At 44.5% G+C, this 57,671-nt stretch carries 51 protein-coding genes and 6 tRNA genes; 13 read left to right on the top strand and 44 right to left on the bottom strand.

The annotated features are described in order from the left end of the window. The first annotated feature begins 11 nt into the window (after positions 1–11). The 9 genes from PSI17_RS05860 (at position 12) to PSI17_RS05820 (ending at position 12,669) form a co-directional block, all read left to right on the top strand. Positions 12–2,240, top strand: a complete 2,229-nt coding sequence (locus tag PSI17_RS05860) for a TonB-dependent siderophore receptor (protein ID WP_443256006.1) — start codon at positions 12–14, stop codon at positions 2,238–2,240. Positions 2,241–2,319: 79 nt separating this feature from the next. Next, positions 2,320–3,363, top strand: coding sequence for an iron-siderophore ABC transporter substrate-binding protein (locus PSI17_RS05855; protein ID WP_273551073.1), 1,044 nt, complete (start codon positions 2,320–2,322; stop codon positions 3,361–3,363). Then, complete coding sequence (locus tag PSI17_RS05850) at positions 3,350–4,360, top strand: FecCD family ABC transporter permease (RefSeq protein ID WP_273551072.1); 1,011 nt, start codon at positions 3,350–3,352, stop codon at positions 4,358–4,360. The genes PSI17_RS05855 and PSI17_RS05850 overlap by 14 nt, the downstream gene beginning before the upstream one ends. 3 nt (positions 4,361–4,363) lie before the next feature. Further along, complete coding sequence (locus tag PSI17_RS05845; protein ID WP_337927204.1) at positions 4,364–5,410, top strand: FecCD family ABC transporter permease; 1,047 nt, start codon at positions 4,364–4,366, stop codon at positions 5,408–5,410. Continuing rightward, a complete protein-coding gene (locus PSI17_RS05840) occupies positions 5,410–6,225 on the top strand; it encodes an ABC transporter ATP-binding protein (RefSeq protein ID WP_273551070.1) in 816 nt (271 codons plus the stop codon). The genes PSI17_RS05845 and PSI17_RS05840 overlap by 1 nt, the downstream gene beginning before the upstream one ends. Positions 6,226–6,314: 89 nt before the next feature. Further along, complete coding sequence (gene fhuF / locus PSI17_RS05835; RefSeq protein ID WP_273551069.1) at positions 6,315–7,082, top strand: siderophore-iron reductase FhuF; 768 nt, start codon at positions 6,315–6,317, stop codon at positions 7,080–7,082. A 275-nt stretch (positions 7,083–7,357) separates the two neighbouring features. Next, on the top strand, positions 7,358–8,890 hold the full coding sequence (locus PSI17_RS05830) for a pyridoxal phosphate-dependent decarboxylase family protein (protein WP_273551076.1): 1,533 nt from the start codon (positions 7,358–7,360) through the stop codon (positions 8,888–8,890). 57 nt (positions 8,891–8,947) lie between these two features. Further along, entirely contained in the window at positions 8,948–10,261 is a 1,314-nt protein-coding gene (locus PSI17_RS05825) for a lysine N(6)-hydroxylase/L-ornithine N(5)-oxygenase family protein (protein ID WP_273551068.1), read from the top strand. Then, a complete protein-coding gene (locus PSI17_RS05820; RefSeq protein ID WP_273551067.1) occupies positions 10,261–12,669 on the top strand; it encodes a GNAT family N-acetyltransferase in 2,409 nt (802 codons plus the stop codon). Before PSI17_RS05825 ends, PSI17_RS05820 begins: the two co-directional genes overlap by 1 nt. Positions 12,670–12,855: 186 nt before the next feature. Here the strand turns inward: PSI17_RS05820 and PSI17_RS05815 are convergent, their stop codons facing one another. The 9 genes from PSI17_RS05815 to proV form a co-directional block, all read right to left on the bottom strand. Continuing rightward, positions 12,856–13,497 carry a hypothetical protein gene (locus PSI17_RS05815; protein ID WP_273551066.1) on the bottom strand — a complete coding sequence of 214 codons (642 nt, stop codon included), beginning with the start codon at positions 13,495–13,497 and terminating at the stop codon, positions 12,856–12,858. Between the two features lie 591 nt (positions 13,498–14,088). Next, the gene (emrB, locus tag PSI17_RS05810) at positions 14,089–15,630 is read right to left on the bottom strand and encodes a multidrug efflux MFS transporter permease subunit EmrB (RefSeq protein ID WP_273551065.1); all 1,542 of its coding nucleotides are present in this window, start codon (positions 15,628–15,630) and stop codon (positions 14,089–14,091) included. A 9-nt stretch (positions 15,631–15,639) separates the two neighbouring features. Next, positions 15,640–16,869, bottom strand: coding sequence for a multidrug efflux MFS transporter periplasmic adaptor subunit EmrA (gene emrA, locus PSI17_RS05805; protein ID WP_273551064.1), 1,230 nt, complete (start codon positions 16,867–16,869; stop codon positions 15,640–15,642). Positions 16,870–17,112: 243 nt separating this feature from the next. Continuing rightward, a complete protein-coding gene (mprA, locus tag PSI17_RS05800) occupies positions 17,113–17,628 on the bottom strand; it encodes a transcriptional repressor MprA (RefSeq protein WP_273551063.1) in 516 nt (171 codons plus the stop codon). A gap of 129 nt (positions 17,629–17,757) precedes the next feature. After that, a complete protein-coding gene (ygaH, locus tag PSI17_RS05795; protein ID WP_273551062.1) occupies positions 17,758–18,093 on the bottom strand; it encodes an L-valine transporter subunit YgaH in 336 nt (111 codons plus the stop codon). A gap of 7 nt (positions 18,094–18,100) precedes the next feature. Beyond that, the gene (locus tag PSI17_RS05790; protein ID WP_273551061.1) at positions 18,101–18,832 is read right to left on the bottom strand and encodes an AzlC family ABC transporter permease; all 732 of its coding nucleotides are present in this window, start codon (positions 18,830–18,832) and stop codon (positions 18,101–18,103) included. 266 nt (positions 18,833–19,098) lie between these two features. Next, positions 19,099–20,070, bottom strand: coding sequence for a glycine betaine/L-proline ABC transporter substrate-binding protein ProX (gene proX / locus PSI17_RS05785; RefSeq protein ID WP_273551060.1), 972 nt, complete (start codon positions 20,068–20,070; stop codon positions 19,099–19,101). A 109-nt stretch (positions 20,071–20,179) separates the two neighbouring features. Beyond that, the gene (proW, locus tag PSI17_RS05780) at positions 20,180–21,244 is read right to left on the bottom strand and encodes a glycine betaine/L-proline ABC transporter permease ProW (protein ID WP_273551059.1); all 1,065 of its coding nucleotides are present in this window, start codon (positions 21,242–21,244) and stop codon (positions 20,180–20,182) included. Continuing rightward, positions 21,234–22,436 carry a glycine betaine/L-proline ABC transporter ATP-binding protein ProV gene (proV, locus tag PSI17_RS05775; protein WP_273551058.1) on the bottom strand — a complete coding sequence of 401 codons (1,203 nt, stop codon included), beginning with the start codon at positions 22,434–22,436 and terminating at the stop codon, positions 21,234–21,236. Before proV ends, proW begins: the two co-directional genes overlap by 11 nt. Positions 22,437–23,703: 1,267 nt before the next feature. On the opposite strand from proV, the gene PSI17_RS05770 reads away from it, so the two are divergent. Together PSI17_RS05770 and cspE are read left to right on the top strand one after the other, a co-directional pair. Further along, complete coding sequence (locus PSI17_RS05770) at positions 23,704–24,189, top strand: methylated-DNA--[protein]-cysteine S-methyltransferase (protein ID WP_273551057.1); 486 nt, start codon at positions 23,704–23,706, stop codon at positions 24,187–24,189. A 188-nt stretch (positions 24,190–24,377) separates the two neighbouring features. Next, positions 24,378–24,587, top strand: coding sequence for a transcription antiterminator/RNA stability regulator CspE (gene cspE / locus PSI17_RS05765; RefSeq protein WP_273551056.1), 210 nt, complete (start codon positions 24,378–24,380; stop codon positions 24,585–24,587). A 93-nt stretch (positions 24,588–24,680) separates the two neighbouring features. Here the strand turns inward: cspE and crcB are convergent, their stop codons facing one another. The 3 genes from crcB to lipB all read right to left on the bottom strand — a co-directional run bounded on the left by crcB (position 24,681) and on the right by lipB (position 26,817). Then, positions 24,681–25,055, bottom strand: coding sequence for a fluoride efflux transporter CrcB (gene crcB, locus PSI17_RS05760; RefSeq protein WP_273551055.1), 375 nt, complete (start codon positions 25,053–25,055; stop codon positions 24,681–24,683). A gap of 16 nt (positions 25,056–25,071) precedes the next feature. Continuing rightward, positions 25,072–26,037 carry a lipoyl synthase gene (gene lipA / locus PSI17_RS05755; RefSeq protein ID WP_273551054.1) on the bottom strand — a complete coding sequence of 322 codons (966 nt, stop codon included), beginning with the start codon at positions 26,035–26,037 and terminating at the stop codon, positions 25,072–25,074. Positions 26,038–26,169: 132 nt separating this feature from the next. Continuing rightward, entirely contained in the window at positions 26,170–26,817 is a 648-nt protein-coding gene (gene lipB, locus PSI17_RS05750) for a lipoyl(octanoyl) transferase LipB (protein ID WP_273551075.1), read from the bottom strand. A gap of 170 nt (positions 26,818–26,987) precedes the next feature. On the opposite strand from lipB, the gene PSI17_RS05745 reads away from it, so the two are divergent. Continuing rightward, positions 26,988–28,448 carry a TrkH family potassium uptake protein gene (locus PSI17_RS05745; protein ID WP_273551053.1) on the top strand — a complete coding sequence of 487 codons (1,461 nt, stop codon included), beginning with the start codon at positions 26,988–26,990 and terminating at the stop codon, positions 28,446–28,448. A gap of 181 nt (positions 28,449–28,629) precedes the next feature. Here PSI17_RS05745 and ybeD read toward each other — a convergent pair whose 3' ends face one another. From ybeD to miaB, 20 genes are all read right to left on the bottom strand, one after another. Next, the gene (ybeD, locus tag PSI17_RS05740) at positions 28,630–28,893 is read right to left on the bottom strand and encodes a DUF493 family protein YbeD (RefSeq protein ID WP_273551052.1); all 264 of its coding nucleotides are present in this window, start codon (positions 28,891–28,893) and stop codon (positions 28,630–28,632) included. A gap of 113 nt (positions 28,894–29,006) precedes the next feature. Continuing rightward, the gene (gene dacA, locus PSI17_RS05735) at positions 29,007–30,215 is read right to left on the bottom strand and encodes a D-alanyl-D-alanine carboxypeptidase DacA (RefSeq protein WP_273551051.1); all 1,209 of its coding nucleotides are present in this window, start codon (positions 30,213–30,215) and stop codon (positions 29,007–29,009) included. 198 nt (positions 30,216–30,413) lie between these two features. Beyond that, complete coding sequence (gene rlpA / locus PSI17_RS05730; RefSeq protein WP_273551050.1) at positions 30,414–31,373, bottom strand: endolytic peptidoglycan transglycosylase RlpA; 960 nt, start codon at positions 31,371–31,373, stop codon at positions 30,414–30,416. 12 nt (positions 31,374–31,385) lie between these two features. Further along, entirely contained in the window at positions 31,386–32,498 is a 1,113-nt protein-coding gene (mrdB, locus tag PSI17_RS05725) for a peptidoglycan glycosyltransferase MrdB (RefSeq protein WP_273551049.1), read from the bottom strand. Between the two features lie 8 nt (positions 32,499–32,506). Further along, complete coding sequence (mrdA, locus tag PSI17_RS05720) at positions 32,507–34,366, bottom strand: peptidoglycan DD-transpeptidase MrdA (RefSeq protein WP_273551048.1); 1,860 nt, start codon at positions 34,364–34,366, stop codon at positions 32,507–32,509. 36 nt (positions 34,367–34,402) lie between these two features. Next, entirely contained in the window at positions 34,403–34,873 is a 471-nt protein-coding gene (gene rlmH, locus PSI17_RS05715; RefSeq protein ID WP_273551047.1) for a 23S rRNA (pseudouridine(1915)-N(3))-methyltransferase RlmH, read from the bottom strand. A gap of 2 nt (positions 34,874–34,875) precedes the next feature. After that, positions 34,876–35,202: a ribosome silencing factor gene (rsfS, locus tag PSI17_RS05710; protein ID WP_273551046.1), complete on the bottom strand. Its 327-nt coding sequence runs from the start codon at positions 35,200–35,202 to the stop codon at positions 34,876–34,878. A 95-nt stretch (positions 35,203–35,297) separates the two neighbouring features. Then, entirely contained in the window at positions 35,298–36,002 is a 705-nt protein-coding gene (gene nadD / locus PSI17_RS05705) for a nicotinate-nucleotide adenylyltransferase (protein ID WP_273551045.1), read from the bottom strand. Beyond that, the gene (gene holA, locus PSI17_RS05700; RefSeq protein WP_273551044.1) at positions 35,995–37,026 is read right to left on the bottom strand and encodes a DNA polymerase III subunit delta; all 1,032 of its coding nucleotides are present in this window, start codon (positions 37,024–37,026) and stop codon (positions 35,995–35,997) included. The genes nadD and holA overlap by 8 nt, the downstream gene beginning before the upstream one ends. Beyond that, complete coding sequence (gene lptE / locus PSI17_RS05695) at positions 37,023–37,607, bottom strand: LPS assembly lipoprotein LptE (RefSeq protein ID WP_273551043.1); 585 nt, start codon at positions 37,605–37,607, stop codon at positions 37,023–37,025. Before lptE ends, holA begins: the two co-directional genes overlap by 4 nt. Before the next feature lie 31 nt (positions 37,608–37,638). Continuing rightward, a complete protein-coding gene (gene leuS, locus PSI17_RS05690; protein WP_273551042.1) occupies positions 37,639–40,221 on the bottom strand; it encodes a leucine--tRNA ligase in 2,583 nt (860 codons plus the stop codon). A gap of 197 nt (positions 40,222–40,418) precedes the next feature. Beyond that, positions 40,419–41,144 carry an amino acid ABC transporter ATP-binding protein gene (locus tag PSI17_RS05685; protein WP_273551041.1) on the bottom strand — a complete coding sequence of 242 codons (726 nt, stop codon included), beginning with the start codon at positions 41,142–41,144 and terminating at the stop codon, positions 40,419–40,421. After that, a complete protein-coding gene (gltK, locus tag PSI17_RS05680; protein ID WP_273551040.1) occupies positions 41,144–41,818 on the bottom strand; it encodes a glutamate/aspartate ABC transporter permease GltK in 675 nt (224 codons plus the stop codon). The genes PSI17_RS05685 and gltK overlap by 1 nt, the downstream gene beginning before the upstream one ends. Positions 41,819–41,822: 4 nt before the next feature. Continuing rightward, positions 41,823–42,563, bottom strand: coding sequence for an amino acid ABC transporter permease (locus tag PSI17_RS05675; RefSeq protein WP_273551039.1), 741 nt, complete (start codon positions 42,561–42,563; stop codon positions 41,823–41,825). Between the two features lie 119 nt (positions 42,564–42,682). Next, the gene (locus tag PSI17_RS05670) at positions 42,683–43,570 is read right to left on the bottom strand and encodes a glutamate/aspartate ABC transporter substrate-binding protein (RefSeq protein ID WP_443256004.1); all 888 of its coding nucleotides are present in this window, start codon (positions 43,568–43,570) and stop codon (positions 42,683–42,685) included. A gap of 426 nt (positions 43,571–43,996) precedes the next feature. Further along, a complete protein-coding gene (gene lnt, locus PSI17_RS05665) occupies positions 43,997–45,541 on the bottom strand; it encodes an apolipoprotein N-acyltransferase (protein ID WP_273551037.1) in 1,545 nt (514 codons plus the stop codon). Positions 45,542–45,551: 10 nt separating this feature from the next. Then, entirely contained in the window at positions 45,552–46,430 is an 879-nt protein-coding gene (gene corC / locus PSI17_RS05660) for a CNNM family magnesium/cobalt transport protein CorC (protein WP_273551036.1), read from the bottom strand. A gap of 72 nt (positions 46,431–46,502) precedes the next feature. Continuing rightward, on the bottom strand, positions 46,503–46,970 hold the full coding sequence (gene ybeY / locus PSI17_RS05655; protein WP_273551035.1) for an rRNA maturation RNase YbeY: 468 nt from the start codon (positions 46,968–46,970) through the stop codon (positions 46,503–46,505). After that, on the bottom strand, positions 46,967–47,944 hold the full coding sequence (locus tag PSI17_RS05650; RefSeq protein ID WP_443256005.1) for a PhoH family protein: 978 nt from the start codon (positions 47,942–47,944) through the stop codon (positions 46,967–46,969). Before PSI17_RS05650 ends, ybeY begins: the two co-directional genes overlap by 4 nt. 93 nt (positions 47,945–48,037) lie before the next feature. Beyond that, positions 48,038–49,468: a tRNA (N6-isopentenyl adenosine(37)-C2)-methylthiotransferase MiaB gene (miaB, locus tag PSI17_RS05645; RefSeq protein WP_273551033.1), complete on the bottom strand. Its 1,431-nt coding sequence runs from the start codon at positions 49,466–49,468 to the stop codon at positions 48,038–48,040. A gap of 227 nt (positions 49,469–49,695) precedes the next feature. On the opposite strand from miaB, the gene ubiF reads away from it, so the two are divergent. Continuing rightward, entirely contained in the window at positions 49,696–50,883 is a 1,188-nt protein-coding gene (gene ubiF, locus PSI17_RS05640; protein ID WP_273551032.1) for a 3-demethoxyubiquinol 3-hydroxylase, read from the top strand. A gap of 37 nt (positions 50,884–50,920) precedes the next feature. Here the strand turns inward: ubiF and PSI17_RS05635 are convergent, their stop codons facing one another. The 12 genes from PSI17_RS05635 to nagE all read right to left on the bottom strand — a co-directional run. Next, a complete protein-coding gene (locus PSI17_RS05635; protein WP_273551031.1) occupies positions 50,921–51,295 on the bottom strand; it encodes a helix-turn-helix domain-containing protein in 375 nt (124 codons plus the stop codon). A gap of 3 nt (positions 51,296–51,298) precedes the next feature. Continuing rightward, positions 51,299–51,451, bottom strand: coding sequence for a type II toxin-antitoxin system HigB family toxin (locus PSI17_RS05630; RefSeq protein WP_443256003.1), 153 nt, complete (start codon positions 51,449–51,451; stop codon positions 51,299–51,301). 263 nt (positions 51,452–51,714) lie between these two features. Beyond that, positions 51,715–51,789 (bottom strand) — tRNA-Gln (locus PSI17_RS05625). A gap of 14 nt (positions 51,790–51,803) precedes the next feature. Continuing rightward, positions 51,804–51,880: transfer RNA gene (locus PSI17_RS05620), tRNA-Met, on the bottom strand. A gap of 42 nt (positions 51,881–51,922) precedes the next feature. Beyond that, a tRNA-Gln gene (locus tag PSI17_RS05615) sits at positions 51,923–51,997 on the bottom strand. An 83-nt stretch (positions 51,998–52,080) separates the two neighbouring features. Further along, positions 52,081–52,155 (bottom strand) — tRNA-Gln (locus PSI17_RS05610). Positions 52,156–52,224: 69 nt separating this feature from the next. Beyond that, positions 52,225–52,309 (bottom strand) — tRNA-Leu (locus tag PSI17_RS05605). 5 nt (positions 52,310–52,314) lie between these two features. Then, a tRNA-Met gene (locus PSI17_RS05600) sits at positions 52,315–52,391 on the bottom strand. A gap of 154 nt (positions 52,392–52,545) precedes the next feature. Then, on the bottom strand, positions 52,546–53,769 hold the full coding sequence (gene nagC, locus PSI17_RS05595; protein WP_273551030.1) for a DNA-binding transcriptional regulator NagC: 1,224 nt from the start codon (positions 53,767–53,769) through the stop codon (positions 52,546–52,548). Positions 53,770–53,781: 12 nt separating this feature from the next. Next, complete coding sequence (gene nagA, locus PSI17_RS05590; RefSeq protein WP_273551029.1) at positions 53,782–54,939, bottom strand: N-acetylglucosamine-6-phosphate deacetylase; 1,158 nt, start codon at positions 54,937–54,939, stop codon at positions 53,782–53,784. A 24-nt stretch (positions 54,940–54,963) separates the two neighbouring features. Next, entirely contained in the window at positions 54,964–55,770 is an 807-nt protein-coding gene (gene nagB / locus PSI17_RS05585) for a glucosamine-6-phosphate deaminase (protein ID WP_273551028.1), read from the bottom strand. A gap of 366 nt (positions 55,771–56,136) precedes the next feature. Continuing rightward, positions 56,137–57,671: N-acetylglucosamine-specific PTS transporter subunit IIBC (gene nagE, locus PSI17_RS05580; RefSeq protein ID WP_273551027.1), on the bottom strand; the 1,535-nt coding region annotated here is incomplete at its 5' end.

Genomic DNA, 57,671 nt, shown 5'->3' with positions numbered 1-57,671 from the left:
AACAGAATCATTTGACCAAAAGAACCGTGCTTTCTTTGATAATCCCGCTGATTTTGGCGGGAAATAGTGTGGCGATGGCAGAGGAAACACAAGGAAAGAACGATAAAATTATCGTAACGGCAGCACCCATATCGTCGGAACATGAAGGTATCACGGAAGACACCGGCATGTATAACACCTCTTCGATGGTGACATCGACAGGGTTGAATTTATCTGCGCGTGAAACACCGCAAAGCGTCAGCGTCATGACCAAGCAACGTATGCTGGATGAAAATCTAAATAGCGTGAAAAGTGCCATCGACAGTATCACAGGTATGACCGTCCATCAGGCCGACAGCGATCGTTTCACTTTCTCTTCAAGAGGAATGACGGTCAGAAATATGTTGCGTGATGGTGTCCCGACTTTTTACGACATTCGTTTTAACTATGGCGATAACCTGCTGGATACGGTCATCATTGATCGCCTTGAAGTGGTGCGTGGTGCTGCGGGCTTAATGGTCGGGCCGGGTACGCCTTCTGCGGCAGTGAACGTGATCCGCAAACGTCCGACCCGTGATTTTCGTGGTGAAGCTACGTTGGGGGGCGGTTCTTGGGATAAATGGCGAACTAGCCTTGATTTATCTGGCCCATTAAATGAAAACGGGACAATCAGGGGACGTTTTGTCACCGCCTATGAGCGTTCCAATTCATTTATTGACCGTGACAAACATGAAAAATATCCTTTCTACGGCATTCTGGAAGCCGATTTGACAGAGAATACCTTGTTATCCATTGGGACTGATTACCAAATCAACCATACCCGTGGTGGGATGTTTGGTGGCTTGCCGATTTATTTTAACGATGGCAGCAAAAGTCATTACAAACGCAGTAACAGCTATGCACCTGATTGGGCATTCTCTAAGGTACGGTCGTTCTCTGCTTTTACCAGCTTGCAGCACAAATTTGATAATGGCTGGAGCGTGAAAGGCACTTTTACTTATGACAGCAACACGCTTGATCAGAAAGTATTATGGGCAACGGGATATCCTGATCGTGTCACTAATGAGGGAATGTATCCGGGTAATATGACCTTGATTGATGGAGCTCGTCGCCAGCGTAATTTTGATTTACAACTCAATGGTGACTATGGGTTATTGGGTCGTACCCATCACGCCAGCTTTGGCTTGAATTACCAAAAGCAGAATTTCCAGAATGATTATTATAATGCCAACTGTATGCTTGAGAAAAATCCAGACCAAAAAGATCAGGCGAGTACAGGGAAAAGAAATAATTGTAAATACTTAGGTGATTTTACTCGCTCTTCATGGGGGTATGCCGAACCAACTTGGAGTCAACAGAGAACAACCGGATCTGATGGTTATATCGAACAAACCGCCGGTTATGCCGTCACTCAACTCTCTCTGGCAGATCCTGTGACATTGATCCTCGGTGGACGAGTCACCTCTTGGAAAACCCGTGGTGATAGTTTTGGTACACCACAAAATGCAGACTATAAACATGAAGTTGTGCCATATGGTGGATTGGTTTACAACATTACACAAGATTTCGCTGTTTATGGCAGTTATACCAAAATTTTTGATCCAGAAAGCCGAATCAATCGCAATAACCAACTGCTTAAACCAGTTTCAGGCGAAAATTATGAGCTGGGTTTGAAAGGTGTGGCCTTTGATAACGGCCTTGATTATTCATTGGCACTCTTTGAAATCCGCCAAAATAACTACACGGCGGAAGATAATTCTAAAAAACCGTTAGCGGCTGGAATTCCTAAAAATACCAGAGTCTATTATGCCACTAATGGCGTAAAAACCCGGGGTTTTGAAGCGGAAGTCAGCGGACAAATTACCGATGATTGGCGTATTTATGCGGGTTACACCCAATTCCGTGCCACCATGCCAGGCGGTAAGCGCACTAATACGGAAGACCCGAATCGTTTATTCAAATTATTCACGACTTATACCTTGCCGGGCATGATGAACGATTTAACGTTGGGTGGCGGTATTAACTGGCAGGGTAAAACACGTCGGGAGCTGAGTAGCCCTAAAGGAAAACATCAGGATGGCCAAAGCAGTTTTGCTACCGTTAACTTGATGGGACGTTATCAATTCACACCGGATCTCTCCCTGATGGTGAAGCTGAATAACCTGTTTGACAAGAAATACTATACCTCGTTTGGGAGTTACACCCAGTACTACTATGGTGCACCACGTAACGTCGAAGCAACCTTGAGTTACAAGTTCTAACTAAATCACGGACGGCGACAATGTATTTTTATCTATTTGGGCAACAAGTTAAGCAACAAGCAGTAAAGGGTGGCAGGCAATGGCTTTGACACGTTGCAAAATGCGGATCGCCGTACCGTTGATATTACTGGTGAGTTTGCTGGCAGGTTGTGATCACGCGACAACGCCAGGCAAATTACCGACGAATACCGTTGGTTACCCGAAAACAGTCACCACCGTGCTGGGCACGGCGGTGATTAACCAACCGCCGCAACGGATTGTGGCATTGGGAACGGGATCAGAAGATATCTTATTGGATTTGGGCATTATCCCCATTGGTATTGAGTCCCATCGCTGGGGTGGCGATCCCGAAGGCTATTTGCCGTGGTTTAGGGAAGAGATCGAACGTCGTGGCGCAACATTGCCTGCCATTATTGAAATGTATCCTGAATTGGATGTTGAAAAAATCATCAATATGCAACCGGATCTGATTCTGGCAACGCAATCGGGTATTACGCAGGAAAATTACGATCACTTATCCCATTTTGTACCGGTCATTGCCTATCCAGAAAAACCGTGGCAAACAACACCACGGCAACAGATTACGCTGGTAGCGCAAGTGTTGGATAAAACAGAACAAGGTAAAAAACTGATTGCTGAACTGGATAATATGCTGACTCAGGCAGGAAACACTATCCCGAATATTGCACGTTATCATTTTGCTTATATTAAAGCGGGAACAACCAGTAATACCTTATCGATCTACGTTAAAAACGACCCTCGTGTTGATACGTTGGTACACCTTGGTTTATCCCTGCTGTCATTGGTGGATACGTTGACCGCCCCTTTCGGCAATTTTGCCGCCAATATCGGTTTGGAGAACGCTGACTTACTGAATGGCGCAGATATACTGGTCACTTGGTATAACAGTGAAAAAGAGCGTCAAGAGACGGAAGCCCGACCTTTATTTCGTTCCATTCGTGCGGTTAAGCGGGGGGGATATATTCCGTTGACCGATCAGTCAATTGTCATGTCCATGTCCTATGGCTCTCCGCTGAGTTTACGCTGGGGATTGCCGAAATTTATGCCGCTATTAAAACAGGAATTATTGAAGCAGGAGATAGCAAAACATGATGAACCCTAAACGGCGGATCGCCCTTATTTTGGGGTTAGTATTCATGGTCGTACTGACTTGTTTTTGCATTGCTGCCAGCTTAAGTCTGGGTTCCAAATCATTGCCGCTGTCAGCCGTTTGGCACCATTATTGGTTGGGAGAGAGTGGCAGTTATTACGATTTAGTGATCAATACGCGTGAACCACGCACACTGATTGGGCTAATGGCGGGGGCAGCGCTGGCATTAGCGGGGGCGGTCACACAAGGATTATTGCGCAATCCACTGGGCGATCCCGGCTTGTTGGGTGTCAATGCGGGCGCTGCGGCGACAGTGGTCTGTTTCTCCTTTATTCCGGTTGTAGAGGAAATACCTCGATTCTGGACCGCATTTATCGGTGCAAGTCTGTCTACTTTTTTGTTTTACCTGCTCAGTGGTGGATCACGTAATACCAACCCCGTCCGATTGGTTTTAACTGGCGCGGCCATTAATACTTGCCTGTTTGCACTGGTGCAAGGCGTCATCTTGCTGTATCCACAGATGATGGACAATTATCGTTTTTGGTCGATTGGTTCATTAAGCTCCATGTCATTAAGTGAAGCCAGTTTGTTGATCCCGTATTTGTTATTGGCCGTGATATTGGCGCTTTCCCTGGGAGCTTCCCTGAATGTGATGGTTTTTGGCGAAGGGATTGCGGGTTCATTGGGGGCTAATGTTGCCAGAACCCGAATCTTGTCTTTGCTGACTGCCACCATGTTAGCGGCGGCGGCGACAGCAATGGCGGGGCCAATTGCTTTTGTTGGCCTGGCCGCACCTCATTTAATGCGGGCGCTGGTGGGTAATGATTTTCGCTGGTTGCTGCCTTATTGCCTGCTTGCTGGCGCTTGTTTGCTGTTGATATCCGATGTCGTTGCCCGATTACTGATAGCGCCGGAAGAAATCATGGTTGGCATTATTACGGCGAGTATTGGGGCACCTCTACTTTATCTGGTGGCGAAAAGCCGCGCCCAAAAGATGATGGCGGGGTAAATGATGACATTGATTCATTCTCCGGTGAGACAACCAAAAACTAAAACATTTAAGATGGGAAATACGGTTTTTATTGCACCTGCATGGCAGGTCAGCAGGATCGTTTTTTCCATGTTGCTGCTGATGGTAGGGCTTTTTTATCTCTCTTTAGCAATGGGCAGGGAAGGGATGGATAATCCTTTTCTACTGACCGAAACCGTTTATCAAGCCTTTATCTTAACAGAGATCCGCTTACCGAGAGCCTTAGTCGCAATCGGAGCCGGAATAACATTGGCACTTTCTGGTTCCCTGTTTCAGCTTACGATCCGTAATGCACTGGGTAGCCCAGATATTATCGGTGTTAACGGCGGGGCGGCAGTCGGTATCGTCATGGCAATGGTTGTTTGGCCTGATGTATTGCCTGTTCCAGTGGGAGCATTATCAGGCGCTATCATTGCCGTATTGTTAATCTATCTCGGTAGTGGTGCCGGCATTGGAAATATGCAGGCTAACAAGATCATTATTTCGGGAATTGCGATTGCTGCACTGTGCACGGCTGTTGTTGAATTTGCCTCTTCGAATATCCGCCTTGAGCAAGCTCAACAACTGAAAGCATTATTGAGGGGCAGCCTTGCCAGCCAGAACTGGCAAAATGTGGTACTGATTAGCGGCATGGTATTGTTTATTCCTGTTTTATTTTGGCTAGGCAGGCAATTGAATTATATCCATTTGGGCAATGATATCGCCAATACCCTTGGCGTACCTGTGCGCCTTATCCAGATAACCAGCATATTACTGGCCGTGACTTTTGCCACCATGTCGGTATTGGTTGTCGGGCCAGTTGCATTTATCGCTTTATCTGCCCCCCAAATTGCCCGCCGGCTGGTACGGAATAAAGGTTCTGCACTATTCTGTACTGCACTGGTGGGCGCTTTGCTGATGCTGGTTTCTGATTTAATCACTTTGTTATTGCCAACGACAGCGCGTTTGCCGGTCGGTGTGATCACGGCGGTAGTTGGTGGCGTCTATTTGATGTATTTACTGTATGCCGAATTAAGGAGAACGCGATAATGTCATCGGATGCTTATTCCCCAGAAGTGGCTTCACGGTTAAAAGCCCATGATCTTTCACTGGCATATGGTAAAAAAACCATTATTAACGGCATTAACCTTGCCATTCATGACGGTGAGTTCAGTGTCATTATTGGCCCGAATGGATGTGGGAAATCAACACTACTGCGAGCGATCAGTCGCAGTATGCAGCCTCAACGTGGTGAAGTTTTGCTGGACGGAGCCAATATCCACCGTTATAAACCTAAATCAGTGGCGCGCGAGTTATCATTGCTGACGCAAGGGGCTGCGATCACTGAGGCACTGACCATTTATGATCTTGTTTCTCGTGGGCGCTATCCTTATCAATCTTTCCTGCACCAATGGTCGGCAGAAGATGAAAAAGTGGTTAATGACGCGCTGAAAGCGGTGGATTTATGGGATATGTCGCAAAGTTTAGTGAGTGAACTGTCTGGAGGCCAGCGTCAGCGTGCGTGGTTTGCCATGACACTGGCACAGCAGACCCCGATTATTTTGCTAGATGAACCAACCACGTATTTGGATATTTCTCACCAGATTGAACTGCTTGACCTTTGTCAGAGCCTGCATCGGCAAGGTAAAACGCTGGTATTGGTTTTGCATGATATTAACTTGGCCCTGCGCTATGCCTCACGTCTGATTATGATGAAAGAGGGGCAAATTTGTGCTGAAGGTGTCCCGGAGGAAATTGTCACAGTACAGAATATTGCTGATGTATTTGGTTTGGCATGCCGGATTATTCGTGATCCTGAATCCAATAAGCCATTGATTATCCCTAAATATAAAATCAATGAATGATAGAATATATACTTATCGTACTTGAAGGTGCAACTTGAAGTTTATTAGGTATAGGTTAAGGTTGATAATAGGCGACAGGAGAGCATGGAATGACAAATGAAAATAATCAAAATTCTATTAAGGTAGCATCTGAAGTAACGATTGAAGATATCACTAACCTATTTGATGGCGCATTTAGTCATTTTAATTCATCAATAAAAATAAACTCAAAAAATATTCCGTTGGAAAGTATGCGGTTTTATCAATGGTCGAATGATGAAAATTTCTCATTATTGATGAAAAGTTACCAGAATTCATATTATAGCCACAATGAATTAAAGCCAAATCATAAAGGACTTTATTCTTTATGGGCTCAGTGGTATTTTGGCTTAATTGTTCCGCCAATGATGCTGATGTTATTGGAATATCCGCAGGCTGTTGATACAGATCATAACCTTTTTCAAATTGAGTTTCATGAAACAGGCAGGCCAAATGTTGTTTATTATCAATTAACATGGTTAGATGAATCAGTGTCTTTATTGGAACGTTATCACTCTATGCTAGACCGGCACATTATGCCTGTGTGTGAGAAAATTGAGTCTTATCGAGGAATAAATGGACGTTTATTGTGGAATAACATTGGTTATGTCATGCATTGGTACTTAAATAACTTTAAAAAAAGAATGGATAAAGAACAATATGATACATTAATCCAGAATCTTTTCTTTGCACAAACTCTGCCTGATGGCAGGGATAACCCGCTTTATCGTACTGTGATTATGAAAAATGATGTCATACAACGCCGCTGTTGCTGCCAAAGAAATAAACTGCCCGGAGTAGGAAATTGTCACGACTGTCCTCTTGAATCGACGGCATAAATAGTCAAAACCCAACGATATCTATTGATTACAAAAATAAAAAATCATTATGGATTGATGATATATCCTGACCTTCATTAGTTAATGAGGGTACTTAATGTTTCAAAGATAATGTCGAGCAATTACCTGAGATATTTTATATGGATATTAAATGATCTTAGGATTACAGCCAGAAAATTGATAACTAGAAAGATAGATAATATAAAAATTAAGGATATATAATGCCTGACAAAGTTCAAATTATTGCCGAGCTGTTGGCTAAAAAGACACCTTTAATGGGAAGTGGTTATTTAGAAGATGGCCATTTTTATCAATATTTGTTTAATGAGGATAATGCCGAGCATTATTTAGAAAATGCTTGTGAGGTTATTGTTAAGATCAAGAGAATATTACGACAGACAAACAAACCATTTAGTGGCGTCCTTCCCAATGAACTATCACCACGATTCTCCAGTATCAATCTGGATAATCCATTGGATTCTTGGGAGCTGGCTTTGGATGAATTAGAACATCTTTATATTAAAGATGCGGTTTATTTTCATCATCCTAAATATGTCGCTCACCTCAATTGTCCACTTGTCTTACCTGCCGTGATTGCGGAAACAATAATCGGCGCTATTAATTCATCAGTAGATACATGGGATCAAAGTGCTGGTGGGACATTGATAGAACAAAAAATCCTTGATTGGACGCTGGATAAATTAGGGTTGGGAAAAGAAGCCGATGGAATATTCACGAGTGGGGGAACCCAATCAAATTTGATGGCGATGTTATTGGCACGGGATTGGTTTTGTCATCAGCGTAATCCAAAACATAAAAATCAGTTGCATGGTTTGCCGGCTGATTTTCATAAATTGCGTATATTCACTTCATCTGTTAGCCATTTCAGCACGCAGAAAGCAGCAGCAATACTGGGATTAGGCTATCACTCTGTTATTTCGGTTCCGCATGATCATGAATTTTGTATGTCGCCTCAGAAGTTGGAAGCGTCTATCAGACAATGTCTTGAGGAAGGAAATATTCCTTTTGCCATTGTAGCAACGGCAGGTACAACGGATTTCGGTAGTATTGATCCATTGCCTGTGATTGCTGATCTGGCACAACAGTATAGGGTATGGTTGCATGTTGATGCAGCTTATGGCGGTGGGTTATTAGTTTCATCCCGCCATGCGCATTTGCTTCAGGGGATAGAACGGGCAGATTCTGTCACAGTGGATTACCATAAATCTTTTTTCCAGCCAGTGAGTTGCAGTGCCTTTTTTATCAAAAATAAACAACATTTCTCCCACCTGACTTACCACGCAGAATATTTGAATCCTTTGAGCGCAGTTCAGGAAGGCACCCCCAATCTGGTGAATAAAAGTATTCAAACGACCCGTCGTTTTGATGCCCTGAAAATGTGGCTGACTTTGCGAATTATGGGGGCTAAACAACTTGGTCAGGCATTTGACAAGGTACTGGATACGGCGCAGGCCGCATTTCGTTTGATGAGTGAATACGCTTGTTTTGAACTCGTTCATCAACCTGTGTTGAGTACATTGGTTTTCCGCTTTATGCCAATGCAACCACTCTCTGATGAAAGTCTTGATCGTCTCAATGCTGATATTCGTAAGGCGTTGCTTAGAGAAGGAAATTGCATTATTGCCGGAACAAAAATCGAGGGAAAGCAATATCTGAAATTTACTTTCCTGAATCCAGCAACGACTCAGCAGCACTTGCAAGAAATTGTGGATGAGATAGTTACGCAGGGAAATCTGTTACTGACAGATATTGTGTTCTCCAGTAATGAATTCGTTGGAAAACAATAATTGTTATTTTTCAAATTAAGTTGTTTTCCAAATAAATGGCATTGATGAGGAGTGATTATGACAACCAAGGTTTATGATTTTATTGCGATTGGAATTGGCCCATTTAATCTGGGATTAGCCTGTTTAGTACAGCCGATACAAGGAGTTAGCAGCCTGTTTATTGATCAGAAACCCGCTTTTGATTGGCATCCGGGCATGATGTTGGAAAATTCAACAATGCAAACGCCCTTTATGGCGGATTTGGTAACATTGGCATCGCCGACACATCCATTGAGTTTCCTCAATTATATCAAGCAGAAAGGCCGTATCTATTCCTTCTACATTCGGGAAAGTTTTTTCCTGATGCGCAAAGAATATAACCAATATTGTCAGTGGGCAGCAGAGCAGTTGTCTAACCTGCGTTTTAATACCCGGGTTGAAAGTATCAGTCATGACGCCGCAGCTTCGCATTATGTCTTGCACTGTACAGATACAATAACGGGAAAAAAACAGGCGTTCTTTTGCAAAAAGCTAGTATTGGGGACAGGCCCTTCCTCTTATATTCCAAAATGCTGTAAACCTTTTACCCAATGGATAGCAACGTCAGGAAATTATTTAGAAAATAAATCCGCCTTACAGAAGAAAAAGTCTATCACCGTGTTGGGAAGTGGGCAGAGTGCCGCAGAAATTTTTTATGATTTGCTTGGGGACATTGATACTTACGGCTATCAGCTCAATTGGGTAACTCGTTCCCAGCGTTTCTTCCCTCTCGAATATACCAAGCTAACATTGGAAATGACATCACCTGAATATGTGGATTACTTCTATGGTTTGCCAGAAAACAAGCGTGATGCACTGAATCGTACGCAAAAATCGCTGTACAAAGGTATTAACAGCTCACTCATCAATGAAATTTTCGATTTAATGTATACCAAGCGGCTGAATGGGAAATTGAATGCCGCGTTGTATACCAATAGTGAATTAAGGCAAGTACGTCATATAGCAACAGGTTCAGATACAGCAGAAAAATTAGTACTGGATTTATTCCAGCAAGAGCAGGAAACCGAATTTTCTTTGGTAACAGAAGGTCTTGTGCTTGCTACAGGTTATCAATATCAACCGCCTGATTTTATTGAGGGTATACGGCATCTTATTCGTTGGGATGGAAAAAGGCGCTATGACGTTCAACGCAATTATAGCATTGACCGTAACAATGAAATCTTCGTACAGAATGTTGAACTCCATACTCACGGTTTTGTGACACCTGATTTGGGCATGGCATGCTATCGAAATTCCCGTTTACTCCAAGAAATCACGGGAAATGAACATTATGTGATAGAGAAAAGCATTGCATTCCAACAATTTGGTGTTGTTAGTGAAGAGGATATCTGATGTCTACTGTTGCTACCGTATTATTTGAAAAAACGTTTCCTGAATTAGGAACATTTTCCTTGCGTCCACTAACCTTGGCAGATGATATTGCAATTATTACTGATTGGGTTAATCGGGATTATGCCTATTATTGGGGAATGCAGGGGCAAACTAAACAACAAGTTGGTGATTTTTATCAAGATCTGCTTACTCGTCAGCCTGATTCTGTCTTCATTGGAGTGTATCAAGGACAACCTGCATTTTTATTGGAATGCTACCGTGCACAAGAAGATCCGATAGGAAAATATTATCCAGCTCGTGCTGATGATATGGGAATGCATATTCTGGTTGCCCCGTCAGAACGAAAAATCAGGCAGTTTACGTGGGGAATTTTCCAGACAGTGATTGCTTTTATTTTCAGCCATCCTGCGACTAAACGAATTGTCGTTGAGCCGGATATACGAAATGAAAAAATTCATCGTCTCAACTTACGAGCTGGTTTTGTTTATGAAAGAACCGTTCAGTTGCCACATAAAATGGCGGGGTTGGCATTTTGCACGAGGGAACAGCATCAAATGGCATTAAATACAGATGAGTTATCGGAACTGACAAATCAAAATCATTCTTTTGTGAGTCATTTAAACCCGGCGATTTGGCAGAAAGTTAATCGTCTGCTCTTACGTAAAGCTATTTCAGAATTTGCCCATGAAGGTTTATTGTCTCCAGAGCAAGTAACAGAAGAAACCGATCAAGAAGGTTATCACCGTTTTCGTTTAGATAACCATGAATACACCGTTAACTATTACTTTCGAGCACGCAGATTAGCTTTGGATCATTGGTTAATTGATGCTGATTCATTGCGAAAAATGCAAGCAGGGGATTGGGCTGAACTCGATCTCATTACTTTTGTCATTGAGTTTAAAAAGCAATTGGGTATCAGTGATAGCGTGATGCCGACTTATTTGGAAGAACTGACCAGTACTTTGCATAGTAGCGCGTTTAAGCATCATCGTCATGGCATTAATGTTGAAGATTTGGTCAGTGCCGATTTTCAGGCGATTGAAGCTGAAATGATGGAAGGACATCCCATTTTTGTTGCCAATAATGGGCGTATTGGTTTTGATGCAGAAGATTTCCAGAATTTTAGCCCTGAATCTGCTTCTGAAATATATTTGGTATGGTTGGCTGCCCATAAAAGTAAGGCTCATTTTGCTTGCATTGAACAACTCAGTTACCAACAACTGCTAGAGCAGGAATTGGGGCAACCTGAGATTGATAAATTTAACCATCAACTTATTTTGTTGGGGCTGAACCCGGAAGAATACCTATTGATGCCTTTCCATCCGTGGCAATGGCAAAATAAATTACCTTCGGTGTTTGCTCACGATCTTGCCAGTCGGAAATTGGTGTATTTAGGCAAGGGAACGGATGTCTATCAGGCGCAGCAGTCAATACGAACTCTGTTTAATCGTAGTCATTCTCAACGTTACTATGTCAAAGCAGCTCTTTCCATCCTTAATATGGGATTTATGCGGGGATTATCTCCTTATTACATGGCGACAACGCCCGGTATCAACGATTGGCTATTTGATTTGGTACAAAAAGACGAATTTTTACAAGGATGTGGCTTCCGAATTTTGCGAGAAATCGCCAGTATAGGGTTCAGAAGCAGTTATTATGAGCAAGCTATTCAAGGGGATACACCTTATAAGAAAATGATGGCGGCGTTGTGGAGAGAAAATCCATTGCAATTGATTGAGCCGGAGCAAAATGTGATGACGATGGCTGCATTATTACATTGCGATCAACGCGGACAGGCTTTTTTACCTGCCTTGATATCGGCATCCGGTTTGCAAGTTGACGAATGGGTTCGTTGTTATCTAAATTGCTATTTCGTACCCTTATTGCATTGCCTATATGCCTATGACCTGATGTTTATGCCGCACGGCGAAAATATCATTATGGTGTTGGAAAACCACATTCCACAATATATCTTTATGAAAGATTTGGCAGAAGAGATTCTGATCATGAACCCTGACGCAGAATTGCCAGAAAAGGCCAGTCGAGTGAAAGTCAATATGCCGGAAGAAATGAAGACACTGACAATTTTGTCCGATGTATTTGATGGTGTATTTCGTTATCTGGCGGCAATTCTTGATGAGCAGGCAGAATATACACAAGCACAATTTTGGCAGAGGGTGGCAGATTGTATTTTGAGTTACCAATCTCAGCATCCAAAATTTAGCCAACAGTTTGAGCGTTATGATCTGTTTACCCCAGAAATTAAACGTTGTTGTTTGAATAGACTGCAAATTGCTAATAATCGTCAAATGCTTGATTTGTCTGATCCGGCTCAAAGTTTTAAGTTTTCGGATAATTTAGTGAATCCAATAGCTCAATTTACTAACAAATCTAAAAATATTATGTGATTGAGAAGTTATTTTTTCTTTAATATATTTAAACCCCACTGAAAATAAAATTTCTTGAATTTAGGTTCAATTTAACAGGCTGTGCTTAAAAGTGGGGTTTTTGGGTATGTCAGTTTGCTTATCCTTGATAAAAACGCAAATATGCCAGTTCTTGAGAAAATAAGAACCAGCATACAGTTAATGCTTTTAGCAAATCGTCGTACCCAATGTTAAGGTGACACAACGAATAAACTCGGTAGAAACCCCTTTGCGATTTTCAAGGTCGATAACCGATGTTGTATGGTATTTTGTACAGATTTTATAAAGCAGTTCAGGTGAGATATTTGCACCCAAAGATTTAAGCACAGCAGAGGCCGTTTCGGGTCTAAAATTCATTTGTGTTTCATATGAGGAAAACGCGGTACGGATTTTTTGGAATATATCTTGGTTGTCATCCAGAATTGCTTCCAGATTAGTATCATTAACGTGAGATAAAGCATGATCAAAGTCTGTCACTCCCCGGAGTGCGAGAAGGCTAATATCCATGTTATGCATGGTGGCAAGTGATTCTGAGCCTTTCAGGGATTGAATTTTGGCATAGGCGAGTGACTTAATTTCATGGTGGATCTTACTGGATACTTCTGGAATGAAACCAAGGATCAGGGCGACATTCTCCATTTTTTCAGGAAGTAGAGCGAACATGACACCTTCCCACGAATCGGTCAGTTCCATTCCTTTAGCACGAATAGCATCGGCATTGTCAGATATACGACGCAGTTCATTTTGGCTCACCATCTCAGCATCAATAATATGACGTGAATCGGAAGTTTGAGCAGTAACTTTTTGCATGATCTTCTCCTAAATGGTATTACTGTATCGGTAATTATCTTGACAGATAATGATACAGCATCTGATAAATAAGATTAGATGAATATATTATGTGCTTTTTTTATTGCAAGAAATAAATTAGAACAGCTAAATTTTCCGTATTTTTAAAATACATGCGAATTGATGATGTAATCAGAAAGAAAGTTAAACATTAACTATTTTTCTACATATTAATTAATCGCATAAGCAGGCTATTGTCAATATTTTTAACTGGAGCTGTTGTTCATATTTTATTGTGTTAAATTATCATATGATAATGAATATTTAAATGACAGGTGCATGTTATCTGGGTGGAAGGGTGATTGTTTGAAAAATAATGTAATCTATAATATTTTCTATTTAGGTTATTAACATTGTTGTAATATATCCTCTATGAACTTTAAATCATATTTAGTAAAGCGAAAGCAGTTTATTATCTTTCATATTTATTATTGGGAAAGCCTGAATTTATATAATAAATGTGGTAACCATAAATTGACCTACTTTGCGTAACGGGAGTAAAAAATACTCCCGTTAAAGTCAGTATCCTCAATAGATTTAAAGGTAATCAGTTTAATGCGCTCCCCCGTGATCTTTACCGCCGGCAGAAAACGGAGGTTTTGCCAGCCAGATCAATAACGTCAATATCAGGAAAATACCTGCTGAAAGCCAGAATATTTCATTGGCAGAGATAATTAACCCTTGATGCGTGATCTGTTTTGCCAGATAAGCTGATATTTGTGCATCATTCATGCCCAATTGGGCCAATTGCTGATGTACTTGCTGATAATTAGGGTTATATGGATTGATGTATTCAGTAAGATGTGAGTGGTGCATGGATTCACGCTGTGTCCACATTGTGGTTGTGATAGATGTTCCAATTGAACCTGACAATATACGGGTAAAATTTGACAGACTGGACGCTGAAGCCATGCGTTCTGGCGTTAACCCGGATAATGTAATGGTTGTCAATGGCATAAAGAAACATGCCATGGCCAGTCCCTGAGCAAACTGAGGCCATGCAACGGCAGCAAAATCCATGCCCGGCTCAAAGGTATATGTCCGCCAATAGAAGCAAATAGCATAAGTGATAAAACTGAATGTCACGATATAGCGCATGTCTATTTTATGACCAAATTTGCCAATAACCGGTGACAGTAACAGGGGCAGCAATCCTACAGGTGCGGCCGCAAAGCCAGCCCAAGTTGCGGTATAACCGAAAACTTCTTGTAAGAGTTGCGGCAATAAAACAATCGTACCAAAGTACATCATGAAACCGAGACTGATACTCAGTGTCCCAATGGAAAAATTGCGTTGCTTAAACAGGGACAGATCGATTATCGGATGATCATCGGTCAGTTCCCATATGATCAGGAAAATAAGTGCGATAACGGCAGTAACAGCAAGGACAATAATCTCGGGGGAGTTAAACCAATCAAGCTCCTTGCCCTGATCAAGCATAATTTGCAGGCTGCCTATGCCAATCACCAGCAAAAACAGCCCGATAATATCGATGGGGCGGATTTCTGTTTTGGTTTCGCGGTCACGCAATAGCTGCATGACGACAACGATAATGGCGATCCCAATCGGGATATTGATGAAAAAGATCCATCCCCAATGGTAGTTATCACTGATATAGCCGCCAAGGATAGGCCCGCAGATGGGAGCCACAACAATCGTGACTGACCACAGCGCCAATGCCATGTTCCGTTTTGCCAGTGGATAGTTATTCAGCAACAAACTTTGGCACAGCGGGATGACCGGACCTGCGGCCAATCCTTGCATCACACGAAAAAAAATCAACATGCTGAGGCTGCTGGAAAGACCACACAACCAAGATGACAGAGTAAAAATCGCGGTAGACCAGAGCAACAATTTCACTTCACCAATGCGTTTCGCCAGCCAACCGGTAATTGGAATGGAAATTGCGTTTGCGACACCAAAAGAGGTAATTACCCAGGTTCCTTGTGAGATTGACGCACCTAAATTACCGGCAATCGTCGGTATGGCGACGTTGGCAATGGTCGAGTCGAGAACAAGCATGAACGTTGCCATGGAAAGTGAAAGGGTCAGAAAGACGAGTTTCGCCCCTGTAAATGGTTCTCTTGTTACCATGACTCCCCCTTAAAATTTGTTCCCTGAGTTACTATTAATAACGTCAGTAACTATTTTGTTTGCAGGTGCCATATCTATTGTTAAGGCATTGGTATGATAGGCGGGGAGGGTGCGTTCGCTGGCTGCCACGACAGTTCCATTACTGTTTGCTGTATCTACGGTAACTTTTGTTGATAGGCCAATTCGCAGGGGATGCTGTTTTAATTGTTCAGGATCAAGCTCAATACGGACTGGCAGACGTTGCACAACCTTAATCCAGTTTCCGCTGGCATTTTGCGCGGGTAATAGGGAAAAGGCGCTGCCGGTTCCCATATCAATTCCTGTAACCTTGCCAGTATAGACGACATCAGCACCATAAAAATCGCTGATGATTTTAGCGGGTTGTCCAATCTGCATATTTGCCAACTGAGTTTCTTTGAAATTCGCTTCAATCCACATATTGTTGGCAGGCACAATCGCCATCAATGGGGTTCCTGAATTGATACGGGAACCGACCTGAACGCTGCGGCGAGCGACATAACCATCAACCGGGCTGACAATATGGGTTCTCTGCAAGGCAAGCCAGGCATCACGAACACCAGAAGCGGCTTTTTCGATGGCGGGTTGTTTTTCCAGCGGCGTATCCAGAATAATGGCTTGGTTGCTTTGGTATTGGGCGATTGCGACATCCAGCTCAGCTTGGGCAGCAGAAACAGCTTCGCGCATATGTTGCAGTTCTTCTTTGCCAATCAAGTCCTGAGTTCCCAATATTTCTCTTCGGTTAAGATCATGTTGGGCCTTTCTAAGCGCAATTTTTTTCAGTTCAATGATGGCTTGATATCTTTTACTGTCGATCATGTGTTGATGAGTGATTCGGACAGTATTGGCTAATTCATTTTCGGCTCTTTTCAAGGCGAGTTCAGCGTCACGGGGATCGAGTTGGACAAGGGGCTGACCACTTTTCACGAAATCAGTATTGTCAAAATTGACACTGACGACGCTGCCTGCCATTTGTGACATGACTTGTATCTGATTGCCGGTGACATAGGCATTATCAGTGTCTTGGTGGTAACGTAAAGTGAGAAACCAGTAAACGGTATAACCTGCCCCAAGCAGAAGGAAGAATAACGTTAATGATGTCATGATAAGGCGGCGTTGCTGTTTTTTAGTCTCTTTTTCTACCTCTGAAGGGGATTGCTTTTCGCTTGAGGATAGCGTTTTTTCGCTGGACGGAAGTGATTCTTTCTCACTAATACTCATGGAGATTCTCCGTATTTGTTCTTAACTTATTATTAATTTGTGTGGTTTCAACAGGACGAAACATGCTTCCAGTAGTGTGCGCTTACACTACTGGAAGGGGCGAACGATATGGATTTAATTATTATCGGAAGATAATAGCCAGCCACACGAAGTATCCGATGATACAGGCTAGCAGAAAAGTTTTTTTAGATTATATTGCTATAACATGTTTTCTTAATGCAAAATTCTTCAAAAGAAGGGCAATTACTTGCTTAAACAATCCCCAAGATTATCTAATTGCCCCAGAATTTTTCTCATCAAATTTTCTAACTGTTTTTTCTCTTCAAGATCAAGGATGGACCAAAGTTTAATCAGGCAATCGTGCTGAGGTGGAAGTAAACTGTTCAAGAAACTTGAACCTTTATCTGTGAGATGAAGATGGAGACAACGACGATCGTTATGGCTCTCTTTTCTCTCTATCCAACCTTGCTTTTCTAATTCATCTGCAATCCGGGTTGCATTTGTACGGGAAGAGCCTAATGCAGCACTCAGTTCTGATGGCTGAATGCTACGACTTTCTTTGGTATCCAGAATCATCAGAGCCATAAACAAGGTTTCATTGATTCCTTGTGCTTTCAGCATGTTGTTACGATTTTCCAGAAGTTTACTCTGGACATGCATGGATAAGCGAGTCAGTAATATCTCTTGGTAGGGTAAACTTTTTTGCTGTGCTACACGGCAATTAAGTAACTCTTCTGTGGGAGTGAATGAACTTTCCATTGTTTAGATACCTTATTAGTTTCAACCGGTAAAGTAACTTCTGTTAAAAACCATACAAATACTATATTAAAAGTTAAATTTAGCAATTATAGTTATTTGTTATCATCATATTTCTTTTAATATTGATACCTAATTCATAAATACCTTGAATATTATTCCAAAAACGGCGGCACCAGACAGTGTTGAAATGATGATGCTTTGTGTCTTGTAGAAGAACAGGCAGATAGTTAGGCAACCAATTAGAGTCGGAAAAAATTTGCTGTGCTCTCTCATGACGTCAGGAATGCTTGAAACGATGAGAAGTGAGCAAATTGAGGCAATACCGATGCTATCGAGTATAATCCCTATTTTCCCCTTTTTTCCTGTCGGTAAGCGATTGTTTCCCAAACGTAAGGGAAGGTAGCGGAATAAAAAATTGGCCACGCCGACAACCAAGCCGATAAAAAGTATTTTATTATCAATCATAAACGGACTAATCAAGTGAAGTATTGTTATTTAACTGTGCGTTTTTCGTTTGCAAAAGCGCGGCTAAACACCCACCCATGATCCCCGCAAGGATGGCGATGGGGATTGAAAAAAAGGTGATGCCCACGAAAGCGCCTAATAAGGAAGCGATAACACAGTAACTATTTTGTTTTTTGAAAGAAGCTAATAAGAAACTTAAAAACAGCGCCGGAAGCATAAATGTCATGGCGGCTTCAACGGCCGGGTAAGAACTCAGATAACCATTACCCAATATGGCACCTGCTACAGTACCCAACACCCATGAGAGCCAAGAGCATATTGCGATGGCGACCATCCAGTTTTCACTCCAACTCCGTTGGTCTTTAATGAGTTTGGTGGTTGCTGCGGCAAAAACCTCATCAGTCAGGCCAAAAGCCCAAATCACCGTTTTTTTGTTCGATAGTTGCTGTTTGATGCGATAACGTAAGGCAGGGCCATACAAAATATGGCGGATATCCATTGCCATTACCGTCAGGGCTGAAATCCACAATGACATTCCTGCACCCAGTAAAGCCGTGATAACAAATTGGCTGGCTCCGGCATAAATCACACATGAAAAAAATATGGCTTCTAGGGGCGTAAATCCCAGTTTCGTGGCGCTTAAGCCAAATGCAAAAGCAATGGGAATATAGCCAATGGCGATAGGGAGACTGTCAAAAATACCTTCTTTAAATGAAGAAACCTTGTTTGGTAGAGGCATCTCGGATTCTGATATGTCAGATACGGGTATATCAGGTGCAGATTTATCAGGCATTGGCATGTAATATTTTATTTTTTTGTTAACAGATGAAACAACCTTAACAAAATATGGCGAAAGTGAAAATATGAAATAGATAAATTAGTTAAATAACTTCATTGAGAACAAAGGGATTAGCGGTGACAGCAGAGTAGGGGGAGATAGCCGTGAATTTTTGTTAACGTTTGCACGGCTATCTGTACAGGGTGGAAGGAAAATGAATTTATGTTTTAATTCGCGGCTTTTCTGGCTGCTTTTAGCCAACTTTCTACCGTTTTCTGATGCGATCTGATCCAGCCCTCAGCCTGACGTTCAATATCAGCTTCTGAACTTTTAGCGCTATGCATATTCTGATTTTGCGTATTGATATCAGCAATCGGTAAGGTCATAACCGCAAAAAGTTTCGCCGCCGCCGGGTTTTTTTCTGCCCAGACTTTGTTTGCCACGATATGCATGGTACTGGGAGGGAACCCATAGTTACGGCCGTTAGGCAACTGAGTATCGATTGTTTCTCCCTCACCAAGGGCAGAGAAGGGTACCTGAAGCCAGATAACATCTTTGCCGGGTTTCAGTACATCACTCACCCAGTAAGGCGTCCAAGTATAATAGAGGATCGATTTACCTTCCCGATAACGGGCAATCGTATCAGCCATCATGGCAGCATAATTGCCCTGATTATGTTTCACGGTATTTTTCAATCCATACGCATTCAATTGATGGTTGATCGCTTTTTCACATCCCCACCCGGGATTACAGCCGGTTAAATCGGCTTTCCCATCGCCATTACTATCGAACAGTTTGGCCAGTTTAGGATCTTTTAATTGGGCGATATTGGCGATGTGGTATTTTTCGGCTGTTTTTTTATCAATCAGATACCCTTGTGCCGCATTGACGACATAATTTCCCTTGCGATAGAAGACCTTATCCCCTCCTGCCGCTTTGTATGGGGCATTATGGAGCGGTACCCAATTGACGGCCATCCATGTGGCATCACCAGAAGCGATGGAAGTATAAGCGACGTTATAATCAACCTCCTTGATCGGTTTGACGTCATAGCCGAGTTTTTCTAAGGCCTTGCAGACAATCAACGTCTGAAATGTTTCTTCACTGAGTGTACTTTGTAGCGGTTGCACACTGATACCTTTGCCCGGAAGTTCAGTCGCAGATGCCGCAGGTGATAAGGAAAGATTTATGAATGCCATTAAGAGTGCGCCGAAAATGATCCTCTTATTCATCGTTTTTTTGCATAAGGTGATTATGTGCATGAGGGTTTTCTCCTTTTGTTGCCAGATCGGATAGCCTTGTTTGGGATTATTTCGACTGGCATGATTTTTTTAAAAAAAGCAGGCTAAGTAACCCTATTGGCCCGGAGTGATACCAGTACCCTCCTCGGGTGCGATGGTTTTTCCCCAGAGATTGAGTCAGACGATCAAGGATAATGGCAAGAATGACGATCCCTGTGCCGCCAATGGCTGCCAATCCTATATCAAGGCGGCCAATACCGCGCAATACCATCTGTCCCAAGCCGCCAACCGCAATCATGGAAGCAATGACGACCATGGAAAGGGCTAACATCAATGTTTGATTCACCCCTGCCATAATAGTTGGCATCGCCAGCGGAAGTTGAACTTTGAACAACATCTGCCGCGGGCTTGCACCAAATGATCTGGCGGCTTCAATTAAATCGGCTGGGACTTGTTTTATGCCCAGAATTGTCAGGCGAATAATGGGAGGCAAAGCAAAAATAATGGTGACCATGACGCCGGGAACATTACCGATGCCAAACAGCATCACGATGGGAACCAGATAAACAAAAGCAGGCGTGGTTTGCATTGCATCCAGTAAGGGGCGAACAAGGTTGGCTAGCCGTTCATTGCGGGCCAGGCCAATCCCAATGGGAAGCCCAAGGATAAGGCAGAACAGGAGAGCCGTCAGCACCAGGGCCAGGGTTATCATGGCTTCTGACCATGCGCCAATTGCGCCGATCATAATCAGTGAAATTAAGGAAACCACGCCTATTCTCGCCCCGGCAAGCTGCCAGGCCAATAACGCAAAAAATAGAATGGTGATGGGGGGCGGCAAGGTCGTCAAGAATTGTTCAAAGCCACTGAGGACAAAATCGACAGGAACGCGGATGATTTGAAAAACAGGCCGGAAGTGTACCACAACCCAATCAACAATATGAGTCACCCATGAATCAAACGGAATTAGCTTATGCTGAAAAGGTGACATGAAATTAAAATGTTCAGGCGGGATATGGGTTGCAGGTGAATTTAGCCAATCAGGGTTTGATGGGGGAGAAATCGTGGCACTGTCCATCCAAGGATCACTGCCAGTGGTGGGATCAGTGACTGTCTGTGGGAAGTTATTGCTCATTGGGTGTCTCCTTATCTAAGGCCTGTAGTAATATTCCTTTGGAAATGACACCTAAATAACGGTTATTATCACTGACGACAGGAACCGCGCAGGGGGATTGCGCGACCGTGGATATCAATTCATTCAGCGGAATATCAGCTGAAACGGCGGTTGGTTTTTCCAATATGGCATGTTTAATGGATTTTTCTTCTGCCAATGCTTGTTGCAGGGAGTTAATGGAAACCACGCCAATAAACTTCTGGCCTTTTTCGATCAAATAGCCATAGTTTCTGTCTTCATTATCCAGCACTTTTAACGCGGAGCGAGGATCAAAGCCAGTTGCGACATGAAGCAGGGCTTCCGGCCGGCGGCGGGCAATGTCTTTTGCTGAGAAGACATGGCTGATATCCACACCACGGAAGAAATTTTTGACATAATCATTAGCGGGATTATTCATGATTTCATCGGGTGTGCCGATCTGAACGACAACACCGCCCTGCATGATAGCAATACGATCACCGATACGCATGGCTTCATCCAAATCGTGGGAAATAAAAACAACTGTGCGTTGATGTTCCCCTTGCAGGCGCAGTAATTCATCTTGCATTTCGGTACGGATAAGCGGATCAAGGGCTGAAAAGGCTTCATCCATTAGCAAAATATCAGGGTTGTTGGCTAAGGCCCTGGCTAACCCAATACGTTGCTGCATACCCCCGGAAAGTTCATCGGGATAGGAGAGGGCATAGCTTTCCAGATTGACTTGTTTCAGCGTTTCAAATGCTGTTTGATGGCGTTTTTCTTTGGGAATGCCCGCAAGCTCCATGCCAAATGCCGTATTCTCCAGAATATTCAAATGCGGCATAAGCGCAAATGACTGGAAGACCATGCTGATCTTACTACGGCGAACATGCCGTAACTGAGTTTCTGTGATGGCAGAAATATCTTCGCCATCGATAAATACATGGCCTTTGGTCGGCTCTATCAGACGATTGAGAAGGCGTACTAGTGTGGATTTACCTGAACCAGATAATCCCATGATCACAAATATTTCGCCTTCTTCAATGGCCAGATTGACATTTTGAACACCGACGGTAAGACCCGATTTTTCAAATATTTGCTCTTTGCTGAAGCCAGACGCTAATAACTGAAATGCCGGCTCAGTGCTATCGCCAAATATTTTATAGAGATTCTTAACTTCAAGTTTAATTGTCATGGAATAAATATCTTCCTGTTGTTGATGATATGTTGTTGATATATTGCGTTCAATTACTCCAGTGATACTTTACCAATATATACCCTAACATAATGAAATATGCTGACAACCCTTTATTTGAAGGTCATTAATAAAAAAGTGATGTTTTCCCGTGACATAATATTGGCATGGGAAAGTGAATTCTTGATGTTGATTTATAAAATTCAATGTTAGGAATGATTGTTTTTTTGTGTTTATTTATCCCATCCTTTTGTTATTAAATGTTTTATTTCGTAATGTCAGGTGGGTTTCCATATTATTCAGTGGCGTATAACCTTTGTTTTTTAACTTATTTGCAAATTTTTCGGAAAATAAAAAAATCTATTATCATGAATTATTTTGATTTATTTTTTTTGATTCGGATTATGATATGGGTCTTGGGTGTTTTTTTGGGTTTTCTATGTTTATTGTTTTTTATATTAATTTTATTGGCACAGGATGAAATTGAAATTCGGTGTTAGATATTTATTTCTTCTTCTTCTTCTTCTTCTTCTTCTTCTTCTTCTTCTTCTTCTGATTTTGGATTTCTTATTGTCAGTATTTTTTATATTAGCCTTTATCGGCATAAAATTGCAAAACAGGCAAAAACTTCATAAATTATATATAATTACAACATTAAATATTTATATGGAGTCACACACTGCGAGTTGAAATTCATGAGGTCGGGTTCATCATTTCGCCGTCCCAAGGGTAGAAAATGGTCAGGGGAGGAATCAGGGGTATTTGGGTGCTTAGGCGATGAGTTCCATACAATTTGCCAGTGAACGCTTTTAATGATTAGGGATAACTGGCTTTTTCGCACCATTGAGTCCATTGGCAGCAGTGTAGTGTATCTCTTTGAGGGAAATTGTCCCCCTGATTGTCGTTTCTGTTTACCATAAATGATAACACGTTTAGTAAAATTTCTGGGTGTTCTATTAATGAGTCATAATAAAAGCTAACATATGTATATTTTATTGAGATAATTTATTTATGAAATTTATACTATATATGGTGAAAAATATAATTGTTTTATCTATATATGGTGTTTTTTCCTTTTTTAAATTGGTGGCATTAAAAATAAAGTGTTATAACTTATTGGCAGAGACATAATTTTAATTATCAGAGGGCGCGATGGTTTCTTTATCAAATTGTCAGATGTGTAACCGAATTCATCATTGCAAATTAATGAATGAGAGCCTTAGGCTAGTACAGAAATTTTTAATAATAAATTAAATGGAGGTAGTTTATGTATCATCATTACCTGAATACTCCAGAAGGATTTCCCAAGCCTTATGTACATATCACTGCGGACGATGAAGGAGTAACCAGTATCTATTTCGTCAATGAAAAGAAAGAATTAGAATCAAAAAGTGTGATTACCAAGCAGTGCGCGAAAGAATTGCAGGAATATTTCAAAGGGAAGCGGCTCACGTTTACCGTTCCGTTAAGTATGCAGGGAACTGAATTCCAACAGCGTGTCTGGCAGCAGCTTTGTCACATTCCTTATGGCGAAATGTGGAGTTATAAACAATTGGCCCTCACGTTGGGATCGGTAAATTATTGCCGTGCGGTCGGTATGGCGAATTCACGCAATCCTATTTCATTGATTGTGCCTTGTCATCGCGTGATTGGGCATGACGGTAAATTGGTTGGCTATACCGGTGGGCTGGATATCAAAGGGTGGCTACTCAATCATGAAAAAGACAGAAGGGAGAAAAGTAAACAGAAATAAAATGAAACGCTAATTTATTTGTGAAATCACCATTGGCGTATAAAATCGATCAGTGTAATTAAACAGAAAGTATGTTTTTTTTACATTCGGTTATACATTTCGTGATCTATGTTGCAGACAGTGGGCTATATTGTTTGTTGTACTGTACGCGACACTGAGTTTGTGTCTTTTTATAAAGGTAAGTTTTGATGTCAAAAATTATAGGTAACGTTAAGTGGTTTAATGAATCTAAAGGATTTGGTTTTATCACTCCGGAAGATGGTAGCAAAGATGTTTTCGTACATTTTTCCGCCATTCAGACTAATGGATTTAAGACGCTGGCTGAAGGCCAAAAAGTAGAGTTTGAAATTACTGAGGGTGAGAAAGGCCCATCTGCTGCAAATGTTGTCGCAATCTAATTTCGAATCCCGCATTCTGAAAACCCGTTTTAATAACGGGTTTTTTTATCTTATCAGTTCTAGTTCTTTAACTCTCAGAGCCTTATCAGATCATTAAAGTTTGCTTATCACTGCAAAAGCCAATGCGGTCATCAGTAATGAACCGATCACATTCGCCAGCATACTGAACAGTGCCCAATCTGTTTTTCCCGCCAGCAATAAATAAATGACTTCCGCAGAAAAAGTGGAAAAGGTTGTCAGCCCGCCGCAAAAACCGGTCGTCAGCATTAGCCGCCAAACCGGATCGAGATGTGTGGCTTTACTAAAATAGGCCAGACCCAACCCAATGATAAATGCGCCAATGCAATTCACCGTCAGCGTACCAACGGCGATTGGCGAAGATGGATTGTTCAGGCGGAGACTGATGAACCAGCGTAGCAGACTACCCAAGCCACCACCAATAAATACAGCAATAATATTCATCATCATGATGGTGGCAAACAGATTATTTGACTTCTGCGCCCTTTGCCTGCAAATCAGCATGGTAAGAAGAGCGAACAAACGGGCCACAGGCAGCATGGGTAAAGCCCATTTCTAACGCGGCTTCTTTCATTTCGTCAAATTCAGCAGGGCTGACATAACGCTGCACTGGCAGGTGATGACGGCTTGGCTGTAAATATTGCCCCAGAGTCAGCATGGTAACCCCGTGGCTGCGCAAATCGCTCATAACCTCTAGAATTTCTGCGTTGGTTTCGCCTAATCCCACCATTAAACCTGATTTGGTTGGGATATCTGGATGTGATTCTTTGAATTTTTCCAGTAGTTTCAACGACCAATCATAGTTAGCACCCGGACGAACTTGTCGGTAAACCCGTGGCACATTTTCCAAATTATGGTTAAAGACATCGGGAGGCGTTGCGGTCAGAATTTCCAGCGCCCGATCCATCCGGCCACGGAAATCCGGTACTAGCGTTTCGATCTTAATTGAGGGGCTTTTTTCACGAATAGCCGTGATACAGTCGGCAAAATGCTGCGCACCGCCGTCACGTAAATCGTCACGGTCAACAGAGGTAATCACGACATAACGCAACCCCATATCCTGAATAGTCTGCGCAAGCTTGATCGGTTCATTGGCATCGGGTGCATTCGGGCGACCATGGGCTACGTCACAGAATGGGCAGCGACGGGTACAGATGGCACCCAAGATCATAAAGGTGGCAGTTCCATGGTTAAAACACTCCGCAAGGTTAGGGCAGGAGGCTTCTTCACAGACGGAATGCAAGCCATTTTTGCGCATTGCCGCTTTGATACCCTGAATGCGGCTGGAATCCGCAGGAAGTTTGATTTTCATCCACTCAGGTTTACGCAAGAGTGCTTCACGTTCTGTGGCGATTGTCTTCACAGGGATCAAAGCCATCTTGTCTGCGTCGCGGTATTTGACACCACGTTCCATCTGAATTGGTTTACTCATAATCGTGCTGGTTCCAGTTATATTCTTCAGATTTTGACTTACTGCCTGATGGTGATAAGAAAAATATCGAGGCAGATAAATCCATTCAAATTTTTTTGAAAATTGTTAAAAAATTATATCATCTTTTATCGATTAGTAGGTATCGATTAGTTGGAATCCCAAGATCTGACAGAATTTTCCCACCAGAACGGGTTGTACATCTTCGATGGTAACGCCGGCGACAAAGTCACTGAGTTGGATCATTTGCATGCCGGCATAACCACAAGGGTTTATGCGTAAAAAGGGTTGTAAGTCCATGGCAATGTTCAGTGCCAAGCCATGGAAAGAGCATCCTTTTCGGATACGCAGCCCAAGGGAGCATATCTTGTTACCTGCAACATAAACGCCGGGGGCATCTGGGCGGGCATACGCTTCCACGCCGAAATGTGCCAATGTTTCGATCACCGTATTCTCAATCGAAGTGACCAATTGGCGAACCCCAATTTTTGCCCGCTTCAAGTCAATCAAAACGTACATGACCTGCTGTCCGGGGCCATGATAAGTCACCTGTCCTCCCCGATCTGACTGGATGACCGGGATATCACCGGCTGCAAGTATGTGCTCGGTTTTGCCGGCCTGACCTTGCGTAAATACTTTTTCATGTTGGACAAGCCAGATTTCATCAGGTGTTTCTACAGTACGTTGCTCGGTGAACTGGTGCATGGCATCTGAAACCGGTTCATAGGGCTGAATACCTAACTGGCGTAAGATAACGGTGTTATGTTGCAATGGGAATTTCATCATTCGTTAACAAAAAGTGCCCGTCAGTATAACGCCGTAAAATGATTCCCACCAGTTTGAGAATGCCTTAATGCAATAATATTGTTAATTAGACGAATATGTTTTAATTTTATATTATCATGGTTATATATCTTGATGATTTTCCCTTTAATCTCTGTTTGAGCTAACAGATGGTCAAAAAAAACCAACTTATCATTGTTGGGCACCTTTGTAGCTTTTTGGTGCTCCTTTACAGCCTCTCCATGTTGCTGCCTATTTCTGTGGCTTTGTTTTATAAAGAAAAAAGTGTTTTTGCCTTTTTTGAGACATTTGTCATTGGCTTGGTGACAGGGGGAGTCGGCTGGTACTTTACTCGTAAAACCAAGGCACAGCCCAGTACGCAGGACGGATTTCTGATCATTGTACTCTTCTGGTTGCTGTTCTCTTTGCTCAGTGCCCTGCCTTTTGTGCTCGATAAAAATTTAAACATCAATCTGGTGGACGCGATGTTTGAGGGCATTTCGGGTATCACGACCACAGGTGCCACGGTATTGAATGATGTCTCTGCCTTGCCCAATTCCGTGCTCTACTATCGTGCCCAACTCAATTTTATCGGCGGACTGGGTGTCATCGTGCTTGCCGTTGCTATCTTGCCTTTACTGGGAATTGGTGGTGCCAAACTTTATCAATCAGAAATGCCAGGCCCCTTCAAAGAAGAACGATTATCCCCACGGCTTGCAGACAGTGCCAAAAGTCTGTGGGTAGTATACCTGTTGTTGGGAGGGCTATGTTCAGCCAGTTTCTGGGCGGCAGGAATGTCGTGGTTTGATGCTGTCTGTCATGGGATCTCAACGGTTTCCCTAGGAGGATTTTCTACCCGCAATGAAAGCCTCGGTTATTATGACAGCGCGGCCATTGAAATGGTGGGGGGCATTTTTTCGGTATTGTCAGCGGTCAACTTTGCGCTCTATTTTGTTGCTTTGACGCGCAGGAGTTTAAAACCATTGCTAAAAAATGCTGAACTGCAATTTTTCTTACTGGTACTGGCGGCGATAGTCGCCATTATCTGGATAGAATTATACCGTTCCGGCATGTATGGCGTGAAAGAAGCCTTTGTTCACGGCTTTTTCATGACCAGTTCCATGATGACGGATAATGGTTTGTCGATCTCTGATTACGCCCAGTGGCCTCCCCATACGGTATTGCTGCTGTTGGGCGTGAGCTTTTTTGGTGGCTGCGTGGGGTCAACGTGTGGGGGCATTAAAGCCCTGCGCTTTATGATCCTGACAAAACAGAGTGTCAGTGAAATTAACCAGCTCATTCACCCAAATGCCATCTCAACGATTAAAGTTGGCAAATCGGTGGTTCAGGAAAGAGTGCTGCGTTCTGTTTGGGGCTTCTTCTTCCTCTATGTCTTTTTTAGCTGTTTCTTTATCTGGGCCTTGAACTTGCTCGGTTATGATTTTATGACGTCATTTGCCACCGCTGCGGCTTGCATCAATAACATGGGGATAGGCTATGGTGTGACGGCACAAGGCTTCGGTGATCTTGACCCGATAGCAAAATGGATGATGTGCGCAGCTATGCTATTGGGAAGGCTGGAAATTTACCCAATATTGATTTTATGCTCAAAAGCGTTTTGGCGTTTTTGAGTGAACGATTGCGTTGTATCCGTCCCTTTTCCTGCCACTTTGCGGCTATTTACTTGTTTGTTTTTTTTCACTGATTAATGCGCTGATTTGTCGATCAGCGCAGGGTGCCAAGCATGGTGCCAAAATCGTAATACGTGTTAAGACAGTAAACACAATTACAGTTCAACATTACAGTTCAACATTACAGTACAACGCGTACCAGTTCCAGATTACCTAACTCTTCGTACAGCGTTTCAACTTGCTCAATATGAGTCGCATTAATGGTAATGGAGACGGAATGGTAGTTACCTTTGCTGCTTGGTTTCACCACTGGAGAGTAATCGCCCGGTGCATGGCGCTGAACGACTTCAATAACTTGATCCACCAGCTCAGGTTGAGCCAAGCCCATTATTTTGTAGGTGAATGAGCAGGGGAACTCAAGGAGTTCATTTAATTTCGTTTTCATGGGCGTTCCTAAAATAGATTTGCCACGGCATCATGACGATTGATTGGCCGTGGCGTGATAATTTTCTAATGATGTTTAATTAATATAAAGCTGAATACCTAGCTTTCAATCGATTAACCGAACCAGTGGTGGAACATCAGTCGGATATAATCGATTATGCGGCTGAAAAAGCCACCTTCTTTAACTTCCTGCGTTACAACCAATGGACGTTGTTCGATGGTTTTACCATCAAGCTGGAAATTGATGGTTCCAACAACTTGGTTTTTAGCCAGTGGGGCATGTAGTTCGGTATTATCCAATACATAGCTGGCTTTCAGATCTTTCAAACGGCCACGGGGGATCGTTAGGTAAACATTTTTGTCAACGCCCAGTTGAACCTTATCCGTATCACCAAACCAGATAGGTTCTGACGCAAATTCTTCACCGACTTGCAGTGGTGAAACTGTTTCGAAGAAACGGAAGCCCCATGTCAGTAATTTTTTGCTGTCCGTTTCACGTCCCTTGAAAGTTGGACTGCCCATCACAGCAGAAATCAGGCGCATATTGCCTTCGGTCGCAGAAGCAACAAGGTTATATCCCGCCCCGCTGGTGTGGCCTGTTTTAATACCGTCAACTTTCAGGCTCTGATCCCAGAGCAAACCATTACGATTAGGCTGACGAATATTGTTGTAAGTAAACTCTTTTTCTTTGTAAATAGCGTATTCATCCGGAACATCGCGGATTAAAGCCTGTCCAATCAGCGCCATATCATGGGCAGAGCTGTATTGACCGTTGGCATCCAGACCATGAACGGTTTGAAAATGGGTATTTTTCAGTCCTAAACTTTGCACATATTGATTCATCAAGTTGACGAAGGCATCTTGACTGCCTGCCACAAAGTCTGCCATGGCGACACAAGCGTCGTTGCCGGATTGTAAATTGATACCGCGGGAGAGCATCGCGACAGACACTTGGTCACCCGGTTTTAAAAACATCAAGGATGAGCCTTTAAAGATCGGATTACCCGTTGCCCAAGCATCTTTACCAACGGTAACGATATCATTAGGGCCGATTTTTCCTGATTTGATGGCCTGACCAATCACATAGCTGGTCATCATTTTGGTCAAACTGGCGGGATCGCGGCGGATATCCGCATTCTTTTCAGCTAACACCTTTCCTGAATTGTAATCAATCAGAATATAGGCCTCTGAATCCAGCTCTGGTACACCGGGGATCATGGTCTTGAAATTATCATCCGCGTTGGCAGATGCAGAAATGCTGGCAGCCAAGGCAATGCCGAAAGTGGCACTTTTAATAAAACGGGAAGTAACTATGTATTTCATGATTGATTAGATAACATCCGTGAGAGAAGGATTGATAGTAGACGATATAATAACAAATGAAAAAAAAGCTGACATTAAACAAAATAGGATGAAGCCGATTTTATCTGCCTGCTGGCAGGAATGAAATACGTTAATGCCAGCAGGCGATGATGCTATTTATTGATGATGCTATTTATTATCGCGATTAAGTTTCACAAATCAGGGGGCAACAATAAAAGAGGATTGCTGCATCTGATCCGTGAGTTTTTTCTGTAGCTCCAGCGCTTGCTGGCGGCTATTGAGCGGCCCCAATTGGACGCGATAGACGCTACCAAATTGGGTAATACGCCCTTGCACATTAAAGCGCTGGCTCAATGACTGTTGCCATTCTTTGGCTTTTTGTTCAACGCTGACGGCACCGACTTGCACCATGTAACCGTTGATTGATTCAGGCGCAGGTGATGTCGTTACAGGCGGCGTAACAGGCTGGTCTGTCTTATTTTCAGCCAGGCTTTGTTCAGCCGGTGGCTGCTTCACTGTATTTTCGTCGGCAGCATTGCCTGTCGTAGCAGGAAGTGTTAGGGCTTGAGAAACCAGTTGTGGTCTTTCAGGTAACGCGAAACTCTGCTTAACAATTGTCGATCCTTCTGTGCCCAGACCGGAAAGTGAACCATCAGGTGAAACGAGAATACCATCCAATTTCACTTTGCTTTGCGGCATCAAATTGAGCCGTTCTGCCGCCGCATGAGATAATTCAATGATTTTTCCCGGCTTATTGTAAGGGCCTCGATCATTGACCCGAACAATCATCATGCGCCCGTTGCTTAAGTTGGTGACACGAACATAGCTTGGAATAGGCAGTGTCGGGTGTGCTGCCGTTAAAGCGTAGGGATTGGCCCGTTCACCAATCGCGGTTAATTTTCCGTTGGATTCTTCACCGAATCGACTGGCATAACCTGTTTGGGTAAAGTGGGCAAGATCTTGCACGATGTGATAGGTTTGCCCATCCCGCTGATAGTCTTGATTAGCGCTGGGGTGATAAGGTTCATATTGCGGTTCAGCACCCAAAACATCACGCGTTGGTACTGGGGGAAGGGAAGATGTCCGATCGTTATCGGTTATAGTACAGCCTGATATCAATACTGCTACGACGCTAAGTATAAGCCACTGTTGACGCATGAAACTTCTTCCTCATAAACTTTTGGACAATAACTTACGATGCGTATGTATCGACATAATAATGCCGAACCCCGCCATCAGGACAATTAATGCTGACCCCCCATAGCTGATCAACGGCAGGGGAACACCGACTACTGGCAGGATACCGCTGACCATGCCGATATTGACAAAAATATAGACAAAGAAAATCAGTATCAATCCGCCGACCATCACTCGGCCAAAGGTATTTTGTGCCTTGGTTGCAATAAACAAACCCCGCACAATGACCAGCAAGTAGAGTCCGAGCAACACAAGGACGCCAATTAACCCTAACTCTTCAGACAGAACAGCGAAAATAAAGTCGGTATGGCGCTCCGGCAGGAATTCTAACTGTGATTGGGTGCCTTGTAGCCAACCTTTGCCAAATATTCCCCCTGAGCCAATGGCAATTTTGGACTGAATGATATGGTAGCCTTTGCCTAATGGATCACTTTCTGGATCCAATAGCATCATAACGCGGGCACGCTGGTAATCGTGCATCAGGAAAAACCATAATATTGGGATAAAACAGGCAAGCAGTAACACGGCAACGCCAATGAGCTTCCAATTCATTCCCGCTAAAAACAGGATAAAGATCCCAGACGCGGCAATCAGAATCGATGTGCCTAAATCGGGTTGCGCTGCGACCAAGAGCGTAGGGACAAAGGTTAAAACCAGTGCAATGCCGGTATTTTTCAGTGAAGGTGGGCAGAGATCCCGATTCATAAAGCGCGCGACCATCAAGGGGACGGCGATTTTGGCAATTTCTGATGGTTGGAAGCGCACAATACCCAGATCCAGCCAACGTTGTGCCCCCTTACTAATCTGCCCGAAAACATCGACAAAGATGAGCAGAATGACACAGGCAATATAGAGATAAGGTGCCCAATTTTCGTATATACGTGGCGGGATCTGAGCGAAGACGATCATCACGATAAGACCCATGATAACCTGTCCTATTTTACGCTCCATCATATCAATATCTTGCCCGCTGGCACTCCACATAATGAAAAGACTGTAGGCCAGCAATGCCATCACGCATAACAGTAATGGAATATCGATATGTAGCCGGGTCCAAAAAGGAACCTTGTTTGATGAGTCTGTCATGATGTCACTCAATTAGCTTCTGTTCTGGTAGATCTAAGTAAAATATGATCCAGAATTTGACGAACGATAGTGCCGACAGGCGGCCCAGCCCCCCCATTTTCAAGAATGATAGAAACGGCAACTGTCGGGTTGTCGTAGGGTGCAAAGGCAATCATCAATTTGTGATCACGCAGGTGTTCAGCAAGTTTGCTCGCATTGTAGGTTTCATAACTGAAGACCTGAGCAGTCCCTGATTTAACGGCTGCTTTATAGGGCGTACCGGCAAAGGATCGGCGGGCTGTGCCATTTGGGGCATTGGCCACCCCATACATGCCATCTTTAGCAATTTCCCAATATCCAGAATGAATATCCCCGATAGGTTCGCTGACCGGAGACTGGTAAGGTTGCATTTCGCCATTGGTGCGGGTATTCATCAAGAAATGCGGTGTTTTCACTTCACCATTATTAATCAAGATCATCAGGGCCTTAACCATCTGCATAGGCGTTGCCGTCCAGTATCCCTGGCCGATACCAACGGAAATCGTATCACCCTGATACCACGGTTTTTTATAGCGCTTGAGTTTCCATTCACGGTTAGGCATATTGCCGACATTTTCTTCTTTCAAATCAATGCCCGTAGGCTTACCGTAGCCAAATTTTGTCATCCATTCAGACAGTCTATCGATACCCATATCATAGGCGAGTTGATAGAAAAAAGTATCCGCTGATTCGACAATGGCTTTATGGACATTCAGCTTGCCATGCCCCCAGCGTTTCCAGTCACGGTAACGTTTCTCTGAGCCCGGCAGTTGCCACCAACCGGGATTATTGGTCGTGGTGTTCTTGGTAATCACATCACTGCTGAGGGCGGCAACGGCAATAAACGGTTTCACTGTTGATGCGGGTGGATAAGCCCCTTGTGTGGCCCGGTTAATTAAGGGGCGATCGGGGTCATTGAGCAGGGATTTATAATCCTTGCTCGAAATGCCATCGACAAACAGATTCGGATCGTAACTGGGGTTGGACACCATCGCCAACACTTCCCCGGTACGGGGATCGGTAACAACGACACCGGCACGGCTGGTTGTCAGTATCTCTTCAATATAGGTTTGCAGTTCTAAATCGATTGACAGGTAAATATCTTTGCCAGCCTGCGGCGGCTGTTCATGCAGTTGGCGGATCACTTTACCCCGGTTGTTGACTTCGACTTCTTCATAACCGGGTTTGCCATGCAGGGTGGATTCATAATAACGTTCAATGCCCAGTTTCCCGATATCATGGGTGGCTGAATAGTCGGGAAGAATACCTTCCTTTTCCAGTCCTTCTATGTCCTTATCGTTGATTTTGGCAACGTAGCCGATCACATGGGTGAGGGCGGAGCCATAAGGATAATAGCGACGTTGGTAGCCCTTGATTTCCAGCCCTGTAAAGCGATATTGATTGACGGAGAATCGGGCAACCTGAACTGAGTTCAATGATGTTTTCAGGGGAATGGAGGTAAAACGACGTGCGCGTTGACGCTCTTTTTGGAAGGTTTCGATATCTTCATCGGTAAGCCCAACGACAGAGCGCAGTTCATTGAGTGTTTTATTAAGGTCAGCAACTTTTTGTGGCTCAATTTCTAACTGATAAATGGTTCGGTTAGTTGCCAGCGGTGTGCCATTACGGTCATAAATGATGCCCCTGCTTGGCGCTATGGGAACGAGCTTAATGCGATTTCCATTCGATCGGGTCTGGTAATCTTCATGGCGTGTAATCTGGAGATTATAGAGATTGGCAATCAGGATACCGGTTAAAATAATAATACCGATAAACGCCACGAGTGCGCGGCGTATGAATAAGGCCGATTCAGCCGAATGATCGCGAAAAGGGGTTCGTTGATTCTTCATCCCATTGCCAGAATTCACGGTGTCAGATTACCCAATTTATTCCCGATGATAAGGGTGGTTAGTCGTAATGCTCCATGCTCGATAAAGGCTCTCTGCAACCAGAACCCGCACAAGAGGATGTGGCAGGGTTAAGGGGGAAAGTGACCAGCTTTGTTCCGCGGCTGCTTTGCAGGCAGGAGACAGGCCTTCAGGGCCACCAATTAACAGACTGACATTCCTGCCATCCAGCTTCCAGCGTTCAAGCTGTTGTGCCAATTGCGGGGTATCCCAACGAGAACCGGGAATATCCAGTGTCACAATACGATTGCCTTTACCAACAGCAGCGAGCATCTGTTCGCCTTCTTTTTCCAGAATGCGCTTGATATCAGCATTTTTGCCCCGTTTTCCCGCTGGAATTTCAATCAGCTCAAAAGGCATATCCTTGGGAAAACGATGCAAATAATCCATGAAGCCGGTCTGTACCCAGTCCGGCATTTTTGTTCCTACAGCGACCAGTTGTAACTTCAAACTCAGCTCCAGAGTTTTTCCAGTTCGTACATACGGCGGCTGTCTTCTTGCATAACATGAACCATGATTTCGCCAAGATCGACGACTATCCAGTCTGAAATGCCTTGCCCTTCAACACCCAAAGGCATGATGCCGGCTTCGCGGCAGTCATCCACCAGATTATCTGCCACAGACATCAGGTGACGGCTTGATGTTCCGGTGCAGATGACCATGCAGTCAGTAATGCTGGATTTGCCACGAACATCTATAGAAACAATATCTTGTGCTTTGGAATTTTCAAGTTTATCAATAACAAATTGTTGTAGTTCTGTGCCTTGCAAAAGGATCACCTTTATTTCATCAAATTGGTTAAGTAACGCAGAATAATAGCATGCCAATCTCTATAAAAGTAAGCGGGTTAGCTGCAATTCACCACATGGTTTCGTTATTTCTTATATAGCCCCTGTGAATCGATATAATTTTGTATCGATGGGGGAAGCAAATCATCGCAGCTTATCCCGTGCTGGTGACGCTGGCGAATATCGGTCGCTGAAATGTTTAATAACGGCGTGGCTGCCAGATAAATATAACCGTGTGGCTTTTGGCTCAATAGGGATGGTGTGCTTATTTGGTGCTTTTCAAACCATGTTTGCATCCCCGGAGCCGAAAGTCGGCTTTGATAACCGGGACGGGAGCAGACCAACAGATGACAAATATCGAGCAGTTTTTCCCATTGATACCAAGTATGGAGAGTTTGTAATGAGTCTTGCCCAATGATGAACGCCAGCGAGTGTTGCTCACCGATTTCCTGACGGAAGGATTTCAGTGTTTCTACTGTGTAAGAGGGGGATTGCCGTTCCAGCTCACGGGTATCAACAGTAAACAGGGGGTTATTCTGTACCGCCAGACGCACCATTTCCAGGCGTTGCCGGGCACTCGCCTCTGGTTGGGGGCGGTGCGGAGGAACGTGATTAGGCAGTAAGATAACCTGTTTAAGCCCCACTAATTGGGCCAAGGCTTCCACAGGGCGCAAATGACCGTAATGGATGGGATCGAATGTACCACCGAATAGCGCCTGAATAACCGGAGAAGCCGTATTCGCTGAGTGAATATTTTGGGCGTTGATCTTGGAATCAATAGGGTCAGGCATTCAGGAAACTCTCTGGTAATGATTTTCCGCATAACAACATGGAAAGCGTTTCCAGGTCAGCCCAAATGGATTGGCTATAATCCTGTTTGACACGCAGTTCCATCTGGGTCAACAAGTGGATGGCAGATTGCAGTTCTCGCTGTGACAGACGCTGTAATGCGGTTGACAGCAATGCCCGGCGATTTTGCCAAATCTTGTGTTGATCAAATAAAGTCTTCAACGGGACAGTGGTGCATTGACGCTTAAGTATCAGCAGCAGCATTAGCTCCCGCTGTACGGTACGCAGCAGAATGACCGCCTCGGTATCTTCTTGCCGAAGTTGTTTCAATATATGCCATGCCCGCTTTATTTTTCCTGCCAGTAAAGCATCAATCCAATGATAGGGGGAAAAGTGAGCCGCATCGCTGACAGCTTCTTCTACGCGAGGAAGTGTCAATCGATTATCGGGATAGAGCAGGGAAAGACGTTCCAGGGCCTGGGCCAGTGCCAATAAGTTACCTTCATAGCAATAGCACAGGAGTTGATTGGCTTCGTTCTCCAGTAGTAGCCCCCTACTTTTGGCACGTTGTGCCACCCATTGTGGCAGGCGATTCTGCTCAGGTGTCAGGCAACTGATGTAGACGCCATTTTGCCCAATCGCTTTGAACCACGGGCTATTTTCCTGTGCTTTAGTGAGCTTGTGCCCACGTAATATCAGCAAGATATCAGTATGCAGCAACGCCGACAGTTTGGTCAGCCGTTCTGCCATTGCGGCATTGAGACCATTTTCCGGCAGCAGCAAGCTGAGGGACTGACGGCTGGCAAACAGGCTAAGCGACTGACATAGACTGAAGATTTCATCCCAATCGGTATGGTTATCCAATGCGAAGGTGAAATGTTCCATAAACCCATGCTGTTCAGCCACTTTGCGGATGCTGTCCTGACTTTCCTGCAAGAGTAAGGGTTCATTGCCCCACAACAAGTAGCTGCCTCGCAGCCCTTCATTGAGCTGCGAGAGAAGTTGTTCAGGATAAAGTCGGATCATTGCTTCTGTGTAGCCGCCGCTTTTTGTTTCTCTTCGGCTTTCAGGAGCTCTGCACTATGAACGGTCAGTAACTGGCGCATAAGCTGACTGGCCGCCTGTTCGCGCATTTCCTGTTGAACCAGTTCATTTTCTGCATCTTTTGCCAGTGCTTCCAACGGGTTATCGAAGAAAGAACGATCAACCCTCGCCTGCAATGGATAGATGCTGCCATCCGGCATCAGAACCTGAGCATCAACATTCAGTACCAACAGACGTTCTGCCGATTTACCATCCTGAAAAACAGAAACGGTATCTTTGTTTTCATCAGAGCCAACCAGTTTCAGGATAGGTACTGAGGCATCCCCATTTTCAACAATTTTGACATTGTTCAGACGAAGTTGCTGGCGGACTGCCCGTGCCAGGGGCCCATAAGGGTCACCGGAACTTAATTGCAATGTCTGAAGTTCTTTTGGTACTTGTGTTGTGCCCCGAAGGTGAAAACCGCAGCCAGCGGTGACCAGCACCGCCAACCCAAGCAACAACGTGAAAATATAATGTCGTAGATTATTGCCTACTTCACTGCTTACCACACGTTTTACCACAAATATAGCCTCCTGTTATCAGCCGACAATATCAGCCTACAACCAGATTCAGTAACTTACCCGGGACGTAGATGACTTTGCGGATACTGACGTCTTCAAGATATTTCTTCACACTGTATTCTTGTGTCGCCATCTCTTGGACATACTCTTTTGCTGCATCTGCCGGTACAGTAATGCGACCACGCACCTTACCGTTAATCTGGATAATGACCAGTTTAGTATCGTCTACCATTGCCTGCTCATCAGTTTGTGGCCATGCCGCCGTGTCAATGTCGCCCTCATGGCCAAGCGCTTTCCACATCATGAAACAAGCGTGTGGCGTGATAGGTGAAAGCATACAGACAACCGCAATGAGTGCTTCTTGCATCAGGGCGCGATCTTGCTCTGTTTCCAGTGGCGCACGAGTCAGTTTATTCATCAGCTCCATGATAGCTGCAACGGCGGTATTGAACGCTTGGCGGCGACCAATATCATCAGTGACTTTCGCGATGGTTTTATGCAAGTCACGGCGCAGATCTTTCTGTTCTGGCGTCAGGTTGCTGACATCCAGTGGCTGGGTTGCCCCTTTGCTGCTGTGTTCGTAAACCAGACGCCAAACACGTTTCAGGAAGCGGTTAGCCCCTTCCACGCCTGATTCTTGCCATTCCAGCGTCAGCTCTGGTGGTGCCGCGAACATCATGAACAGACGGACGGTATCAGCGCCATATTTATCGACCATAGTTTGTGGATCGATGCCGTTGTTCTTGGATTTCGACATTTTGCTCATGCCGGTATAAACCAGTTCATGACCGTCTTTATCCGTGGCTTTCACAATGCGGCCTTTCTCATCACGTTCAACAATGGCCTCAGCCGGGGATACCCAAACTTTCTCGCCACTGTTCCCCGTGTAGTAGAAGGCTTCAGCCAGAACCATGCCTTGGCACAGCAGGCGCTTAGCGGGTTCATCCGAGTTGACCAGACCAGCATCACGCATCAATTTATGGAAGAAGCGGAAGTACATCAGGTGCATGATGGCGTGTTCAATACCACCGATGTATTGATCCACTGGCAGCCAATAGTTAGCTGCAGCCGGGTCCAGCATACCTTTATCATGATCCGGGCAGGTATAGCGCGCGTAATACCATGAAGATTCCATAAAGGTATCAAAGGTATCGGTTTCAAGCAGGGCTGGCTGGCCGTTGATGGTGGTTTTTGCCCATTCAGGATCGGCTTTGATTGGGCTGGTGATCCCATCCATCACGACATCTTCCGGCAAAATAACCGGTAATTGATCTGCTGGAACAGGGACGACCGTACCATCTTCCCGGGTTGCCATTGGAATTGGGGCGCCCCAATAACGTTGGCGGGAAACGCCCCAGTCACGCAGGCGGTAATTGACTTTGCGTTGGCCGGCACCGATGGCAACCAGTTTGTCAGCGATGGCATTGAAGCCTTCTTCATGGCTCAGGCCGCTGAATTCACCGGAATTGACCAGTGCATTTTTATCAGTAACAGCCGCTTCCTGAACGTTTGGTACATTTCCTTCGTTGTCAAGAATAACGGCTTTCATTGGCAGGCTGTATTTGGTGGCAAATTCCCAATCGCGCTGATCATGCGCGGGAACAGCCATCACTGCGCCTGTGCCGTATTCCATCAGGACAAAGTTGGCAACCCAGATAGCGATCTTTTCGTTGGTCAAGGGGTGGATGGCAAACAGGCCTGTTGGCGTGCCTTTCTTCTCCATGGTTGCCATATCCGCTTCGGCAACTTTGGTATTACGGCACTCGTTGATGAACTCTGCTAGTTCAGGGTTATTTTCCGCCGCTTGTTTTGCCAGGGGGTGACCCGCCGCGACAGCGACATAGGTTGCTCCCATGAAAGTATCCGGGCGAGTGGTATAAACGGTCAGCTTTTCTTGGCTGTCAGTAACATTGAACGTGATTTCGACACCTTCAGAACGGCCAATCCAGTTGCGCTGCATGGTCTTGACCTGTTCAGGCCAATCTTCCAGTTTATCCAGATCATTGAGCAACTCTTCTGCGTAATCGGTGATCTTGATAAACCATTGTGGGATCTCTTTACGCTCCACCTGAGAATCACAACGCCAGCAGCAGCCATCAATAACCTGCTCATTGGCGAGAACGGTCAGATCATGTGGACACCAGTTAACCGCGGACGTTTTTTTGTATACCAGACCTTTTTCGTACAATTGCGTGAAGAACCACTGCTCCCAGCGATAGTATTCCGGCGTACAGGTTGTCACTTCACGATCCCAGTCATAGCCAAAGCCGAGCATTTTTAACTGGTTTTTCATGTACTCGATGTTGGAATAAGTCCACGGGGCAGGTGCGGTATTATTCTTGACCGCTGCGCCTTCTGCCGGCAGGCCAAATGCATCCCAACCGATAGGTTGCAGGACGTTTTTGCCCAACATGCGCTGGTAACGGGAAATGACATCACCAATGGTGTAGTTACGGACATGGCCCATATGTAGTCGGCCAGAAGGGTAAGGTAGCATAGACAGGCAATAGTATTTTTCTTTGCTGTTGTCTTCTGTCACTTTGAACGTTTGCTTCTCTTGCCAATGAAGCTGGACTTGTTGTTCTATGTCTTCTGGACGATATTGTTCTTGCATGGCACCGATAATCCTATGGTGATTAATAAAGCTACGCCATTAGCGCGTTTGGTTTGTTTATGAAATCTAAGGTTCCATAGCATAGCTGATAAGGGATAGGGGCAACAACTCTTGTTAAGGGCGGAATGCGGAAAATGATTTATTTTTCGGGGGAATTTAAGGTCGGCGGTAGTTTTGCCACTCGCCGACAAAAATAATCAGTGCAGAATTTTCGCCAGGAAATCGCGGGCGCGCTCTGATTTTGGGTTGGCAAAGAAATCGTCTTTCTGACTGTCTTCGACAATTTTGCCTTCATCCATGAAAATAACACGGTGTGCTACCTTTCTGGCAAATCCCATCTCGTGGGTGACCACCATCATGGTCATGCCTTCGTTCGCTAATTCTACCATCACATCCAGCACTTCATTGATCATCTCAGGATCAAGCGCAGAAGTCGGTTCATCAAACAGCATCGCAATGGGGTCCATGCAGAGCGCACGGGCAATGGCAACACGTTGTTGCTGACCACCAGAGAGTTGTGCCGGGAATTTATCCGCATGACTGGTTAACCCAACCCGCTCCAGCAGTTTTAATCCCTTTTCAGTCGCTTCTTTCTTATCACGCTTTAACACCTTAACCTGAGCCAGTGTCAGATTTTCAATGATGGATAAGTGGGGAAAAAGCTCAAAGTGCTGAAACACCATCCCGACTTTGGAACGCAATTTCGCCAGATTGGTGTTCTTGTCATTGACTTTGGTGTCGTTTACGCGAATTTCACCTTGCTGGACAGGTTCGAGGCCATTGACCGTTTTTATCAGTGTGGATTTGCCGGAACCCGAAGGCCCGCAGACCACAACGACCTCGCCTTTTTTGACTTCTGTCGAGCAGTCAGTAAGAACCTGAAATTGGCCATACCACTTGGATACATTTTTCAGGGAAATCATCAGACAGTCCTTTTCTTCAAATAGTTAACCAGCATAGACGCGGAAAAACTAATCACAAAATAAACAAAGCCGGCAAACAGCACCATTTCAATCTGAGTGCCGTCACGCTCACCAATATTCGTCGCTGTACGGAAAAAATCCGCCAGGCTCAGTACATAGACCAGAGAAGTATCTTGGAATAATACAATGCCTTGGGTTAGCAGCAATGGGATCATTGCCCGAAATGCCTGTGGCAGTATCACCAGACGCATACTTTGCATAGGGGTCATACCCAGCGCCAGTGCAGCAGAGGATTGCCCGCGGGAAATGCTCTGGATACCTGCCCGAATGATTTCGGCGTAGTAAGCGGCTTCAAAGAGTGAGAACGCTACCATTGCAGAAATTAAACGGATATCAGTTTTTGGTGATATGCCTAGAATATTTTGTAATAAGTTAGGCACAATCAGATAAAACCACAGTAATACCATCACCAGCGGCACTGAGCGGAACAGGTTAACATACAGGGCGGAAAACCAGCTCAAGGCCTTGATGGATGAGAGGCGCATAACTGCCAGAAGGGTGCCCCAGACAATGCCGATGATAATGGCTATCACGGTAATTTTTGCCGTTATTATCAACCCATTCAGAAGAAAGGGCAGACTCGGTATAATCGAACTCCAGTCAAACTGATACATGGCTTTATCTTCCTCCCATATTGCCCGGTAAACGTACTTTTTTCTCCAGTATGCTCATGGCAAGCATGATCACGAGGTTGATACCGACATAAGCCAATGTGATTGCGGTGAATGATTCATAGGCGTGTGCGGAATAATCCAGCAATTTATTGGCCTGAGCTGCCATATCAACCAGCCCGATGGTGGAAGCAATGGCAGAGTTTTTCACCAAATTGAGCATTTCCGAGGTCATTGGGGGAATGATCACGCGGTAGGCATTTGGCAGCAGAACGTAACGGTAAGTTTGTGGCAGGGTTAAGCCCATTGCCAGCCCGGCGGCTTTTTGCCCTCTTGGGAGTGATTGAATTGCCGCTCGAACTTGCTCACATACACGGGCTGCGGTGAATAACCCTAAACAAATGACTGAGGAAATAAAAAATTGGATATTGGGATCCAGATCCATTTTGAACCAATCGCTCAGGTCTTTGGGCAGGAATTCGGGAGCCACCAGATACCAGGTAAAAAACTGGACAATGAGCGGCACGTTGCGAAATAGCTCAACATAGCAGGTCCCAAGCCCCGCCAGAAATTTATTCGGCACGGTACGGAGGATCCCGAACAATGAACCGACAACGAGTGCAATGATCCAAGCGCAGATGGAAAGTGCTACGGTGACTTGAAAACCAGAAATAAGCCACCCCAGATAGGTGGTATTGCCAAAAGGGGCAGCTTGTAAAAAGATGCCCCAATCCCAATTAACGGACATAATCGAACTCCCTGACATGGGGTTAGCTGTCATTCATCGAATTTAAATATGAAAAAATGAGGTAGGGAACGGCTACCTCATACCCGCCTTGTCAACAAAACTTGTATTTTTTTATTTGGTTAATTAAATGCCTTATCATTTGGGGATTTAAACAACTCCCGCATTTCACCTGACATGGAGAAGTTTAAGTTCAGGTTCTTGGGTGGAATGGGTTGTTTGAACCAGCGATCAAACATTTTTTCTGCGTCACCGGAGGTTTGCACTTTGACAATCACGTCATCAATCAATGTCTTGAATTGAGGATCATTTTTGCGCAGCATACAGCCGTATGCTTCTTCTGATTGTGGCTTACCAACAATGATCCATTGATCAGGTTTTTTCGCTTTTGCACGTTCACCGGCAAGTAAGGCATCGTCCATCATAAAGGCGACAGCCCGGCCTGATTCCAGCGTGCGGAATGAATCACCATGATCTTTGGTACTGATGATCCGCATTTTCATTTGCTTCTCATCATTGAGCTTATTCAATAATATCTCAGAGGTTGTACCCGAAGTCACAACGACATTTTTTCCGGCCAGATCATCAAATCCCTTGATGCCTGAATCTTTCTTAGCCAGCAGACGAGTACCGACGGCGAAGATGGTATTGGAGAATGCGGCTTGTTTCTGTCGTTCAAGATTGTTGGTTGTAGAACCACATTCAAAATCGAAAGTGCCATTTTGCAGCAGGGGAATACGGTTTTGGGAAGTAATCGGGATCAGTTTGACTTGCAAATGAGGCATGTCCAGTTTTTTCTTGACGGCATCAACGATCAGATTGGAATAATCTTGAGAATAACCAACGACATTTTGCTGATTATCGTAGTAAGAGAATGGAACAGAAGATTCCCTGTGCCCGACAACGATAACGCCGTTCTCCTTGATTTTTTTCAGTGTCCCCGTCAATTCCTGTGCATGGGCAGCGCCAACCGCACTAAGTAACATCATGGTTAACATTAACTTACGCATATACAACTCCTTTCTCTGGTTATTTTTTTCGTGAAATTGGATTTTTTACCGATAATTGTGTTTCTACATGAATGAGTAAGGCTGTCTGTAGAAACGATTTTCTGAGTCGTTTTGTTTATATGTCGTAAAAAAATAGTTCAAAATGTTACTTTTTTGAAACCATAATGTTTCTTTTTCGCGACTCACATCGCACTATAAATAAACAATTTCATTTATGTGTGGTTAAAAAGCGAATAATATTGAATATTGTTCACACTTTGTGCTATTTGAAATAATATTCTGCTTTGGTGGGTTATTTATGGTGAGATATGTGATGAATTCTTGTTATCTTAGTGATGAAAGCGATGATTACATAAAATCAGGGCATAAGTAATATGCCCTGACTCTTGTTAGCGTTTTGTTAATAATGGTAGAAAATATGGGATATTAATTTTTGCGGCGGTTTTTCATCAAAGCGTTTTTCATCAAAGAAACGATCAAAAACAGCGCACTTGCTCCCCATACCGGCCAATTTCCGAAACGAAAATAGGGGGTTAATCCTGTTGCGGGTATGACTTTGGTCGCCAATACCTGTCGGGTAGATTGTGGCAGTTCCGCTTGCACCGAACCATCCGGGTTGATGACTGCGGTAACACCATTATTTGTCCCCCTCAGTAGAGGACGTCCCAATTCAAGGGAGCGCATCCGGGCCATTTGAAAATGTTGCCACGGGCCAATGGAGCGCCCAAACCAGGCATCATTAGAAACGGTTAGCAGGAACTCTGTATCAGGTTTGAAGTTATCACGCACCTGTTCACCCAAAATAATTTCATAGCAGATAGCCGCAGTAATATTGCGCCCAGCAACAGAAAGTTGAGGCTGGATGTAATGACCCCGGCTAAAAGAAGACATCGGCAAATTGAACAAAGGGGCCAGTGGGCGGAATAGTGATGCTAATGGCACAAATTCACCAAACGGGACAAGGTGATGTTTGTCGTAGCGGGTTGGCGCTGGATATTGATAAGGTGCCTTATCTCCCAATACGATAATACTGTTATAGAATTTATAACCTTCCAACGTCGGTCGGGCATCTATAATGCCAGTGATCAGGCTAGTATTGTGTTGCCTCAGCACGGTATCCAATTTGGTCAGGAAATCGTGTTGGTTATATTCATAATCAGGGATAGCCGATTCCGGCCAGATGATGATTGGCGCTTTACCAATGAAAGGACGGCTGTTATCCAGATAAATATCCAGCGTCTTGCCGAGAACAGAAGGGTCCCATTTTATGGCTTGGGGAATATTACCTTGCACCAAAGCAATATCAGTGGCTTTTTCTGGTTGCAGGGTATACCACGGGTAGTGTCTCATTGGCCACGGTAACAGCAGCAGGATAATGGCGAAGATAGCCGCAGAAATTTTTTTCTGCCTGACAGCAAGCACCAGCAGCCCACTGATTAGCATAAGTAAGAAAGTAATGCCTTCCACACCCAGAATCGGCGCAATGGATTTCATTGGGCCATCAATCTGACTATAACCAAATTGTAACCACGGAAATCCCGTTAATACCCAGCCCCGCAAGAATTCTGTCAACTGCCACAGTGCCGGGCTGGCTATAACCAGCCTGATGCTATTGGCAGCCGGAAAAAAACGGTTCAATAAGCCGGCAAATAGTGCTGGATAAAGGGCAAGATAGGCGGATAGCAGGATCACCAAAAAGATATTGACAGCGGTCGGCATGCCACCAAAGTCAGCGATACTGATATAAACCCAATTTGTACCACTGCCAAACAAGCCAAGGCCCCAGCATAAACCAATAAAGCAGGCTTGGCGGGTGGTTCTGTTCAAAGAAAGGATTTGCAGGCCGAAAAGAGAAACAAGTGCCGCAGGCCAGAAATCAAAAGGTGAAAAAGCCAGCGTTCCACTGGCTCCGAAGAAAAGTGCCAGCACGGCACGTAACCGCTGGCAGCTCATTAATGAGGCTTTGTTCATCTAGATCCTATTATTGTTTGTCAAGGCTAGGAACGTCAGCATCATCCGGTATTTTTACATGAACCTGAATGATCTTACGACTATCAGACATGGTCACTTTGAAAAGATAGCCATCAATCGTGATAGATTCCCCACGTGAAGGCAGATGCCCAAATGCCTGCATGACTAGCCCACCAATGGTATCAACCTCTTCATCGCTGAAACGGGTGCCAAAAGTGTCATTGAAATCCTCAATTTGAGTCAATGCCCGCACTGAATAGGAGTGGCGACTTAAGGCACGAATATCGTTATCTTCGTCATCATCGTATTCGTCCTCTATTTCACCCACAATCAGTTCGAGAATATCCTCAATGGTGACCAGCCCTGAAACACCGCCAAATTCATCGATCACAATCGCCATGTGATAGCGTTGGGAACGGAATTCTTTCAGCAGGCGGTCAACACGTTTACTTTCCGGCACGACTACAGCCTGACGAAGAACTTTATCAATGCTGAAACGTTCTGCATTTGTACGCATGAAGGGTAGCAGATCTTTCGCCATTAATATGCCTTCGATATGATCTTTGTCTTCGCTGATCACCGGAAAGCGTGAGTGGGCCGAGTCAATAATAACATCCAGACATTCGTCCAGAGATTGGTTGCGTTTTAAGGTAACGATCTGTGAGCGCGGGATCATAATGTCACGCACGCGCTGATCAGCAATATCCATGACACCTTCGAGCATCTCTCGGGTATCGGGATCGATGAGGTCGTTCTGCTCAGAATCACGGATCAGTTCAACCAAATCATCACGGTTTTTCGGTTCACCGTGAAAAAGCTGATTAAGAAGCGCAAAAAAGCCTTTCTTAGGGTCAGGGCTATCGTTACTTGAAGGATGGTCGTCGCTCATGGCGTTTTAATGAAAATTCCCCATTAATAAAATCGTAGACTTGTATGTTTAACATAAAAATGTTGGCGGGGGTTATTCTTTTTCCATAAGGTAGGGATCAGGATAACCCATTTTTTCAAGAAGCTCTGTTTCCAAAGATTCCATCTCTTCTGCTTCATCATCTTCGATATGATCATATCCCAGAAGATGAAGGCTGCCGTGAACCACCATATGTGCCCAGTGTTCCTCGACGGTTTTTTGTTGCTCTTCTGCCTCTTTTTCAACAACTTGACGACAGATGATTAAATCACCGAGTAAGGGTAATTCAATTTCGGGTGGTGCTTCAAAGGGGAAGGATAACACATTGGTTGGCCTATCTTTCCCACGATAAGTGAGGTTTAAATCGTGGCTTTCTGCCTCATCGACCACACGAATGGTCACTTCACTTTCTGCCTGAAACGGTGGCAGAACACCCTCCAGCCAGCGTTGGAAAAGTGCTGCCCCTGGAAGCCCTGCGGGATTTTCACAGGCAATTTGTAAATCTAGTACCACTGAACTCATTGTGCTTCCTGCCTGCGTTTCTCATTGAATGCTTTTTTGCGTTCCTGTTCTGCGGCTTCCCATGCTTCATAGGCAATAACCACTTTTGCCACCACCGGATGGCGAACAACGTCTTCACTGTGTAAGAAGTTAAAACTCAGTTCATCAACATCAGATAAAACTTCTACTGCATGACTCAGGCCCGACTTTTGGCCTCTCGGCAGGTCAATCTGAGTCACGTCACCGGTAATGACCGCCTTGGAATTAAAACCAATGCGGGTCAGGAACATTTTCATCTGTTCGATGGTGGTATTCTGGCTTTCGTCGAGAATAATAAAGGCATCGTTGAGGGTACGTCCACGCATATAAGCCAGTGGTGCGACTTCAATAACGTTTCTTTCGATCAGCTTCTCAACTTTTTCAAATCCCATCATCTCAAACAGGGCATCATAAAGCGGGCGCAGATAAGGGTCGACTTTCTGGCTGAGGTCGCCGGGCAGAAAGCCCAGTTTTTCGCCGGCTTCAACCGCAGGGCGGGTCAGCAGGATACGGCGGATTTCCTGACGTTCCAGCGCATCAACCGCCGCGGCAACAGCCAAATAAGTTTTCCCTGTCCCCGCAGGCCCAACCCCGAACGTGATATCGTGATCAAGGATGTTGGCAATATATCGTGCCTGATTGGGCGTTCGGGGCTTTACCACACCCCGTTTAGTTTTGATATTGACGGCCTTACCGTATTCCGGGACGCTTTCTGCGGCTTGTTCCAGTACCCGGCTTTCGGCGATGGCGAGATGCACTTGTTTAGGATCAAGATCGGGTATCACGCCGCGTACAGGTGCCGTTTCGACATACAGGTGACGCAATATACCTGCCGCCGCACTCACACACAGTGGTTTACCGACCAGTTTGAAACGGTTATCACGGCGGTTGATCTCAATGCCCAAACGATGCTCAAGTTGTTTCAGATTATCATCAAGTGGTCCACACAGACTCATCAGACGTTGGTTGTCTGCGGGTTCCAGAAAGAGTTCTTGGGTTGCTACTTGTGGGTTTATTTGTGTCACTGATTATCTCTATGTTAGGGCCTGTTAAGGCTGATAAACGCCAACGCCGATCTCATCTTCCTTACGAGTCCGGGCAATGACTGATTCAGGTGACTCATGGATGCGCAGATCCATCTCATCTTCAGTACGGATGACTTTGCCACGCAGGGAGTTGGCGTATACGTCAACAATTTCGACATCAACAAATTTACCGATCATGTCAGGCGCTCCCTCAAAGTTAACCACGCGGTTATGTTCGGTACGTCCAGATAGCTCCATGATATTTTTGCGTGATGGGCCTTCAACCAGAATACGCTGCGTACTGCCAAGCATCGCACGGCTAAAGCTCATGGCTTGTTGGTTAATACGCTGCTGGAGCAGGTACAAACGCTGTTTTTTCTCTTCTTCACTGACGTCATCTGGCAGATCGGCGGCGGGTGTGCCTGGGCGTGCTGAATAGATGAAGCTAAAACTCATGTCGAAGTTAACATCGGCAATCAGTTTCATCGTTTTTTCAAAGTCATCTTGTGTTTCCCCCGGGAAACCAATAATGAAGTCAGAACTGATCAGGATGTCAGGACGAGCCTTACGCAGCCGGCGGATGATACCTTTGAATTCCAGCGCAGTATGGGCACGTTTCATCATGGTCAGAATGCGGTCGGAACCACTCTGGACTGGCAGGTGCAGGTAGCTGACCAACTCAGGTGTATCTTCGTAGACTTCGATAATATCGTCAGTAAACTCAATGGGATGGCTGGTGGTGAAGCGAACGCGGTCAATACCGTCAATGGCTGCAACCAGACGCAACAACTCTGCAAAGGTGCAGATACGGCCATCAAATGTTGCACCACGATAGGCATTCACATTTTGGCCGAGCAGGTTAACTTCACGTACACCTTGTGCGGCAAGTTGCGCAATCTCGAATAACACATCGTCACAAGGGCGGCTGACTTCTTCCCCACGGGTGTATGGCACAACGCAGAATGTACAGTACTTATTGCAGCCTTCCATGATGGAAACGAATGCGCTCGGGCCTTCGGCACGCGGCTCTGGCAATCGGTCAAATTTTTCAATTTCAGGGAAACTGATATCAACGACTGGGCTGCGGGTGCCTTTTACGTGATTAATCATTTCGGGCAGGCGGTGCAGGGTTTGCGGCCCAAAAATAATATCGACGCTGGGTGCGCGCTGGCGAATGTAATCTCCTTCCTGAGAAGCAACACAGCCGCCCACACCAATAATGATTTCAGGGTTGTTATCTTTCAGGCCCTTCCAGCGGCCAAGTTGGTGAAAGACTTTTTCCTGCGCCTTTTCACGGATTGAACAGGTATTCAGGAGTAAGATATCCGCTTCTTCGGCGACATCGGTTAACTGATAACCGTGCGTGGTTTCCAGTAAGTCGGCCATCTTGGATGAATCGTATTCATTCATCTGACAGCCCCAGGTTTTGATATACAGTTTTTTTATTGTCGACATTTTGTGTATCCGGTGTTTCCAGTGGAATGATGCTTCAACACTGAAAAGCGCATATATCGCACAATATTGTATTGTACGTCATTGCACGTCGTGTATTTAGCATAATATTGTTGGCTATTGTAGTCATTTGAGGCACCAGTGACCAGACTGTAACAGCGGATATTCACAGCCGGAAAGGGAAAATTCCGGTACACTATTTTAATCAATAAGTTAATGATGTGATGAATATGAATAATCCTCAACAAAAATTCGATATCGTGGTTGTTGGCGCAGGTATGATTGGCGCTGCGACAGCATTGGGATTGGCGCAGGAAGGTTGGCGCGTTGCATTATTGGAGCACCAGCCCCCCGCGCCTTACGAGGCGGATAGTGAACCCGATGTTCGCATCTCTGCAATAAGCTGTGCTTCGGTGAATTTATTGAAACAATTGGGAGCATGGGAAAATGTATTGCAAATGCGCAGTGCTCCTTATCGGAAGCTGGAAACTTGGGAGCAAAATGATTCGAACGTCATTTTCGACGCTGAAAGTTTGGGGCTGCCGGAATTAGGGCACATGGTTGAAAATCGCATCTTGCAACTGGCACTGTGGCAGGAATTTGAGCGTTATCCAAACCTGACCTTGTTTTGTCCCGCGGTACTGAAATCTATGCAGCGCCAGCATGAAAATAAAACGTGGCGGGTGGTATTGGCAGATGGCATGGAAATGGATACCCGGCTGATGATTGGCGCAGATGGTGCCCGTTCTCAAGTTCGTCAATTGGCAGGTATTGGCAGTAAAGGGTGGCAATATCGGCAGTCGTGTATGCTGATCACCGTCAAGACTGACTCGCCTCAACAAGATACAACATGGCAACAATTTTTCCCTTCTGGCCCCAGGGCCTTCCTGCCGTTGTTTGATCAACGGGCGTCATTGGTTTGGTACGATTCTCCGGCTCGTATTCGTCAATTGCAGTCGATGACGATGACACAACTTGAGCGAGAAATTTTTCAGGCATTTCCCACCCGCTTGGGCAAAGCTATTCCAATTGCCGCAGGCTCATTTCCACTGACTCGTCACCATGCCAGCCATTACGTACAAGAAGGATTGGTTTTGTTGGGCGATGCGGCTCATACCATCAACCCCTTGGCAGGGCAGGGGGTGAATTTAGGGTATCGGGATGTTGATGTTTTACTCAAGGTGCTGACCAATGCTAAGGAGTTATTGGAAGAGTGGGACTCTTTGGCCGTCTTGATGCGTTATCAGTCTCGCAGGATGCCGGATAATTTGGTGATGCAAGCGGGAATGGATTTTTTCCATACCACATTCAGTCATGATTTGCCGGGATTGAAAACGGTACGAAATCTGGCATTGATGGCTGCGCAACGTTCAGGCGTAATGAAAAATCTTGCGCTGAAATATGCCTTGGGGTTGTGATAGAGATTGTCTTCTATAATGTTTCCTCTGTAGCCCCTTATGGGGCTAGTTTGGTTGGTTTTATAAGAATATCAGCGGGTATTCCGAACATACAGTGTAGATTCCGGATCATAGGTAATGTCAGGTTGCGCTTACGATTTAGCACTTCATAAACACGGTTGGATTTGCCAATGGCGGGTTCTAAATCTTTAACAGTTAGTCCTGATTGCTCTATTCTGAATTTAATTGCCTCAATGGGATCGGGTGGATCTATTGGGTAATGTTCTGCTTCATAGGCTTCAATTAATAGCATCATGACTTCCATGTAATCAAATTCAGGAGTCCCGATTTCAGGTTGCTTATCAAACAATGGAGCAATAGCTTTTAATGCTTCTTGATAGTCGTTTTCTGTTCTAATGGGTTTAATGTTCATTATTCACTCCGGTTCTATGGTGTTGGCATTTATGACATCGTATTGTTTGTGTGTACCGATGAATTTTATATACGCCCAGCCTGCGGGGTAAAAGATGGAAACTATCAGACGGTAATGGTTCCCCTTGATGTTGAATACCACACGGTTGTTCTGCATCGGGGTATTTTTCCCAAAACATTTTTAATGATGCAACGGATATTATTTTCATAAACTCATGCTAGTCCCGATTTGGGACTTATACAAGTAAATGTATTATTTTTATTCAACTGATGGCGTTGAATTAAGGGGATAGGTGACTGAATACTTATTCTATTTAGACGTCGTTGAAGCTGCGGGTTTTTGTGGGAAGCTTGATGATTAGAAAACAAAAAAACCACCTCTTGGTGGCCTTATCACATCGTGTAACTCATCGAAAATACTGGCTGGGGTACCAGGATTCGAACCTGGGAATGCCGGAATCAGAATCCGGTGCCTTACCGCTTGGCGATACCCCAACTGGATTTGTAAATGGTGGCTACGACGGGAATCGAACCTGTGACCCCAGCATTATGAGTGCTGTGCTCTAACCAGCTGAGCTACGTAGCCATTTACAACATATCGTAAGATTTATGATAACTTTCAGTGATATGGCTGGGGTACCTGGATTCGAACCAGGGCATGCCAGGATCAAAACCTGGTGCCTTACCGCTTGGCGATACCCCACCTGAATGTTATCACTGCAACCTTTGTTATTCCCAGAGCGATCAGTTAACGAAATATCATTTTAACTTGCTATTTCAGCTAAATGGCTGGGGTACCTGGATTCGAACCAGAGCATGCCAGGATCAAAACCTGGTGCCTTACCGCTTGGCGATACCCCACCTGAAACAACATGCTAAAACTTAAAATCGTGACTAAAACACATTCTAAGTACAACCCGATAAAGAAAATGGTGCGGGAGGCGAGACTTGAACTCGCACACCTTGCGGCGCCAGAACCTAAATCTGGTGCGTCTACCAATTTCGCCACTCCCGCAAAGATGGTGGCTACGACGGGAATCGAACCTGTGACCCCAGCATTATGAGTGCTGTGCTCTAACCAGCTGAGCTACGTAGCCATCTTTTTCGCTTTGCCTTCATCGGCGGTGCGGGGCGAATTATGCGTATATCAGGCAGATGCGTCAACTGCTTTTTTAAAAAAATATGCGCAAAATCGTTTGTTTGTTTGTCTTGCAAGCATTTTGTCGACAAAGCCAGCGAAAGCAGTTGAAATTATCCGCCAAGAAGATGTTGCAGCAGCACACCATTCAGCATTGCCCGTTTCGTGAGTGCGAATGCACCAATCGCTGAACAGTGATTTAGCTCAGAAATCACCACGGGGAGGTCTTCACGGAATGCTTTTAATACTTGCGTATTGATGCTGCTCTTAATCGTCGGCAGCAGTATGTTTTCCGCTTCAGTAATTTCCCCGGCGATCACCACTTTCTGAGGATTAAATAGGTTAATCGCGATTGAGATAGCCTTGCCAAGATAGTGCCCTACTTGCCTGATAACTTCTGTTGCAAGAGGGTCACCCGCATTAGCTGCAAGGCAAATTGCATGGATATTACAATTATTCAAGGCAAGCTGGCTTGGGAAACCTTGGCGTAATTGATGTTGTACTTTGGACTCGATTGCAGAATTGGAAGCGATAGTCTCCAGACAACCAAAATTACCGCAATGACAGCGTTCACCCAGGGGATCGATTTGGATATGGCCAATTTCACCCAGATTACCGCGTTTGTTGAGCAGAATATTGTTGCTAACGATAACACCCGCCCCAGTGCCGCGATGAATACGCACGAGAATGGAATCCTCGCAATCACGTGTTGCCCCGAAATAACTTTCTGCCAATGCCAGGCTGCGAATATCATGCCCAATAAAGCAGAAGGTATTGAAATACTCTTTGAGACGCTTAACCAGAGGCCAGTTATCAACCTCAATATGTGGCATATAGCGGATGATACCTTGCTCAGGATCAACCAGACCGGGAAGAATGACGGAAATGGCGATCAGTTCACGGAGCCGGCGCTGGTTTTTGTTGATGAAACTCTCAATGACGTAAATAATTCGCTTTTCGACTTCTTGCTGAGTATTTTCCCGCACAGGATAGCGCGCTTCCACTAACGTCTTGCCGCTCATATCGAACAGCGCCACGGTTGCATCATGGCGCCCGAGCCGGACGCCAATCGTATGGAAATGCCGTGTTTCGCTAATAATGGAGATGGCGCGCCTTCCTCCGGTTGAAGCCTGATGCTCGACCTCTTTTATCAGGCCCCGTTCCAACAACTGACGAGTAATTTTGGTTACGCTGGCAGGAGCAAGCTGGCTCTCTTCTGCGATTTGGATGCGTGATATTGGCCCATGCTGATCAATCAGCCGATAGACCACAGCGCTATTGAGTTGTTTGACTAGATCAATATTACCAATTTGCTTCTGCGCGTTCTCATTACTCATCAGTCTTTATACTCACGGTAGTTTGATTTCATTTCCGTTAACAATGGTCTTGCTGATGTTGAAATTGTGAGTAAACGCAGTCAGATTCGCTACCTTGCCGGATTCAATCGTGCCGAGATGTTTATCAACACCGATTGCCCTAGCGGGGTAAAGCGTCACCATGCGCAACGTTTCATCCAAAGCAATACCAACATGTTCCACACTATTTTTGACACCATCAATCATGGTGATTGATGAGCCGCTCAGTGTTCCATTCTCATCAACACATAAGCCGTTTCGATAATATATTGTTTTATTAGCAAAGGTAAATTGTTCCATTGCATCGTGGGAAAGCCCGGCAGGAACAATGGCGTCTGTGACCAAGATCAGTTTTTCATTTTTTAATCGCTTGGAATTGCGGATATTTGGCCATGAAACATGCATCCCGTCACAGATAATGCCGGCATAGACTTCTGAGGAATCATAAATAGCGCCGACCAACCCGGGTTGGCGGCCCGCAATCGGAGGCATGGCATTATATAAATGGGTAGAGAAAGTAATGCCCTGTTGGAAACCTTGGCGAGCTTCTTCATAAGTCGCATTGGAATGACCAGCCGAAACCGTAATACCCGCTTCGGCCAGTTGTTGAATATATTGGCTTTCTACCATTTCAGGCGCGAGGGTAATCTTGGTGATAACATCCGCATTCAGGCACAGGTAATTAACCATTTCAGCGGTAGGTTTGCGGATATAAGCGGTATTGTGAGTGCCTTTTTTTATTGGATTGATATAAGGCCCTTCTAAATGCAGCCCTAATGCCTGATTGGGATTTTTTTTCAGGTAGGCGCGCATCACTTCAATCGCTTTTATCATTAATTCATCAGGGCTGGTGATGAGGGTAGGCAGGAAACTGGTACAACCGTAGCGCTGATTGGTTTCCTGCATGATGTGCAGAGTCTCTTCTGAAAGATCTTCCAATCGTTCATTAAACTGGACGCCACCACAACCATTTACTTGTAGGTCAATAAATCCGGGGGCGAGATTGGCGCCCTGTAAATCGTGTTTTTCAATCCCTTCCGGTAACTCGTCTACCGGGCAGACTTGCTTAATCAAACCCTCAGCGATAATGACGGCATGGTTATCGAGCCGGTCATATCCGGTATAAATAATTCCATTGGTTAATGCGTACATGAATATCTTAACTCCTAAATCCGTTTAGCTGGCAAATTCACTCACAATGCCAGCTTCTAACTGGTGGAAATACTTCACTGTCTTTACCTTGAGTTCCATGGTGGCGGGTTCATCACAGACAATCAGTGATTTTGGATGCATCTGGAGACAGGTGACTGTCCACATATGGTTGATATTTCCTTCTACCGCCGCTTGCAGGGCTTGCGCTTTATTCATCCCGGTTGCCAAGATCATGATTTCTTCCGCATCCATTAACGTGCCCACCCCAACGGTTAAGGCATATCTGGGGACTTGTTCCACATCATTATTGAAAAAACGGGAATTGGCCGTCCGCGTTTCAATGGTCAGTGTTTTGATTCGCGTGCGTGAAGAAAGAGAAGATGCTGGTTCATTAAAGGCAATATGCCCATCATTACCGACACCGCCCATAAATAAATGTATCTTGCCATAAGATTTGATCTTATTTTCGTAACGTTGGCATTCAACCTCAATATCTTTCGCGTTACCGTTTAACAAATTGATATTTTCTTTTGTAATATCAATATGATTAAAGAAATTCTGGTACATAAATGAATGGTAGCTTTGAGGATGGTCTTCCGGCAACCCCACGTATTCATCCATATTAAATGTCACAACATGCTTGAAGCTCACTTTTCCGGCTTGATAGAGGGCAATAAGTTCCTTATAGGTTGTCAGTGGCGTGCTGCCGGTAGGAAGCCCAAGCAGGAAAGGGCGTTCAGCCGTTGGCTTGAACTCATTAATCCTGCTCACAATGTAGTGAGCAGACCATCGACCAACGTCACTTGCCGTTGTTAGGGGGATCAGCCTCATGATTACCTCTTAAAAATCATTCAATAAATTAATGATAAAAAGTTATATACGATACGCATGATAGTTTAGATATCAATATGTTGCATGATAACTATAGGACAAAACTGTACACCATATCTGTTTTAAGCGGAGGTTATTCCATTTAGTACAAAAAGATATTTTATATTTTAAAATAAGATTGCCTGAATGGCTAGTTTTTTAGCCTTTTTAAGGTGTTTGTTGACTAATAAACAGAATAATAAAAGATGTTTTTTTGTATATAAAAATAAGTTTTTATGAAAATTTCAATTTAAAAACAATTGGATAGGCTTTTTGCTATGATAAAAAGGAACATAATAACGTTCCTTTTTATCTTTTAAACATAACTTATTCAGTTTGACCTGAGTGGCTTAATTCTAACTGAGCTTTCATTTGTTCCGCGATCCCTTCGGCTTGTGGGCCGAGGATGACTTGAATATTCTGTTTACCTATTTTTAAGACGCCTTTAGCCCCTAATTTCTTCAATTGAGCTTCGTCTAATCGAGAATTGTCCTCGACTGTTAAACGGAGTCGAGTGATGCAAGCATCGATTGTACGGATATTGCCAGACCCACCGAGGGCACTGATATAATGTGAGATAGCTTCTTTATCTTGAGAGGCAGACGTTGCTTGATCTGAATTTGTCTCTTCCTCTTCCCTGCCGATCGTATTCAGATTGAAAATGCGGATCATTAAGGTAAAGACAACGAAATAGATAACAAAGAATAGGATAATGAGTGGGATTAATATCCAGGGTTTTGTTGCTAATCCCCAATTTAATCCTAAATCAATCAGGCCAGCAGAGAAGCCAAAACCGTGCAAGACACCCAACGAGTTTGTAATTACCATGCTAACGCCCGCAAGAATTGCATGCAAAACATACAATACGGGGGCTAAAAACAAGAATGAAAACTCGATGGGTTCAGTGATACCCGTCAGGAATGATGTTAAGGCGACAGAGAATAACATCCCACCAATTTGAGGGCGACGTGATTTTGGTGCAGCCAAGTACATCGCTAAGGCAGCGCCGGGTAAACCACCCATAAATATTGGATAGGCCCATGCCATATAAACCCCTGCCTGGGGATCACCCGCAAAGAAACGATTGAGATCGCCACGACTAAGATCACTGGCTATTTGAGTGACACTTGAACCCTCTATTCCGGGTATTACTGCACCAATAGCGAGCGAGTGTGCTACATCAGGAGCCAAACAGATATTATGTATTGATCCCGCCAGATCGTAAGTGATTTTGATACAGTCACCTAAGCTAAACCAGAAAACGGAATGTAGGATATAGTGCAAGCCAAACGGAATCAGAGAGCGATTAAGAACGCCATAAGTAAACCATCCAACCATCCCACTTTTAGACACTAAAAAACTAAAACTATCAATGCCATGTTGCACATATGGCCAGAGATGCCCACAAATCCATGCAAAGAAAAGGCAAATAATTCCGGTTATGATAGGGACTAAGCGCTTACCAGCGAAAAAGGCTAAAAACTCTGGTAATTTGGTTTCAGAAAAACGGTTATAACAGTGGCCGGCAACAATTCCCGAAATAATACCTGCAAAGAATGACATATTAATTTCAGGATCAATAACAGCGGTTGCTTTTGTCAGAATAAAAAAGCCAACGACACCAGCGAGTGCCGCAGCACCGCCATTATCTTTCGCCAGACCGACAGAGATCCCCAGTGCAAATAATAAAGGCAAATTTTCAAAAATTCCGCCGCCTGCGCTGGCAATAAAAGCGATATTGAATACATCTGGTTGACCGAGCCGCAGTAGTAACGCGGCGACAGGAAGTGACGCGATGGGGAGCATAAGTGCTTTTCCCAAACGCTGTAAGTAACTAAATATACCCATGATGCTCACCTGTT

The sequence above is a fragment of the Xenorhabdus sp. IM139775 genome, assembly GCF_028598745.1.
GTDB lineage: Bacteria > Pseudomonadota > Gammaproteobacteria > Enterobacterales > Enterobacteriaceae > Xenorhabdus.
This window is presented reverse-complemented; position numbering and strand designations above follow the sequence as displayed.

Coding starts and splice junctions, on each gene's coding strand:
- corC (WP_273551036.1), bottom strand. CDS start 46,430: ATGAGCGACGACCATCCTTCAAGTAACGATAGCCCTGACCCTAAGAAA.
- ygaH (WP_273551062.1), bottom strand. CDS start 18,093: ATGATTGATAATAAAATACTTTTTATCGGCTTGGTTGTCGGCGTGGCC.
- ybeY (WP_273551035.1), bottom strand. CDS start 46,970: ATGAGTTCAGTGGTACTAGATTTACAAATTGCCTGTGAAAATCCCGCA.
- mrdB (WP_273551049.1), bottom strand. CDS start 32,498: ATGACAGACTCATCAAACAAGGTTCCTTTTTGGACCCGGCTACATATC.
- PSI17_RS05685 (WP_273551041.1), bottom strand. CDS start 41,144: ATGATTTCCCTGAAAAATGTATCCAAGTGGTATGGCCAATTTCAGGTT.
- nagC (WP_273551030.1), bottom strand. CDS start 53,769: ATGAGTAATGAGAACGCGCAGAAGCAAATTGGTAATATTGATCTAGTC.
- PSI17_RS05825 (WP_273551068.1), top strand. CDS start 8,948: ATGACAACCAAGGTTTATGATTTTATTGCGATTGGAATTGGCCCATTT.
- PSI17_RS05770 (WP_273551057.1), top strand. CDS start 23,704: ATGTATCATCATTACCTGAATACTCCAGAAGGATTTCCCAAGCCTTAT.
- proW (WP_273551059.1), bottom strand. CDS start 21,244: ATGAGCAATAACTTCCCACAGACAGTCACTGATCCCACCACTGGCAGT.
- dacA (WP_273551051.1), bottom strand. CDS start 30,215: ATGAAATACATAGTTACTTCCCGTTTTATTAAAAGTGCCACTTTCGGC.
- PSI17_RS05850 (WP_273551072.1), top strand. CDS start 3,350: ATGATGAACCCTAAACGGCGGATCGCCCTTATTTTGGGGTTAGTATTC.
- PSI17_RS05790 (WP_273551061.1), bottom strand. CDS start 18,832: ATGCCTCTACCAAACAAGGTTTCTTCATTTAAAGAAGGTATTTTTGAC.
- gltK (WP_273551040.1), bottom strand. CDS start 41,818: ATGTATCAGTTTGACTGGAGTTCGATTATACCGAGTCTGCCCTTTCTT.
- lipB (WP_273551075.1), bottom strand. CDS start 26,817: ATGAAATTCCCATTGCAACATAACACCGTTATCTTACGCCAGTTAGGT.
- PSI17_RS05820 (WP_273551067.1), top strand. CDS start 10,261: ATGTCTACTGTTGCTACCGTATTATTTGAAAAAACGTTTCCTGAATTA.
- emrB (WP_273551065.1), bottom strand. CDS start 15,630: ATGGTAACAAGAGAACCATTTACAGGGGCGAAACTCGTCTTTCTGACC.
- PSI17_RS05635 (WP_273551031.1), bottom strand. CDS start 51,295: ATGAACATTAAACCCATTAGAACAGAAAACGACTATCAAGAAGCATTA.
- PSI17_RS05650 (WP_443256005.1), bottom strand. CDS start 47,944: ATGAGTCTGTGTGGACCACTTGATGATAATCTGAAACAACTTGAGCAT.
- PSI17_RS05855 (WP_273551073.1), top strand. CDS start 2,320: ATGGCTTTGACACGTTGCAAAATGCGGATCGCCGTACCGTTGATATTA.
- holA (WP_273551044.1), bottom strand. CDS start 37,026: ATGATCCGACTTTATCCTGAACAACTTCTCTCGCAGCTCAATGAAGGG.
- PSI17_RS05845 (WP_337927204.1), top strand. CDS start 4,364: ATGACATTGATTCATTCTCCGGTGAGACAACCAAAAACTAAAACATTT.
- cspE (WP_273551056.1), top strand. CDS start 24,378: ATGTCAAAAATTATAGGTAACGTTAAGTGGTTTAATGAATCTAAAGGA.
- lnt (WP_273551037.1), bottom strand. CDS start 45,541: ATGAACAAAGCCTCATTAATGAGCTGCCAGCGGTTACGTGCCGTGCTG.
- nadD (WP_273551045.1), bottom strand. CDS start 36,002: ATGCCTGACCCTATTGATTCCAAGATCAACGCCCAAAATATTCACTCA.
- PSI17_RS05840 (WP_273551070.1), top strand. CDS start 5,410: ATGTCATCGGATGCTTATTCCCCAGAAGTGGCTTCACGGTTAAAAGCC.
- leuS (WP_273551042.1), bottom strand. CDS start 40,221: ATGCAAGAACAATATCGTCCAGAAGACATAGAACAACAAGTCCAGCTT.
- miaB (WP_273551033.1), bottom strand. CDS start 49,468: ATGTCGACAATAAAAAAACTGTATATCAAAACCTGGGGCTGTCAGATG.
- mrdA (WP_273551048.1), bottom strand. CDS start 34,366: ATGAAGAATCAACGAACCCCTTTTCGCGATCATTCGGCTGAATCGGCC.
- proX (WP_273551060.1), bottom strand. CDS start 20,070: ATGGCATTCATAAATCTTTCCTTATCACCTGCGGCATCTGCGACTGAA.
- ybeD (WP_273551052.1), bottom strand. CDS start 28,893: ATGAAAACGAAATTAAATGAACTCCTTGAGTTCCCCTGCTCATTCACC.
- PSI17_RS05670 (WP_443256004.1), bottom strand. CDS start 43,570: ATGCGTAAGTTAATGTTAACCATGATGTTACTTAGTGCGGTTGGCGCT.
- nagA (WP_273551029.1), bottom strand. CDS start 54,939: ATGTACGCATTAACCAATGGAATTATTTATACCGGATATGACCGGCTC.
- emrA (WP_273551064.1), bottom strand. CDS start 16,869: ATGAGTATTAGTGAGAAAGAATCACTTCCGTCCAGCGAAAAAACGCTA.
- rlpA (WP_273551050.1), bottom strand. CDS start 31,373: ATGCGTCAACAGTGGCTTATACTTAGCGTCGTAGCAGTATTGATATCA.
- PSI17_RS05630 (WP_443256003.1), bottom strand. CDS start 51,451: ATGCAGAACAACCGTGTGGTATTCAACATCAAGGGGAACCATTACCGT.
- mprA (WP_273551063.1), bottom strand. CDS start 17,628: ATGGAAAGTTCATTCACTCCCACAGAAGAGTTACTTAATTGCCGTGTA.
- PSI17_RS05815 (WP_273551066.1), bottom strand. CDS start 13,497: ATGCAAAAAGTTACTGCTCAAACTTCCGATTCACGTCATATTATTGAT.
- ubiF (WP_273551032.1), top strand. CDS start 49,696: ATGAATAATCCTCAACAAAAATTCGATATCGTGGTTGTTGGCGCAGGT.
- lipA (WP_273551054.1), bottom strand. CDS start 26,037: ATGAGTAAACCAATTCAGATGGAACGTGGTGTCAAATACCGCGACGCA.
- fhuF (WP_273551069.1), top strand. CDS start 6,315: ATGACAAATGAAAATAATCAAAATTCTATTAAGGTAGCATCTGAAGTA.
- PSI17_RS05830 (WP_273551076.1), top strand. CDS start 7,358: ATGGGAAGTGGTTATTTAGAAGATGGCCATTTTTATCAATATTTGTTT.
- crcB (WP_273551055.1), bottom strand. CDS start 25,055: ATGATGATGAATATTATTGCTGTATTTATTGGTGGTGGCTTGGGTAGT.
- nagB (WP_273551028.1), bottom strand. CDS start 55,770: ATGAGGCTGATCCCCCTAACAACGGCAAGTGACGTTGGTCGATGGTCT.
- PSI17_RS05675 (WP_273551039.1), bottom strand. CDS start 42,563: ATGTCCGTTAATTGGGATTGGGGCATCTTTTTACAAGCTGCCCCTTTT.
- proV (WP_273551058.1), bottom strand. CDS start 22,436: ATGACAATTAAACTTGAAGTTAAGAATCTCTATAAAATATTTGGCGAT.
- PSI17_RS05745 (WP_273551053.1), top strand. CDS start 26,988: ATGGTCAAAAAAAACCAACTTATCATTGTTGGGCACCTTTGTAGCTTT.